Here is a 56,029-nt window from a genome sequence, read left to right as displayed (position 1 = left end):
ACCGGCGAGGGGCGGGCGGAGATCGCCAAGAAGATCGAGGCGGCGCGCGAAGAGGGCGACCTCAAGGAGAACGGCGGCTACCACGCCGCCAAGGAGGAGCAGGGCAAGATCGAGGCGCGCATCCGCGTGCTCACCGAGCTGCTGCGCTCCGCGAAGGTGGGCGAGGCTCCGGAGTCCACCGGCGTGGTCGAACCCGGCACCCTCATCACGGCGACGATCCTCGGCGACGAGTCGACGTTCCTCATCGGCAGCCGCGAGATCGTCGGCGACAGCGACCTCGACGTCTACAGCGAGGGCAGCCCGCTCGGCACCGCGATCATCGGCATGAAGGTCGGCGAGGAGACGAGCTACACGGCGCCGAACGGCAAGTCGATCCCCGTGAAGATCCTCAAGGTCGAGACCTACGTTCCGTAGCGGGTCACGGCCGCGCTCGGCACCGGGTCGCTCGACCACGGTGACCGAGCGAATTCGGATCAGAAGTCGACGCGGGGTTCGAAGCCGTCGGCGCGCAGCACCTCGAGCACGTGCTCGGCGTGCGCCGGGCCACGGGTCTCGATGTGCAGCTCCAGTTCGACCTGACTGATCTGCAGACCGCCGTTGTGGCGGGTGTGCAGCACCTCCACGACGTTGGCGTTGGCCTCGGCGACGAGGGCGGACACCCTCGCGAGCTGCCCCGGGCGATCGGGCAGCGGGATGCGCAGCTTCAGGTAGCGCTCCGAAGCGCCCAGCCCGTGGCTGATCACGCGCTCCATCATGAGCGGGTCGATGTTACCGCCGGAGAGCAGTACGACCGTGGTGCCCGTGTCGCGCAGCTGCCCGGACAGGATCGCCGCCACGCCCACGGCCCCGGCGGGCTCCACCACGAGTTTCGCGCGTTCGAGCAGCACGAGCAGCGCCCGCGCGGTCTCGTCGTCGCTGACGGTGATGATCCCGTCGACGACCTCGCGCACGATGCCGAAGTTCAGCACACCCGGTTTGTTCACCAGGATGCCGTCCGCGATCGTCGGCAGCGTCACGATCTCGGTCGGCTCACCCCGCTCCAGTGAGGGCGGGTAGGCGGCGGCGTTGGCGGCCTGCACACCGATGACCCGCACCGTGCGCCCGTCGAGGGCGGCCCGCTGCTTGATCGCGCTCGCGACGCCGGAGATCAGACCGCCGCCGCCGATCGGCACGACGACGGTGTCGAGGTCGGGCCGCTGGTCGTAGATGTCCAGGCCGAGCGTGCCCTGCCCGGTGACGATGTCCAGGTGGTCGTAGGGGTGGATGAAGACCGCGCCGGTGCGTTCGGCGAAGGCGGCGGCGGCCTTCAGCGAGCCGGCGACGTCATTGCCCTCGAGCACGACATCCGCACCGTAGTGCTTGGTGGCCTGCAGCTTCGGCAGCGCGACGCCGACGGGCATGAAGATGGTGGCCCGGATGCCGAGCTCCCGCGCCGCGAACGCGACGCCCTGGGCGTGGTTGCCCGCGGAGGCCGCCACCACTCCCCTGGCCTTCTCCTCGTCGGTGAGGCGGGAGAGCCGGTTGTAGGCGCCACGGATCTTGTACGAGCCGGTGCGCTGCAGGTTCTCGCACTTGAGGTACACCGGCGAGCCGAGCACGGCGGAGATCGAGGCGGAGTCCTCCATCGGGGTGGCATGCACCACCGAGGCGACCCGGTCGCGCGCCTCCTGGAAGTCGGCGAGGCTTGGCCCCACGAGGTTCTCAGGCACTGGGGAAGATCTCCTTCGCGGTGGGGTTCGGGTTGGTGCGCCAACTGCCACTGGAGATGGTGTGCACCATGACGTTGGCGACGGCGACGACCGGCACCGCGAAGAGCGCGCCGGCGATGCCGCCGATGTACGATCCGGCGGCCACCGCGAACACCACGGCGAGCGGGTGCACCTTGACCGCGGTGCCCATGACGAGCGGTTGCAGCACGTGTCCCTCGACCTGCTGCACGAGCAGCACGATGCCCAGCATGATGAGCGCCGGCAGCGGGCCCAGGTAGACGAGGGCGACGAAGGCCGCGATGGCCCCCGTCACGACCGCCCCGACCACGGGGATGAAGGAACCGAGGAACACCGCGATCGCGATCGGGATCACCAGCGGGAAGCCACCGAAGACCAGGCCCAGGATCCACGCGCCGAGACCGATGCCGATCGCGTCGACCGCGGCGACGAAGATCTGCACCTTCACGAAGGTCGTGAGCGTCACCCAGCCCGCGCGACCCGAGCCGTCGACCGCGGGGCGGGCGCGCTTCGGGAACAGGCGAACGATCCAGGCCCAGATGCCCTTGCCGTCGATGAGGATGAACAGGGTCGCGAACAGGGTCAGCAGCAGGCCCGCGAGCACGTGGCCGGCGGTCGAGCCCACGGACAACGCACCGTTGATGAGGGCCTGGCTGTCACGCTGCACGGCCTCGACGAGCGAGGCGATCCAGGCGTCGAACTCGGTGTCGTCGATGGCGAACGGCGAGGTCACGAGCCAATCGCGGAAGTCCTGGAATGCCGCCAGGGACCGATCCTGAAGGTCCGGGTACCCGCTGCGGATCTGAGCGACGACGACGATGATGAGCCCGGTGACGATGGCGATGGTGCCGACCATCGCCATCGTCACCGCGAGCCACTTCGGCCAGCGGTGGCGCTGCAGCCACTGTACGAACGGCACGAGGAGCGCCCCGATCAGCACCGAGATCATGAACGGGATCGCGATGTACCTGAACTGGATGAACACGTAGATGAAGACCGCGAGCACACCGAGCACGAGCAGGATTCGCCACGAGTACGCCGCGGCGATCTTGAGCCCGACGGGAACCGTCTGCTCGACATCGACCGGCGCCGGTTCGAGCTTCTTCGACCGCGAAAGTGCCATTGCGCAAGTCTAGGCGCGCGATACCGCCGAAACCGGCGCCCCCTTCAAGCGCAGCTTGACCTCGGTGCCGGGCTCGAGTCTCGTGTCGACCTCGTGCTGCACCGACAGCAATGAGTCGTCGTCGAGCCGCACCTGGGTGCGGCGCAGCGACCCCAGAAAGCTCGAGGCGACGACGACGGCGGGGATGCCCTTGCTGCGGGCACTCTCGATCGTGACATCCTCGGGGCGCACGTAGGCGGTGACCGGTCCGTCGGCCAGGCGGGGACCGAGCAGCTCGAGCTCGGCACCGTGCACGAGCACCTTGCCGCCCACGACCTCGGCCGCGACGCGGTTGCTCAACCCGACGAAGTCGGCGACGAACGCGCTCGAGGGCGTGGTGTAGAGCTCCTCGGGGGTACCGATCTGCTCGATGACGCCGTCGCGCATGACCGCGACCCGGTCGGCGACGGCGAGCGCCTCCTCCTGGTCGTGGGTGACGAAGACGGTCGTGATGCCGAGCTCGGTCTGGATGCGGCGGATCTCCTCGCGCAGCTGCACGCGCACCTTGGCGTCGAGCGCGCTCAGCGGCTCATCGAGCAGCAGCACGCGCGGACGCGTGACCAGGGCGCGGGCGAGCGCGACGCGCTGCTGCTGGCCGCCGGAGAGCTGGTGGGCGAACCGGGCCCCCAGGTGACCGAGGCCGACCATCTCGAGGGCTTCGGCGGCGCGCACGCGCCGCTGTGCCGCGGGGACCTTGCGCATCCTGAGCCCGAACTCGACGTTCTCGAGCACGGTCATGTGCGGGAACAGGGAGTAGGACTGGAAGACCATGCCCATGTCGCGCTTGTTGGTGGGCACGTCCGCGACATCCTCGCCGTCGATGAGGATGCGGCCCTCGTCGATGCCCTCGAGCCCCGACAGCGCGCGCAGCGCCGTGGTCTTGCCGCAGCCGGAGGGGCCGAGCAGTGCCACGAACTCCCCCGGCCGGATGGCGAGGTCGATCGAGTTGAGCGCCCGGTGCCCCGCGAACGACTTCACGACTCCGGCGAGTTCGACGGTGGCGCCGGCGAGCGGCTCGGCGCTGATCGCCGGTGCGATGGGGATGCTGTTGGTCATTTGGCACCTTTACGTGAGGTCGAACCGACTCGACCGATGATGAGAAGCAGGAGGAAGGCGAAGAGCAGCGACAGCAAGGCGAAGATGGCCGCGATGAACGGGTCCGCCTTGCTGGTGAGCAGCAGCGCGGTCTGCAGGTTCACCCGGTTCAGCAGCGACGCGATCGTGAACTCGCCCAGCACCACCGCGACGGAGATGAACGACGCGGCGAGCAGCCCTCGCCGCAGGTTGGGCACGATCACCCGCAGCAGCACCGTGGGCCAGCCGGCCCCGAGGGAGCGCGCGGCCTCGCTGAGCGTCTTGACGTCGATCGAGTCGAGGTTCGACTGGATCGCCCGGTAGGCGTAGGGCAGCACGAGCACGCCGTATGCGAAGGCCAGGGTCCACACGCCGCTGCCGAAGATGCGCGAGACCACGCTGTAGACCGGTGCGAGACCGACGACGAGCACGATCGCGGGGATCGTGATGGGCAGCAGGCAGACGAACTCCAGCAGTCGGCGCAGGTGCGGGAACGACAGCTTGACGAGCACCATCGTCGGCACGAGCAGCACGAGCATGATGGCCACCGTGACGGCGGCGAGCACGAGCGAGTTGCCGATCGCCACCCACAGCTGCCGGTACTCGGGACCGAGCTGGCCGGTGAACACGGCGATCCAGCGGTCGAACGTGTACCCGCCCGCGAGCCCGCCGCGCAGCGTGAACTCCACCATGCTGATCATCGGCAGGGCGAAGATCAGACCGACGACGCCGAGGATCACCCAGCGCGTGACACGGCTGGGCGCCGGCGAGTGCCGCACGACCTCGCGGCTCATCGCTGCCACCTCGAAGCGCGGCGCTCGAGCTGGGAGTACAGCACCATCACGACGGCCATCACCACGATCATCCCGAGCGCCAGTGCGCCGGCGAGGTTCTCGCGGCCGAGCACCGTCTCGCTCGTGAGCGCGGCGCGGATCTGCAACGGCACGATTCCCTGCCCCTGACTGGTGAGCGCTGCGGCGGTCGCATACGAGGAGAACGAGTTGGCGAACAGCAGCAGCAGCGAGCCGATGAACGAGGGCAGCAGCACCGGGATGCCGATGCGCCACCAGTAGGTGCGTCGCGTGCCGCCGAGGGTCGCGTTCGCCTCCGACCACTGCGGCTTGAGCGCCTCGAGGGCCGGCAGGAAGACGATGATCATGAGCGGTACCTGGAAGTAGATGTAGGGCAGCACGAGCCCGGGAACCTCATACAGCCAGACCCCTTCGGCGAAGATGTCGATGCCGAACTGGTTTAGCAGGATGACGCGCAGCAGCCCCTGCACGCCGATGAGCGACACGAATGCGAACGCGAGCATCACGCCGCCGAACTGGGCGAGCACACCGCTGGCCGAGTCGACGATCGAGCGCAGGGCCCCATCGGGTTTGGTCTCGATGAGCGCGTAGCAGACGATCGCACCGATCACGGCGCCGATGACGGCCGTGAGGGCCGAGAGCCAGATCGAGTTCCAGAACGTGGTGAGGATGACGGGGTCGCCGAGCGCGGTGAGGTTGTCGAACGTGAACGCGCCGTCGCCGTCGAACAGGCCGGTGAGCACGGCGAGCACCGTGGGCAACCCAAGAAAGAGCAGAACATAGACGCCGAAGGGCGCCAGACCGAGGTACCGCACCAGCGGTGCCCCGCGACGAATGCGTCGCGGGGCACCGGCTGCGGTGGTGTTACTGGACAGCAGCTGCCCACTTCTCGCCGAGGAGCGCGCCGGCGGCCTCGCTCTGCTCGGCCGTCGGAACGACCGTCTCACCCTCGACCACGGGCAGTGCCGCGAAGAGGTCCTCGTCGATCGTGCCGGCCGCCGCCATGGCGTCGGCACGCACCGGGCGGGCGCCACCCTTCAGCCAGAGGTTCTGCACCTCGTCGCTGTAGAGGAACTCCTGCCAGAGGCGCGCGGCCGCGGGGTGCGGAGCGTCCACGTTCACGGCCTGGTTGTAGTAGCCGGCGTAGGCGGTGCCGGGGAAGACCACGACCTCCCAGTTGCGCTGGCCCTCGAGGCCCGCCGCGTAGCCCGCGTTCAGGTAGTCCCAGTCGAAGACGACGGGGGTCTCACCCGAGGCGATGGTCGCGTCGGTCGGGTCGATCTTCAGGAAGTTGCCGGCGGCGTTCAGCTCGTGGAAGAAGTCGATGCCAGCCTGGAAGTCGTCCAGGGTGCCGTCGTTCTGCACGGTCGCCATGCCGACCGCGGCGAACGCCGCACCGGCCTGGGTCGGGTCGCCATTGATGGCGACCTTGCCGACGTAGTCGGCGCCGAGCAGGTCCTGCAGGGACTCGGGAGCCGGCACCGCGTCGGGGTCGTAGCCGACCGACATGTAGCCGCCGTAGTCACCGACGAACAGGCCCGAGGCCTCCTTGAGCGCGTCCGGGATGTCGGCCCAGTTCTGCACCTTGTAGGGCGCGAACTGGTCGGTGTTCGCGAGCGCGACCGCGAGGCCGACGTCGAACACGTCGGGCGCGGTGTCCTGACCGGCGAGGCTCTGCGCGGCCTGGATCTCCTCGGCGCTCGACGCGTCGGGGCTGGCCTCGGTGATCGTGATCTCCGGGTAGCGCTCGGCGAACAGGTCGAGGATCTCGCCGTAGTTGGCCCAGTCGCGCGGGAGGGCGATGACGTTGAGGGCGCCCTCGGCCTTGGCGGCGGCCTCGAGGCCGGCCAGGTCGCCGAACGCCGAGATGTCGGTGGCGGTGGCGGCGTCGACGTCACCGGCGGGAGCGGACGTGCTGCAGGCGCTGAGCGTGATCGCGGTCGCGGCGACGAGCGCCGCACCCACGAGGATGCGCTTCGTGAACAAGGGTTCCTCCATCGGGCTCCGGTCGCCCGCGCTGTGTTGCGGGCAGAGGAAACCGGATGCCTCCTCCGCGACGCTATTCACGCCGGATGCCCTGATGGCATCCCGCGGGTGAACGCCCGGCGAACGGGGCATGTCTGCACCCGCCGCTATCGTCGAAGGCGTGGTCGAGAGCATCTCCGCTGAGCAGGCGCGACGCATCGCCCTCGCCGCCCAGGGCTTCGGCAGGCCGCCGGCCACGGTCGGCACCCGTCAGTTGAATCTCGCGCTGAAGCGGCTCGCGGTGCTGCAGCTCGACTCGGTGAACGTGTTCGAGCGCAGCCACTATCTGCCGCTCTACGCGCGGCTGGGGCCGTACGACAAGACGCTGCTCGATCGGTTGACCTTCTCGCCCCGGTCCGGATACACCGAGTACTGGGCTCACCAGGCCGCGGTCATCCCGCTCGAGCATCGACCGCTGTGGCACTGGGCGATGGAGAAGTGGCGCGGAGACAAGCACTTCCTGCCCTGGGCGACCGAGAACCCGCAGATGCTCGACTTCCTGCGCGCCGAACTGCGCGAGAAGGGTCCGCTCACCGCGGGCCAGGTCGAGCACGACGCCAACCGACGCAAGGGACCGTGGTGGGGGTGGTCGGACGTCAAGACCGGACTCGAGACCCTGTTCTTCTGGGGCGAGGTGGTCGTCGCGGGACGCACCCGATTCGAGCGGCGATACGACCTCGCGGAGCGGCACGTCTCCCCCGAACTTCTGGGTCGGGAGGTGTCGAAGAACGACGCGGTGCGCGAACTCGTGCGACTCGGCTCCCGCGCCCTGGGGGTGGGTACGGTCGGCGACATCGCCGACTACTACCGGCTGCTCCAGGCGCCCACCAAAGCAGCCATCCGCGACCTCGTCGATGCGGGCGAACTCCTTCCGGTGACGGTGCGCGGCTGGGATGCCCCCGCCTACCTGCACCGGGATGCCCGAATCCCCCGCCGCGTCGAGGCGGCCGCGCTGCTCTCCCCCTTCGATCCCATCGTCTGGGAGCGCGACCGGGCGCTGCGGATGTTCGGCTTCCACTACCGCATCGAGATCTACACGCCGGCACCGCAGCGCAAGTACGGGTACTACACGATGCCGTTGCTGATCGACGAGGCGCTCGTGGGACGCATCGACCTCAAGTCCGATCGGCAGGCGGGGGTGCTGCGGGTGCAGTCCGCGTGGCGGGAGCCCGGGGCATCCGTCGACCTGGATCGGGTGACCGCACTGCTGCGGCAGACGGCGGCATGGCAGGGGCTGGAGCGCATCGAGGTCGCGGAGTGGGGAGACCTCGCAGCCGGTCTGCGTGCGGCGTTGGGGTAGGTGCGCTTGGGGCGCGTCCGCATCGGTCGTGCACCGCGCAGCGCGCAGCGTCGTGCACGCATTCCGTCGGGGCACGGGCGTGTCACCGCGCCTGCGCGGCGTGTCGAGGCGGATCCGTGCAGTTGCGCACCCACCGCATCGCAGCGCGCGTGGGTGAGTGCGTACCGTCGACGAGACCGGGCGCGACGCTCCGGAGGGCAGGCCCCTAGAACCCGCTGCCGATCTGCCCGAGCCGCTTGATGCGCTCGGCGATGGGCGGGTGGGTGGCGAACAGCCGGTCCATGAACCCGGGCTTCATCGGGTCGCTGAACCACATGTGCGCCATCGTCGAGTTCTGCCGCACCATGGGGCGGCCGTAGGCGCCGATCTTCCCGAGCGCCGAAGCGAGGGCATCGGGATGCCGCGTGGTGAGTGCACCGGTCGCGTCGGCGAGGTACTCGCGCTGCCGGGACACCGCGGCCTGCACCACGGCGGCCACGAGCGGCGCCACCAGGAACGCGACGAGGCCGAAGACCAGCACCACGGGATTGTTGTTGTTGTTATTGCGCCCGAAGAACGCGAAGCGCAGGAACATGTCGGCGATGAAGCCGACCGCGACCACGAGACCGAAGACGATCATCGAGACGCGGATGTCGTAGTTCTTGACGTGCCCGAGCTCGTGCGCCATGACGCCCTCGAGCTCGTCGTCGGTGAGCAGATCGAGGATGCCGGTGGTCGCCGCCACGGAGGCGTGCTGCGGGTCGCGACCGGTCGCGAAGGCGTTGGGCGCGGCATCCGGCACGATGTAGACCTTCGGCATCGGCATGCCCTCGGTGATCGCGAGGTTCTCGACGATGCGATACAGCCGCGGGTTGTCGGCCTTCTGGATCTGCCGCGCACCGCTCATGGTGATCGCCAGCCCGCTCGCCGCGAAGTACTGGAACAGCGCATACGCGGTCGAGACCACCAGGGTGATGACGACGATCGTGATGTCGTTGTAGATCGCGCTCGCGAGCCATCCCAGCGCGCCGATGATCAACACGAACAGGATGATGATGAAGACGGTGTTGCGCTTGTTCTTGGCTATCGCGCGGTACATCGAGAGGCCTCCGGAAAGAGAACGGTGATCGAGCCTGCCGAGATGGCGGCGGGCCCGATCACCGAAGGAAGAATCAGAACTGAACGCGGGGCGGTTCCGCGATGGCGGCCGAGTCGGCGACCTCGAAGAACTCGCGCTCGTGGAAGCCGAGACCGCGCACGAAGAGCGTGTTCGGGAAGACCTTGATCTTGGTGTTCAGCTCGCGCACGCCACCGTTGTAGAAGCGACGGCTGGCCTGGATCTTGTCCTCGGTGTCGACGAGTTCCTGCTGCAGCTGGAGGTAGTTCTGGTTGGCCTGCAGCTGCGGGTACGCCTCCGCGACCGCGAAGATCGACTTGAGGGCCGCCTGCATGTGGTTCTCGGCGACGGCGGCGTCCGCGGGGCCCTGAGCGCTGAGGGTCTCGGCGCGGGCCTTCGTCACGTTCTCGAAGACGGCCTTCTCATGGGCGGCATAGCCCTTGACCGACTCGATGAGGTTCGGGATGAGGTCAGCACGGCGCTTGAGCTGCACCGTGATGTCGCTCCAGGCCTCGTCGACGCGCACGTTGAGCGTGACCAGGCCGTTGTAGGTGGCCCACAGGTAGCCGCCGACGATGACGACGAGCAGCACGATGACGCCGATGACGATGAGGATCTCCATGGCGCCAACTATAGACGAGTGCCGCGGTGCCGCCTATGTCCGCTGCCTGAGCAACTGCTGCACGAATGCATACGACGACTTGGGAGTGCGCTTCAGGGTGTCGAAGTCGACGTGCACGATGCCGAAGCGCTGGGTGTAGCCGGCGGCCCACTCGAAGTTGTCCATGAGCGTCCAGATGAAGTACCCGCCGACATCGACGCCGGGGGCTCCGGCGGCCGCGACCGCGATGTGGGCCGCGAGGTAGTCGATGCGATCCTGGTCGTGGACGCGGCCGTCGGCATCCGGCACGTCGGCGAAGCTCGCACCGCCCTCGGTGACGACGACGGGTGGCAGGCGGTCCCCGTAGCGCTCGCCGAGCTGTGCCAGCACGACCCCGAGGTAGTCGGGCGCGATGGGCCAGCCGAACCCGGTCTGCGGGAACTCCGGCCACGACTTCAGGTGGAACGGCGCCCGATCCATCGCCTCGGAGACGCCGTCGGGCGTTCCGGTGCCCGCCGGTGCCGGACCGGCGGCGACGCGGGTCGGGAAGTAGTAGTTGAGCCCGTAGAAGTCCAGCGGCACCGACATGAGTTCGAGGTCGCGCTTGCGGGTGCGGGTGAGCAGCCGCAGTGCGGCCCCGAGCGCGCCGGTGCCGCGCGGCACCGCAGCGTCGCGACCGAGCAGCACGGGGTCGGCGAAGATGCGGTTGTGCAGGTGGTCGAACAGCTGCGCGTAGGCACGGTCGCCGGGCGAGTCGCTGGCGGGCACCACGGCGGTGTGCACGTTGGTGATGCCGATGCGACCCCGCACGGGAACCGAGCGCAGCGCCTGCACCGCCAGGCCGTGGCCGATGAGCAGGTTGCGGGAGACGGGCACCACCGACAGGCTCTTGCCGAGGCCAGGCGCGTGCAGGTCGAGCGCATAGCCCTCGAGCGTGATCGTCGCCGGCTCGTTCAGGGTCACCCAGGAGTCCACGCGATCGCCGAACGCCTCGCCCGCGATCCGTGCATACTCGCCGAAGCGCTCGGCGGTCTCTCGCTTGCGCCAACCGCCCTTGCGCTCCAACTCGATCGGGGTGTCCCAATGGAACAGCGTGGCCATCGGCCGGATGCCGGCCGCGAGCAGTTCGTCGAGCAGCCGGTCGTAGAAGGCGATGCCCTTCGGGTTGACCGGCCCCGAACCGCCCGGCTGGATGCGCGGCCACGACAGCGAGAACCGGTAGGCGTCGAGTCCGAGCTCGCGCATGAGCGCGACGTCCTCCGGATAGCGGTGGTAGTGATCGGTGGCGACGCGGGCGTTCGAGCCGTCGATGATCGCACCCGGGCGCTCGGTGAACTCGTCCCAGGACGAGCGACCACGACCGTCCTCGTCCACCGCGCCCTCGATCTGGAACGCCGCGGTCGCCGCCCCGATGACGAACCCGGGCGGCAGGTTCGCCGCGAGCGACGTCGCGTCGCTCATCGTCCGAGCACCCGGTCGAGGTAAGGGTTCGCGAACAGGCGGTCGGGGTCGAGCCGATCGCGCACGGCGAGGAAGTCGCCGAACCGCGGATACACCGACGCCAGGTACTCCGCATCCCGCGTGTGCATCTTGCCCCAGTGCGGCCGTCCGCCGAAGCCGACCATGATGTCCTCCACCGCAGCGAAGTACTCGGTCGGGTCTTTGCGCCAGTGGCGGTGCACCGCGATGTAACCGGTCGCACGCCCGGAGGCCGTCGAGAGCCACAGGTCGTCGGGCGCGGAGGCTCGCACCTCGATCGGGAACTCGATGCGCCAGCCCCTACGGTCGATGAGGTCGCGCACCGCCCGCACGGCCTCGGGGACCGCCTCGACGGGGATCGCGTACTCCATCTCCTTGAAGCGCACGCGCCGGGGACTCGTGAACACGTCGGGCGAGCGGTCGGTGAACTCCCGGTTGCCGGAGAGGTTGGTTGCGAGGCGGTTGATGCCCGGGATGGCGGCGGGGAACGCGCGACCGATCGCCACGAGCATCCCGAACACCTCGTTGTCGAGGAATCCGTCTTCGAGCGCCTCGCGCACCGGGCCGAGGGGCTTGCGCTCGGCATCCCCGGGCAGGCGGGTGTTGGTCTTGGTCAGCACGCGGTCGGAGTGCGGCCAGACGTAGAACTCGAAGTGATCGCTCGTGGCAAGACGCTCCGGCCACTGCGCGAGCACCTCGTCGATGGGTGCCGGCCTCTCGAGGGCGTGCAGCACGAACTCCGGCACGCACTCGACCGTCACCTCGACGAGCACGCCGAGCGCCCCGAGCCCGAGGGCGACCGCGGGCAGCAGGTCGGCGTGCTCGGTGGCGCTCACGGTCAGCAGCTCACCGTTCGCGGTCACGAGCTTCGCCGCGCGGATGCGCGTGGCCAGCCCCCCGAACGCCGCGCCGGTGCCGTGCGTGCCGGTCGAGGTGGCGCCGACGATGGTCTGCCGATCGATGTCGCCCATGTTCTCCAGCGCCAACCGCAGCGGCGCGAACAGGGCCGGCAGTTGATACAGGTTGGTTCCGGCGCCGAGCGTGACGAGATCGCCATCGACGCCGAGCACGCCGTCGATGGCGGCGATGTCCAACCGCACGCCCTCGGTCGCGGCGATCGCGGTGAAGCTGTGCCCCGCCCCGATCGGCTTCACGGTGAGGCCCCGCTCGCGCGCGAACCGCACGGTCTCGACGACATCGTCGATGGATGCCGCGCGCGCAACGAACTCGGGCGTCGCCGCCTCCGACCGACCCCAGTTGCGCCATGCGGCGCCCGGTGCGATCACGCTCATAGGAATGCCTTGTCCTCTCCACGGTAGGTCGGAATCGTCTCGACGATGCGGTCGCCGTCGACGACCGCGAACTCCTGCAGGTGCTCGGCGAGCTCGCCCGCCTTGGTGTGCCGCAACCAGACGCGGTCCCCGACGCCGAGGTCGCGGGCGGGCGGGCCGCTGACGGGTGACTGCACCTCGCCGGCGCCCTCACGGCCGAGGTAGTGGAGGCCTTCGGGCCAGGCGAGCTGGGGCATCCGGTCGGGGGCCGGCGGGCCGGATGCGATCCAGCCGCCGCCGAGCAGCGTCGCCACCTCGGGGCTCGGTTTGCGCACCACGGAGAGCGCGAACGATGCCGCCGGTGCCGGACTGAAGTGACTGTAGGAGTCGAACAGGTGCGGGCCGAACAGCCCGCTGCCCGCGGCGATCTCGGTCACCGAGGGGTCGGCGGAGGTGCGTTCGAGCGAGCCTGTGCCGCCGCCGTTGACGAACTCGAGCTCGGTCAGCGACCGCAGCATCGCCACGACGGCACCCCGGCGCTCGCGGAGCTCGGCCGTCGAGTTGCGCTGCATGTAGTCGACCACGCGGCCGAGCACGGGCTTGCCCGGCGGGCGGTTGACGACGCCGGCGATCTGGGCCTCGTAGGCCATCATGCCGACGAGCCGGAAGCCCGGGCGGGCGAGGATCGCCTCGGCGAGCGCGCGGGCCTCGTCCACGGTGTGCACGGGCGAGCGGTGCACCCCCAGTGTGCCCAGCAGCCGGGAGCGCCATGACGCGTCCAGTTCGATGGCGACGCGGATCGGCTCGCGCTTGCCGGGCGGCAGCACCGCATCCACCACGTCGAGCTGGGCGACGGAGTCGACCATGAGGGTGACGCGTCGGGCGAGCTTCGGGTCGGTGCCGAGGGTGCGGATCGCGGCGCGGTCCACGCTCGGGTAGCCGACCACGACATCCTCGATCGTCTCGGCGAGCCAGAGCGCCTCCGGCAACGTGTAGGAGAGCACCCCGGCGAAACCGGGTAGGGCGAGCACCGCGTCGATCACGCCGCGCACCCGCACCGACTTGCTCGCGACCCGGATGGTGGTGCCGTTCGCTCGCCGCAGCATGTCGTGGGCGTTGTGGGCGAGGGCCGGCCGGCTGATGACGCCGAACGGCGTGTCGAGCTCGGCGGTGGCGGCGGCGAGACCGCCCCAGTATCGCGCCGGGTTGAGCCAGCTGGCTTCGGTGGGCTGGGTGAGGTTCATGTGGATGCTCCGGTCGGTTCTGCAAGGGCCGCGAGCGCGTCCGCGGCGAGGTCGAGGGTTCGGGCGGCGGCCGCGTCGTCGCGGTCGGCGAGCCAGCCGAGCGTCACACCGTCGGTGATCGTGATGACCATGCGGGCGATCTCGGCGACCGGCACCGTCCACGAGGCGTTCGCCGCGGTGGCCGCCTCGACGATGAGGGATTCGGCGGCGGCGCGATAGCTCGCCCACTGCTGGCGCACGAGCGGCTCGAGGCCGGGGGTGCGCATCGCGTATTGCATGATTTCGAGCAGCGCGAGTTCCTGCACGGGGTCGCGCACGATGATCTCGAGGTAGGTGTGCAGGCCCGCCCGCAGCGAGGTGCGCAGGTCGGGGCCGACGGCGGTCGCAATCGACTCGCGCTGAGCGCCGACGACGTGGGCGACGAGTTCGCTCATCATCTCGTCGTGGGACCGGAACACGTAGTGGAAGCTGGCCAGCGACATCCCCGCCTCGGAGACGATGGCCCGCGTGGTGGCGGCGGGCACGCCACCACGCGCGATCACTCGCAGGGCTGCCCCGACGAGGTGCTCGCGCCGTTGTGCCGGTGGGATGCGCGCCATGCTCTCCGTTCTGGGTCAACTGTCCCAGACAATCGTCCGAGCGGCAAGGGTCGCGGGCCCGCGCCGTCCGGGCCGCGCAGTTCGGGCCGCGCAGTTCGGGCCGCGCAGTTCGGGCCCGCGCCATTTCGGGCCCGCGCAGTTCGGGCCCGCGCCATTTCGGAGGACGGCGCGCCGACAGGGGCGCTCGACACGCGCCGCAGCGGCGTGTCGTCCTCCGCTTTGGTGAGCTGGGCGGCATCGGCACCGCGCGCGCGGATTCAGGCGGTGACGAGCAACCGCGACAGGGAGTCCAGGGCGCCCGGCACGAGCGCGTAGTAGGCCCAGGTGCCGCGCTTGGAGCGGGTAAGGAAGCCCGCCTCCGTGAGTACCTTGAGGTGGTGCGAGACGGTGGGTTGCCCGATGTCGAGTGGCTCCGTCAGGTCGCAGACGCACGCCTCCTGGCCCTCGGATGCGGCGATGATCGACACGATGCGGAGGCGCGCCGGGTCGGCGATCGCCTTCAGCACCCTGGCGAGATCCTCGGCCTGCTCCGCGCTGAGCGGGTCTCGCGTCAGGGGCGCGCAGCAGTTCGCCGCCTCGATCACGGGCAACAGGGTGGGGGTACTCATGCATCGATAGTAATAGATATTGACAACCATCGATAGAGCCGCGCATACTCATCGACAGTGATCGATATTCGGAAGGATGCACCGTGACCCTCATCGACCTCGCCGCGCCCGTGGTGCGTGACACCCGTCTCGACGGCCTGCCCGTCGCAATCATCGGGGCCGGCCCGATCGGCCTGGCTGCCGCCGCCCACCTGACCGAGCGCGGACTCGAGTCCGTCGTGCTCGAAGCTGGCGACGACGTCGCCGCGAGCATGCGGGCGTGGGGGCACATCCGGCTGTTCTCGGCCTGGCGCGAGCTCATCGATCCGGCCGCGCGCCGCCTGCTCGAGGCCGAGGACTGGGTCGCCCCCGGAGACCCGGACACCGCACCGACCGGCACTGAGCTCGTGGCCGAGTACCTCGAGCCGCTGGCGCGGGCACTCGGCGCCCGTATCCGCACGAGCGTCACGGTGGATGCGGTGAGCCGCCAGGGCATGGACCGCACGCGGTCGGCGGGGCGGGCATCCACGCCCTTCGTGCTGCGCGTGCGGGAGAGCGACGGGAGCGTCAGCGAACTCGCGGCGCGCGCGGTGATCGACGCGTCTGGCACCTATCGCACCCCGAACAGCCTCGCCTCGAACGGCCTCGAGCCGCTCGGGCTCGCCGAGGTCGCCGACCGTGTCACGCACGCCCTGCCCGACGTGCTCGGCGTCGACCGCGCGCGGTTCGCGGGACGGCACACCACGGTCGTCGGCGCCGGGCACTCGGCGGCGAACACGCTCATCAGCCTCGCCTCGCTCATCGACGCGGAACCGAACACGCGCGTGACCTGGGTGATCCGCAACCGCTCGGCGGCGCGCGTCTTCACCGGCGACGGCGACGAGCTGGCCCGCCGGGGCGCGCTCGGCACCCGCGTGCTCGACCTCGTCGACCGGGGTGCGATCGAGGTCGCCGACGGGTTCGAGATCGTCGGCCTCACCGACCGCGACGGACGGGTGGAGCTCACCGGCCTGCGAGGCGGTGACCTCGAGCGCCTGACGACCGACCTCCTCGTCAACGCGACCGGCTTCCGCCCGAATCTCGGGATGCTGCGCGAGATCCGCCTCGCCCTCGATGACGTCGTGGAGGCCCCTGTGCGGCTCGCGCCGCTCATCGATCCCAACGTGCACAGTTGCGGCACCGTCGAGCCGCACGGCTTCGCGGAACTTCAACAGCCCGAGCCGAACTTCTTCATCGCCGGCATGAAGAGCTACGGCCGTGCCCCCACGTTCCTGCTCGCGACCGGATACGAACAGGTGCGCTCGATCACGGCATGGCTCGCCGGGGATGCCACGGCGGCCCGCACCGTCGAGCTCGTACTGCCCGCGACCGGGGTGTGCTCGACCGACGCCGCGGGAGGCTGCTGCGGCTGACGGACAATGCGTGCTACACAGTGCTACGCTGTGCGCATGGAGACCGTAACACATCGCGAGATGCGCAATCGAAGCGGCGAGATCCTGCGTCGCGTCGAAGCGGGGGAAACGGTGCGAGTGAGCAACAACGGACATCCGGCGGCGCTCATCGTGCCGGTTGGAGGCGACCCACTCGATGGCCTCATCGCTCGAGGCGAGGCTAGACCTGCTCGAACCGGTGCGAGCGCCCTCGCCGCAATCATCCGCGGAGTCTCGCCAGTGAGTTCACGGGAGTTGCTCGAGGACAGCCGAGGTCGTTGGTGACCCTCACGTACCTGGACACGTCGGCCGCGATGAAACTCGTGGTCGAGGAAGCCGAGTCCGAGGCACTCGTCTCTGCACTCGCGCAGCCGTCCCGGCGGCTCGCGGCATCCTGGCTACTGCACACCGAGTTGCATTGTGCGGCCGGGCGAAACCCGGCGATCATCTCCGTCGAGGCGATCACGACCGTCGTCGATGCCGTCACCCTGGTGGATGTGACGCGGGGGGATCTGCTCTCGGCCGGCACCCATGCCCCGCTGCGATCGAACGACGCGATCCACCTGGCGACCGCGTTGCGGATCGGCGCCGACGAGATCGCCACCTACGACGCCGAGCTCGCCCGCGCAGCCACCTCGGCGGGCATCCGGGTGGTCGCTCCGGCCTGACGTCGGTTCACGTGTCGCCCCCGGAAGTGCCTGTGCCGCCGATCGTCTCGTACGACTGCCCGTGCCCACCCGCGAGCGCAACGGCCCGACCGTCGATCGACACCACGAACGTGCGATCGGCATCGAGGCCGTCGGGCAACTGCTGTGCCGCGAAACCACGTCACGGCAGCCCTCGCACCGCCACCCGCAGTTCCGGACCGAGGGTCAGCTGGAGCCCATCGGCCGGCCAGTCGACGGTGAGGCCGGATTCGGCGAACGCTTCGAGCGTCGTGCAGTCGCTCGCGACATCCCCCGCGAACGAGCTTCGTTGCGCCACGAGCAGGCACACACGGTCGTCGTCGGGCTGATATAGCCACACGCCCAGGTCCTGGTAGTCCACGACTCTGCGAATGGTCTCGGCCACGATCTGGTCGGGTTCCAGCAGGTGGCGCAGCCCTTCGCGGTCGAGATCGGTCGGCTCGTTCTCGAGCAGGTCCTTGAGCGACTCGCGCGGGGGCAGGGTGTGGATGCTGTGCTGAAGTCCCCCTATCGGACCCCAGGTAAACGACACTCGCCTCTGCTCACCGTCGGCGCCGGTAGCGAGCGCCTTGTCCTCGATGGAGATCCCGTTGACATCGAACTCCTCGCGGGTGGTGCACACAGTGCCGGCCGACTGTCCCGAGGTGACCATCATGCACACCCGTTCCTCTTCGAGAATCTCGTCCAAATGGGGGTCAGCAGCGCCGAGGTATCCGAATACTTGATGGTCCTCTACCTCTCCGAGGAAGCGAACTCCAGCGACGTCGAGGTGTTGCGCGAACCTGCTCGGCGGCGCGTCCGCTTCGGTTGGAGCACGGTCGAACACCGAGAGCGAGTCCTGCTGCTCACGCACGATCGCGATGGTCGACACCGTCGCGATCAGCGCGACCACGGCGAGCCCGATGCCCACGAACCGTCGCCGGCTGTGGCGGGCATGGACCTCGGTCGCGGGCGGTTCGGTGGCTTCGTCGCTCTCCGTGGCTTCGTCACTTGCGGTGGGATCCTCGAGCCCGGTGTCGAGGGCGTCCGCTGCTGCGCTCGCGACCTCGGTCGCCCCGAGCCGGAGCGCGTCCAGCCGGAGCGTGGCGACCCGGCGCTCCGCATCCGAACTCCCCGGCCCGAACGCGATCGCTCTCAGTCGCGAGATCTCATCATGTTCGCGTGACACGGATCGAGCGTAACGCCCACGAAGGGCCGCGCCCGCGGGCCCACCCGCGCCCCGCCGGACGCCGAGTTCGCCACTTCTGCCGCTTCCAGCGGGCCCGAGGCGACAGAACTGGCGAACTCGCGCCACATCACGCGCGAGAGAGCGCGGGCACGCGTCGGCGGGGATGTGTACCCCGGGTGGGGTTCGAACCCACACTGCGGCGATTTTAAGTCGCCTGCCTCTGCCAATTGGGCTACCGGGGCGAGACCCCGTCACCGGGGAGGGACCCCGAGCGGGCCGGGGCGTGCGCCCCAGTCTCGCACGCGCCCGCGTGTCAGCGCTTGGAGGGGTTGCCGCCCATGGGCATTGGCGCGCCTGCCGCGTTGGTCTGCCCGGCGCCCTTCGGGCGCGCGGCGAACTCCGCGAACGCGGCGCGCGGGTGGATGCGGGCCTCGAGCGAGACGGTGTCGCGCCGCAGCAGGAAGTTCAGCACCCAGCCGACGAAGACCCGGATCTTGCGCTCCCACATCGGGATCGCGAGGCCGTGGTAGCCGCGGTGCATCACCCAGGCGAGGTAACCCTTGACCGCGATGCGACCGGACTGGAACACGCCGTGGTTCAGACCGATGCCCGCAACCGCGCCCTGGTTCTTGTGGAAGTAGTCCTTCGGCGACTCACCGCGCAGGCTCGCCACGATGTTCTTGGCCATGAGCTTGCCCTGGCGCACGGCGTGCTGGGCGTTCGGCACGCAGAAGCCGCCAACGCCGTCACCGGTGAGGTCGGGCACGGCGCACACGTCGCCGGCGCCCCAGGCGTCGGCCACGACATCCCCCTTCGCGTCGATGACGCGCAGATCGGCCTGCACCGTGAGGCGACCGCGCTCCTCGAGCGGCAGGTCGGTGTTGCGCAGCACCGGGTTGGCCATCACGCCGGCGGTCCACACGATCGTGTCGGACTCGAAGCTCTCGCCCGTCGACAGCTCGACCTTGCCGTCGACCGCCGAGGTCAGCTGGGTGTCGAGGTGGATCTGCGCGCCGCGCTCGGCCAGGTTCTTGATCACCCACTGGCTCGTCTTCAGCGACACCTCGGGCATGATGCGGCCCATGGCCTCGATGAGGTGGAAGTGCGTGTCCTCGAACGACAGGGTCGGGTAGAACCGGATGAGGTACGAGGCGATCGCCCGCAGCTCGCCGAACACCTCGATGCCCGCGAATCCCCCGCCGACGACGACGAACGTCAACAGGCGGTCGCGCTCCGGCCCCGCCGGCAGGTTGGATGCCTTGTCGAAGTTGGTCAGCAGCCGGTCGCGGACCGCGACGGCCTCCTCGATGTTCTTCATGCCGATCGCGACATCCGCGACACCCGGGATCGGGAACGTGCGGCTGACCGCTCCGGCCGTGACCACAACGATGTCGTACGCGAACTCCCACGGCTCACCGAGCGCAGGCGTGATCGTGGCGACCTTGCGCGCGTGATCGATGTTGGTGACCTTCGCCGTGATGACCTCGGTCTTGTGCAAGTGCCGGCGGTGATGCACGACCGCGTGGCGGGGCTCGATGGAGCCGGCCGCGACCTCGGGCAGGAAGGGCTGGTACGTCATGTACGGCAGCGGGTCAACCATGGTGACCTGCGCTTCGCCGCGGGAGAGCCACTTCTCCAGCTTCAGTGCGGTGTAGAAACCGGCATAGCCGCCGCCGACGATCAGGATTCTGGGCACGAGTGGTGGTCTCTCCTCAGGGAACGTAAGACCCCAATCTACTCCGTTCCGCGTGCCGCCTTCGCACGCCGCACGCCGAGCACGAGGATCGTCGCGAACAGGCCGAGGAACAACACCACGACGCCGAGCGGAACCCCCACGTTGCGCAGCAGGTTCACCGTGGGCAACAGCGTGCCGAGTGGGCTCGCCGGGGGTGCGGCGACCTCGGGCAGCACAGGAGCCACCGAGGTGCGGGTCGGCACCGGTACCGGCGTGGACTCGGCGCGCCGGTAGATGGTGATCCACTCGGCGAGGTCGCCCATGGGGTTCGCGGTGACCGCGGGCACGTTCGCGGTGACGGCGGCCGCGGCATCCACGAGTCCGAAGCCGTAGATCGGATCGGCACCGGGCGCACCAGCGTCGTGGGCGGTGGCGATGACGCGGTTGATGACGTTGGCGGCGTCGAGTTCCGGATGCGCCGCCCGCACCAGTGCGACGATGCCGGCCACGATCGGGGTCGCCCCGCTGGTGCCGTTCCAGAGCACGTGGTCGCCGCCGGGCACGACGCCGACGAGGTCCTCGCTGGGCGCGGACACCCCGATGGTGATGCCCTGGGATGACGCGTCGAAACTCGCCTGCCCGCTCACGTCGACCCCCCCCACGGTGAGCACCCCGGGCATGGTGGCGGGGGCGCCGACCTCCGTGGTGCCGCTGCCCCGGTTGCCCGCGGCCGCGACCACCACCACGTCGTGCTCCATGGCGTAGAGGAAGGCGTCGTCCCAGCTCTCGGGCCAGTCGCGGGTGTTGCGGGTCAGCGACATGTTGATGACGTCGGCACCCTGATCGACCGCGTACCGCACGGCCTGCGCGATCTGCTCGTCGGAGCTCGTCGACCCCTCGCCGAATCCGATCGAGATCGAGAGCACGGATGCCGCGGGCGCCGCCCCGATCACGCCCGCGTTCGCTCCGGTGCCGCGCCCCACGGCGAGGGAGGCCACCATCGTGCCGTGCTCGCTGCCATCGGAACCGACCGGCTTCTGACCGTTCGAGGAACCCAGGCCGGAGAAGTCCGCTCCGCCCACGACCGCACCGGCGAGCTCGGGCACGCTGCCGTCGACGCCCGTGTCGATGATCGCGATCGTCACACCGGCGCCATGCGTGGTGTTCCAGGCCGTGCGGATGCCGTAGTCGTCGAGCCAGTACTCCTGATCGCGCACCTGGTCGGCGCTCGCGGGGGCGGCGACGAGCAGGCTCGCGAGGATGCCGAGCGCGACGGCCGCGGAGACGCGGCGCCTCACGGGGCGGTCCGTTCGTAGTCCGGGCACTCGCAGCGCTCGGGACTCCACGCGGCCTCGGCGAGCGCGAGGTCACCGATCGGGTTGACCCCCGGACCGGCCGCGAGGGCGTGACCGACGAGCGCGTGCAGGCACTTCACGCGGTCGGGCATGCCGCCGGCGGAGATGCCGGCGATCTCCTCGACCTCGAGCACGGAGTTCCTGTCCGCGAGGTACTGCTCGTGCGCGGTCCGGTATGCCGCAGCGGTGTCGCCCTCGAGCAGTGCCGCCAGTTGCGGCATCCGCCCCTCCGCCTCGAGCGTCGAGACGGCCGCCGTCGCCGCGGGATGCGTGAGGTAGTAGAAGGTGGGGAACGGGGTGCCGTCGGAGAGCCGCGGCCGGGTGGAGACGACCGTGGGCGCGCCGCAGACGCAGCGCGCCGCGATGCCGACGACATCGCGCGCGGGTCGGCCGAGCTGCATCGAGACGATGCGCACGTCCTCGTCGGTCGGGGGCTCGAACGGCGGGCGGGTCACTGCAGCCCTCCCTCGAGCTTTTCCGGCGGGGCATCGGTGAGCCCCGAGGTGTAGACGGACGACAGCAGCGAGCGCAGCCAGTCGACCTGGGTGGTCTGGATCGTGTCGGAGATCGGCAGTCCCTCGTCGGTGGTCACGATGCCCTCGTCACCGGTGACCAGGTAGCTGATGTCGCCGGGCAGGATGTAGAACAGCCGCTCGCGCGCCTGCGACTCGATGTAGGCGGGGTCGTCCCAGCGCGCGACGTCGTCGGTGAGGTCGTCGACCGACGCTTGCGCCTCATCGACCGTCGCCTGCAGCGCCGCGATCTGCTGTCGCTGCTCCACGAAGATGCGCAGGTTCGGGGCGAGCACGATGACGGCGAGGATGAGCAGCCCGAGCATGAGCAGCGAGAAGCTGGAGAAACGGATGTTGCGCAACCAGTGCTCGGGCGCGCTCTCCTCCGGAAGCCTCGCGGCCACCTTCGTCGTCGTGCGCCGCGCCATGCGAACGAGCTTAACCGGCGATCGAGCCCGCCGAGATCTCGACAGGCTCGATCACCGCGGACTCTCAGGCCGTGAAGCGCGGGAACGCCGAGGCACCGGCGTAGACCGCGGCCTCGCCCAGCTCCTCCTCGATGCGCAGCAGTTGGTTGTACTTGGCGACGCGGTCGGAGCGAGCCGGTGCACCCGTCTTGATCTGGCCGGCGTCCGTGGCGACCGCGATGTCGGCGATCGTGGTGTCCTCGGTCTCACCGGAGCGGTGCGAGATCACTGCGGTGTAGCCGGCGCGCTGGGCCATGGCCACGGCATCCAGGGTCTCCGAGAGGGTGCCGATCTGGTTGACCTTGACGAGGATCGAATTGGCGGCGCCGAGCTCGATGCCCTTCTTCAGGCGGGTCGGGTTGGTGACGAACAGGTCGTCGCCGACGATCTGCACCTTCGAACCGAGCTGGCCCGTGAGGTGCACGTAGCCCTCCCAGTCGTCCTCGGCGAGCGGGTCTTCGATCGTCGCGAGCGGGTAGTCGGCGACGAGCTTCACCCAGAAGTCGGTGAGCTGCTCGCCGGTGAGGGTCTGCTGCTCGAAGGTGTACACGCCGTCGGCGAAGAACTCGGTGGCCGCGACATCCAGGCCGAGGGCGAAGTCCTTGCCCGGGGTGAAGCCGGCCGTCTCGATCGCCTTGACGATGAAGTCGAGCGCGGCACGGGCACCCGGCAGGTCGGGGGCGAAGCCGCCCTCGTCGCCGAGACCGGTGTTCTGGCCGGCCTTCTTCAGCTCGCCCTTCAGCGCGTGGTAGACCTCGGCACCCCAGCGCAGCGCGTCGGCGAAGGTCTCGGCGCCGATCGGCAGCACCATGAACTCCTGGATGTCGAGCGCGGTGTCCGCGTGCGCCCCGCCGTTGATGATGTTCATCATCGGCACCGGCAGAGTGTGGGCGTTGGGCCCGCCGAGGTAGCGGAACAGCGGCAGGTCGGCGGAGTCGGCTGCGGCCTTCGCGACCGCGAGGGAGACGCCGAGGATCGCGTTGGCGCCGAGGGCCTTCTTGTTGTCGGTGCCGTCAAGGTCGATCATGACCTGGTCGATGATGCGCTGGTCGGCGGCGTCGATGCCCTCGATGGCGGGGCCGATCGTGTCGAGCACGGCGTCGACGGCCTTCAGCACGCCCTTGCCGAGGTAGCGGTGCTTGTCGCCGTCGCGCAGTTCGTAGGCCTCGAAGGCACCGGTAGAGGCACCCGAGGGCACCGCGGCACGGGAGACCGTGCCGTCTTCGAGCAGCACCTCGACCTCGACGGTCGGGTTGCCCCGGGAATCAAGAATCTCGCGAGCGCCGACTGCCTCGATCAAAGCCACTGGGTGTTCTCCTTCAGGACGGGACGTAAGTGGTGGATGTCCGCCTGAATCCTACTCCGGCGACGTGACCGCCCTGAGCGAGGGATGCGCCTGCCGGCGCTCGAGCCAGTGCCGCAGCACGGCGTTGAAGAGCTGGGGGCTCTCCAGGTTCCACTGATGCCCGACGCCCGGTGCGATCGCGCGGACCGCACTCGGTAGCAGCGACAGCGAGGCGACGGCGCCACGATCCCGCTCCCCCGCCACCGCGAGCGTCGGCGCTTCGATCGCCGCGATCGACGCGGCGGGCGTGCCGGCGCTCACCTCGTCGAAGACGGCCAGTGCGGTCTCGCGGCGGATGCCGAGGCCGGTCTCGATGAACAGCGCGGCATCGTCGCCGCGCAGACCGTAGGAGCGGGCCAGCGCGCTCCAGAATCCCCGACGGTCCCAGAAGGCCAGCATGACCCGGCTCAGCGCACGCACTCCGCGGGATGGCGGCGCGACCTGCGCGCTCGCGAGCATGAGGTCCGCCACGCGGCCGGGATGCCGGGCCGCCAGTTCGATCGCGACCGCCGAGCCGAGCGAGAGCCCCACCACGTGACAGCCGTCCGGCAGCTGCTCGGCGAGTTCGTCCGCCGCACCGGCGATGGAGTCCCACGCCTGATCGTTGCTCGCCCCGAAGCCGGGCAGGTCGGGGACGAGCACGCGATGGTGCCCGAAGGCGGGCACCTGCAGCCCCCACATCCAGCCAGCGACGTTGCCGCCATGCAGGAAGACCAGGGGTGAACCGCTCGGATCGCCGAGCTCGAGGAGTCTCACGACCGCCCCTCGATCGTCGCGCCGTTGACGAGGATGCGGTCGAGCTGGGCCACGAGCGCCGACTCGTCCACGCCGTCGTCGAGGCCGCTCTGATGGCGCTCGAGGCCCGACCATGCTCGCTCGAACAGGGCGTCGCCGGACTCGGTCAGCCGCACGAGGTTGGCGCGGGCATCCGCCGGGTCGGGTTCGACGACGAGCAGGCCCTGCTGCACGAGTCCGCCGACGCGCTGCGTGATCGACGCGCGGGAGACGCCGAGGTTCGCCGCGATGCGCTGCTGGGAGGTCGGGCCGAGCACCCGCGCCATGAGCAGCACGAGGAACGGGGCGTAGTGGATGCCGTGCTCACGAGCCAGGTAGTCGTCGGCGATGCGGTCGATCAACGCGGTCACACGATGCAGCTTGAACGCGACGCTCTCCGTGATGTTGTCCATATTGTTAAGTAGTTAACAATATGGACAACGCCGCGTCAAGACAGCGGCTTGAACTCGAGGTCGTCGACGGTGCTGTCGGCGCTCACGAACGCGAACTCCCCGAAACCGGATGCGGCGAGCTGGTCGAGCACCGGCGCGAGATTGCGCGGGCGGGTGATCAACCGCACGCGCCGTCCTTCGGCCACGAGGGCGGCCTGCAGCGCGACGAGCGTCGCGGGGGTCACGTCGCGGTCGTGCACCAGGGCGACGCCCTCGGCGCCGGTGACCGCGGGCAGGTCGACGAGGTCGACGAGGCGCTCGAAGCCCAGCGAGGAGCCGGCGGCGGGGACATCCGTGCCGAGGAAGCGCCCGATCATGCCGTCGTAGCGTCCGCCGCCGCCGAGCGAGTAGCCGAGGGAGGGGTGCTCGATCTCGAAGATGGTGCCGGTGTAGTAGCCCATGCCGCGTACCAGCCACGGGTCGAAGCGCACCAGGGGGTGGTGCGGATCGCTGCCGCGCCCCTCCTCCACCGCGTGACCGATCGCGGCGAGGGCGGCGATGGCCGCGTCGTCGACGCCCTCGGGCAGCAGCCTGCGGATGCTCCGCTCGCCGAACGGCAGGAACTCCATCGTCATGGGCCGCTGGAAGAACGCCTCCAGCGCATCCACCGCTGCCGCGGGGAAGTCGCGCTCGCGCAGTTCGGCGACCACGCCGTCCTGGCCGACCTTGTCGAGCTTGTCGATCGTGATCAGGGCCGCGGGGTGCGTCTCGAGCGGGAACCCGAGCACCGTGAGCGCGCTCGTGATCAGACGTCGGTCGTTCACTCGCACGGTGCACTCGCTGAGCCCCAGGGCGTCAAGGGTCGCCGCGGTCGCGGTGATGAGCTCGATCTCGGCGAGCGGACCCGCCTCGCCGATGATGTCGATGTCGCACTGCACGAACTGGCGGAAGCGACCCTTCTGCGGACGTTCGGCGCGCCAGACGGGCCCGATCTGAATCGAGCGGAAAACGGTCGGCAGCTCGGCGCGGTGCGAGGCGTAGAACCGCGCGAGCGGCACGGTGAGATCGAACCGCAGCCCGAGATCGGCGAGGTCGAGCGGCTCGTCGGCGGCGCGCAGATCCTCGACGGTGAGCCCGCGCTTCATCACCGCGAAGGCGAGCTTCTCGTTGTCGCCGCCGAGGCCGGCGTGCAGGCGGTCGCTGTCCTCGACCGACGGGGTCTCGATCTCGTCGAAACCGTGCGCCGCGAAGCTCGAGCGGATCACCGAGAGCACCCGCTCCCGGCGCGCCTTGTCGGCGGGCAGAAAGTCACGCATGCCTCTCGGGGGGTTCACGGGTGAGGCCATGCGTCGATTCTCTCAGACGACGCCCCGACGCGTCGGCGCCCGCGCGTGTAGAATCGAGTGCCGCTCTTTCCGAGGATGTGTCCGAGCGGCGGTGAAGCATCGGGTAGCGAGCTTCCCTCTCAGCGAGGCCGGCGGGTCGGGTAATCCTGCCGTGCCTCCGGTGCCCTTTCCATTCGGGTTGGAAAGGGCACCATCCCGCTCACTCCGCGGCGCGGATGTCCGCCTGCAGCACCCGCAGCGCCCCGCGCAGTGCCCGCTCGGCATCGAGGCCCTGGCCCTTCGCGGCGACCACCATCGCGAGCAGGTCCTCCCCCAGCCGCTCCTCGGTGTCGGCGATCGCCGCGGCCTGGCGAGCGACCCCGACCTTCTCGGCGCGGCCGAGCAGCTTGTCGGCGAGCGCGAGCGAGGGCATGCCCTGCGGGATGCCGTCCAGCACGCTGGCCCGACCCGGCTTCTCCACGGCCTTGAGCCGGTCCCAGCTGGCCATCACCGCGTCCGGAGTCTCCGCGATCGCGTCGCCGAACACGTGCGGGTGTCGGCCGACCATCTTTGCGGTCATGTGCGCGGCGACATCCTCGAGGGTGAAGCGGCCCTCCTCGGCGGCGATGTCGGCGTGAAACAGCACCTGGTAGAGCACGTCGCCGAGTTCCTCGACGAGCTCGGCGTCATCCCCCGCCTCGATGGCGTCCACGAGTTCGTGGGTCTCCTCGACGAGGTACTGCACGAGGCTGGCGTGGGTCTGCTCGCGGTCCCAGGCGCAGCCGCCGGGGGCGCGCAGGTGCTCGAGGGTGGCGATGAGCTCGTCGAGCTTGGGATGCGGCGGGGTCACGGCCTCGGTCATGCGCCCAGTCTCGCATCCGGGCCCGGGCTCACGGCTCACGGCCCGGCTCAGGGGCTCAGGGCTCGATCGGGCGGTCCCCGCGGTGGCGCGCGAGCCCGCCCGCGTAGCGTTCGGTGAGCTGCACCATGAGGTCGGGGGTCTCCCGGTCGAGCCCGAAGACGTACCCGGGAAAGTCGAGCTCCTGCTGCAGCGCCCAGATCTCCTCGTGGCGGTCCGGCGAGAAGATCTGCGCGGGATCGCCCACCGCGACCCAGCCGATCGGCACCGTCGAGTGCTCGGGCAGCGGCGTGCGCAGGTGCACGACCGCGTTGACGCGCACCTCGCTGCCGCGACCGATGCTGGCCCCGTTGAAGATCCGCACGCCGGTGGCGATGAAGACCTCATCGGCCAGCACGGCACCGGCGATCGAGGACTGCGGGCCGATCAGGCAGTGGTCACCGATCGTCACCGGATCGGCGGCGCTCGAGCGGATGACCGCGTTCTCCATCACGATCACGTGCTCGCCGATCACGATCGGTCCGCCCTCGGCGGTGATCACCGCGCCGTGCAGCACCTGGCTGTCGGCGCCGATCGTCACGTCGCCGCTGACGACCGCCGTCGGTGCAACGGTCGCGGTCGGATCGATTGTGGGTCTCGCACCCTGGTGCTCGTACAGCATGTGCGCCAATCTAGTCCGCGATGCGCGCGAACACGGCAGACTCGTCGCATGCCCAAACGCGTCGGTCTCGTGCTCGCCGTGCTGCTGCTGGTCGTGCTCGCCGCCGCGGCGTGGTGGGCGGGGACGACGACGGGCGACGGCACGAGCACGAGCGCCGAGGGCCCGCCGACGGCCACCGATGGGATTCCGAGCGCCGCGACGCCCGCCACAATCGAGTACGTGCACGACGGGGACACGCTGTTCCTCGACGACGGTCGCAAGGTGCGGCTGCTCGGCATCGACACCCCCGAGGTCGGCGAGCACGCCGAATGCTACGGCAACGAGGCCACGGCGCTGCTGCGCTCCCTGCTCCCGGAGGGTTCGAGCGTTCGGGTGCTCGCGGACGTGCAGCCGCTCGACCAGTACGGTCGCTCCCTGCTGTTCGTGTACCGGGATGACGCAACCCTCGTGAACCTCGCCATGCTCGAGTCCGGCGCGGCCGAGGCCGTCGTGCTCGAGCCCAACGTGCTCTTCGCCGAGCGCCTGCGCGCAGCCGAGGACGACGCGCGAGCCGCGGGACTCGGGCTCTGGGGCGAGTGCCGCTAGCTCACGTCAGTCGAACTCGGCGACCACCGCACTGCGCTGGTAGGCGAAGATGACACTCGTGCGAGTCGACGCGACACTCGGCTGACCCGAGATGTGATCGACCACCATCGCGCGCAAGGCCGAGCTGTCCTCCACCGCGACATGCACGAGGAAGTCGTCGGACCCGCCGACGAAGAACGCCTGAATCACCTGAGGCAGCCGTCGCACGTTCTCCGCGAAGGCGGTGATGGACTCCTGCCTCGAACCCGGGCGCAAGGTCACCCCGATGATCGCCTGCAGTCCCCGACCGAGCGCGGCCTGATCGACGCTGGCGTGGTATCCGCGCACGACGCCACGGGCCTCGAGCGCACGGACGCGAGCGTGCGTGGTCGAGGCCGCGATCCCGGCCACGGCGGCGAGGTCGGCGTTGGTGGTGCGGGCATCCCGCTCCAGTTGGGCCAGCAGGGCGCCGTCGGTGGCATCGAGCGGCGGGTTCCGCAGATTCTCCATGGTCAACGGCCTTCCCTCGCATCCGATCGCACATTAGGTGCCTTGATCGCTCATCTGCCGCAGATTCTTCGGCATGGGTAGAACTGTAGTGACGAATCTGCATACTTGGCACACTGGAATCGCCAAGGAGGGCACTATGCGCGTGGGAATCCCCGCCGAGATCAAGAACAACGAGAACCGCGTAGGGGTCACGCCGGCGGGCGTCGACATGCTCGTGTCGCACGGCCATGAGGTCGTCGTGCAGGCCGGCGCTGGCCTGGGTTCGCGCATCCCCGACCAGGACTACCTCGCCGCAGGCGCCACGATCGTGGACGACGCCGATGCCGTCTGGGCCGAGGCAGACCTGCTCGTGAAGGTGAAGGAGCCGATCGCCGAGGAGTACCACCGTCTGCGGCCCGATCAGACGCTCTTCACCTATCTGCACCTCGCGGCGGATCGGTCGCTCACCGACGCACTGATCGCGTCGGGCACCACGGCGATCGCCTACGAGACGGTGCAACTGCCTAGCGGGTCGCTGCCGCTGCTGTCGCCGATGAGCGAGGTCGCCGGGCGACTGTCGATCACCGTCGGCTCCCATGCGCTCATGCGCGCGAACGGGGGTCGAGGGAGCCTGCTCGGCGGGGTCGCCGGAACCCGTCGCGCCAAGGTCGTCGTCATCGGCGGCGGGGTCGCCGGCGAGCACGCCGCCGCCAATGCGATCGGCATGGGGGCCGACGTGATCGTGATCGACGTGTCGCTCCCCCGCCTGCGCGAGCTCGAGCACCGCTACGGCGCCGCCCTGCAGACGCGCCTCTCGACGCGCCTCGACATCGCCGCCGAGCTCGTCGATGCCGACATGGTGATCGGCTCGGTGCTGGTGCCCGGGGAGGCCGCGCCGAGACTCGTCACGGATGACATGGTCGCCACCATGAAGCCGGGCGCCGTGCTCGTCGACATCGCGATCGATCAGGGCGGCTGCTTCGAAGGCTCGCACGCGACCACGCACGACGACCCGACCTTTCCGGTGCACGATGCCCTGTTCTACTGCGTCGCGAACATGCCGGGCGCCGTTCCCGAGACCTCCACACGGGCACTGACGAACGCCACCCTCCCCTACCTCGTCGCGCTGGCCGACAAGGGGTGGGCGCAGGCGGTGCACGATGACGCCGCACTCCGGGGCGGAGTCAACGTGCAGGCCGGAGTCGTGCGCAACGCCGGGGTTGCGCGAGCGTTCGACCTGCCCCTGGCCGAGGTGTCGGTGGCGTGATCGTGAGGTCGTCCACCGGGTAGGCGCGGCGCGGTCGCAGCATCGCCGTGTGAGCATAGACCCATGCTCGACCCGGACTGGGCGCTCACCCGCCCCCTGCTGTGGCTCGCGCTGCTCGGGCTCGTCGCCCTGCTCGTGGTGCGAGCCATCCGTCGCGACCGACTCGAGTACCGCCGCTTCAAGCGCTACCGCTCGACGTTGCGTCGGCAGGCGATGTACCGCAAGTGGCTGCGCGACGCCTTCCTCACCTTCGGCGCGGCCAGCGTCGCGCTCGTGCTGATCGCCGGCGCGTTCATCGACCCCTTGCTGGCCGAGACCTCGCAGTGGGCGCCGATCGTGGCGGTGCGCGACTGGGTGGGAGGGCATCCCGTGCTCACGATCGTCATCGCGGTGGCCGTGGTCCTCGCGTTCACCGCGCTGACGGTCGCAGGGGTGGTCGCCGCGCGCAAGGACGGCGAGGTGCCGACGATCGGGGACATCGGCGCCATGCTCCCCCGCAACCGCCCGGAGCTGGGTCTCGGTGCAGTTCTCTCGCTCAACGCCGGAGTGTTCGAGGAGCTCGTCTTCCGGCTGGGAGTGCCCGCCCTGCTGTTCGGCGCAACCGGCAGCGCGCCGGCGGCCGTGATCGGCAGCGTGCTGCTGTTCGGCGCCCTGCACGCCTACCAGGGCGTGGCCGGCGTGATCGGCACGACGATCTTCGGCGCGGTGTTCATGGCGAGCTACTTGCTGACGGGCAGCATCCTGGTGCCGATCGTGCTGCATATCCTCTTCGACCTGCGCTCGCTCGTGCTGATCCCGATGGCGGTCTCCGGCGCGCACCACGTGCGCCCCGGCGTCAGACCTGCGACTCGAACATCGTGAAGAACTCCCCGCGCCGTTCGATGAGCTCGCTCGCGGTGCCGCGCTCGACGATCCGGCCGTTCTTCAGCATGTAGATCACGTCGGCGCGCTCGATGGTGGTCAGCCGATGACTGATGATGATGAGCGTCTGGCTGGTGTCGGCGAACAGGTGGTTGAAGATGCGGGACTCGGCGAGCGCATCGATCGCCGAGGTCGGCTCGTCGAGGATGATGATGGGCGCCTGCCGGTAGAAGTTGCGCGCCAGCGCCATGCGCTGCCATTGCCCGCCGGAGAGGTCGACCCCGTTGGTGCCGTCCTTGTGGGCCATCCACGGCGAGACGTAGCTGTCTTCGCCCTTCGGCAGCCTGCTGATGAACTCGCGCGCCTCCGCCTTGTCGAGCGCAGCGTCGAACGCCTGCTGGTCGAACGGACGGTTGACCTGGCCGAACGCCACGTTGTCCTTGGCGGTGGCGAAGGAGTAGCTCAGATAGTCCTGCTGCAGCACGGCGAGCTGCTTGTGCCAGGAGTCGAGCGAGAACTCCTGCAGGGGCACGCCGTCGAGCGTGATCGAGCCCTCGGTGGGCGCGTAGAGTCCGCTGATCAGCTTGATGAGCGTGGACTTGCCCGCGCCGTTCTCCCCGACGATCGCGACGCGCTGTCCGCGCTCGATGGTGAGCGAGACATCCCGCAGCACATCGTTGTCGGAGCTCGGGTACCTGAAGCTGACGTGGCTCACCTCGATGCGCTGGGGCGGACCGGGAAGCACCCGCTCACCGCCCTGGCGCACGTCGAGCGACATGAACTCCTGGTAGTCGAACAGGTTCGCGAGCTGCTCGTCCAGCGAACTCACCTCGGTCACGAAGGAGTTCATCGCGGTCAGCGCTCGCTGCACGATCTGCTGCACATAGAGGAACTGGCCGATCGGCTGCTGCTGCGCGATGATCTGCAGCGTCACCCAGATCAGCGAGACCACCTGCGCGACGAGCTCGAGCGCGTCCGCCGCGAGACGCTTGAGGATGAAGCGACGCTCGAACACGATGCGCTCGCGCTCGTCGGCATCCCGCAGACTCTGGCGCAGGTTCAACAGGTGCCGCACCATGCCGTAGAGCCGCAGTTCGGCGATGTGCTCCGGCTGGAACAACTGCCGCTCGATCGTGCCCTTCGCGCGGCGCAGGTCGACCGTGCTGTTCCAGTGCCGCACCTGCGCTCGGCTGAGCGAAAACTGCAGGTAGATGCCCGGCACGATCGCGATCACGAGGATCACCGCAAGCCACCAGCCGACCAGCAGCAGGGCGATCACGGAGGCGACGAGCGTGATCACCTGCGACAGCATCCTCGACAGCGTCGAGAACGCCTGCGAGTAGAACAGCGAGAAGCGCTGGGCACGGTCGTACATGTCGATCGTGTCCTTGTCGTCGTAGCGCCAGAACTCCAGGGACAGGAAGCGCTCGTACATGATGTCGCTGACCTTCGCCTCGAGCGCATAGCGCATCAGGCGCTGCACGTATTGCTCGAGGCTGCGCCATCCGGTCAGCAGCAGACCGAGCGCGGCGGTCACGATCACGAAGGTGATGGCCCGCCCGCCCGCCGTCGGGTCGCCGGCAAACGCCTCGCCGAGCGCCGTCGTGGTCAGGGCGGCGAAGTAGGTCGTGACGATCGGCAGCACGGCGGTGATGATCGCGCCCGCGATCTGCAGCACGATCGTGCCCGGCGTCGTCTGCCAGGTCAGCTGCGCGATCTCCTTCGCCGCGCGCACGTACTGCTTGGGTCCGAGATTGGACTGCTGGATGCGGCGATTGCGACCTGGAGGCATACCTCGGTTCTACACCCGCCCGCGCACCTCGCTAGCGATTGTCGTCCCCGGCGTCCTCGAATCCCGTCGGGGCCGCATCGCGGTCCCAGGCCCACTGCGCCACCTCCGGCAGATCCTCGCCGTACTCGCGCGTGTACGTGCGGGCGCGGTGGCGGGCATCCTGCATGTCCTGCCGCAGCATCCCTTCGCGCTCGGCGAGGCCGGGCACGCGGTCGAGCAGGTCGATGACGAGCTTGTAGCGGTCGAGATCGTTGAGCATCACCATGTCGAACGGCGTGGTCGTCGTGCCCTCCTCCTTGTAGCCGCGCACGTGCAAGTTGCCATGACCGGTGCGACGATACGTGAGGCGGTGGATGAGCCACGGGTAGCCGTGGTAGGCGAAGATGACCGGCTTGTCGGTGGTGAAGATCGCGTCGTACTCGTGGTCGGAGAGCCCGTGCGGATGCTCGGACTCGCTCTGCAGGCGCATCAGATCCACGACGTTGACCACGCGCAGCTTCAGGCCAGGCACCCGCTCACGCAGGATGGAAGCCGCGGCCAGCACCTCGAGCGTCGGCACGTCCCCGGCGCACGCGAGCACGGCATCCGGCTCCTCCCCCAGCACCTCCGTGCCCGCCCAGTCGAAGATGCCGAGACCGCGCGTGCAGTGCTCGATCGCCTCGTCCATGGTGAGCCAGTTCGGCGCGGGCTGCTTGCCCGCGATCACGACGTTGACGTAGTCCATGGACCGCAGGCAGTGGTCATAGGTCGACAGCAGGGTGTTCGCGTCGAAGGGCAGGTAGACCCGCACCACCGAGGCCTTCTTGTTCACGACGTGGTCGATGAAGCCCGGGTCCTGATGCGAGAAGCCGTTGTGGTCCTGCCTCCAGACGTGCGAGCTCAGCAGGTAGTTGAGGGAGGCGACGGGGCGTCGCCACGGGATCTCGCTGCTGACCTTCAGCCATTTGGCGTGCTGGTTGAACATCGAGTCGACGATGTGGATGAAGGCCTCGTACGAGTTGAGCAGACCGTGCCGCCCGGTGAGCAGATAGCCCTCGAGCCAGCCCTGGCACTGGTGCTCGCTGAGCATCTCGATCACGCGGCCGGCGCGGGCGAGATGGTTGTCGTCGTCGATCGGCCAGCGCTCGGCATCCCACTGCTTGTCGGTGACCTCGAAGACGGCCGACAGACGATTGGATGCCGTCTCGTCCGGCCCGAAGATGCGGAAGTTGTCGGGGTTGGCGGTGATGACGTCGCGCAGCCACTGGCCGAGCACGGAGGTCGCCTCGCTCACCGAGCCGCCGGGGCTCGGCACGTCGACCGCGTAGTCGCGGAAGTCCGGCAGCGTGAGGTCCTTGCGCAGCAGCCCGCCGTTGGCGTGCGGGTTGGCGCTCATCCGCAGGTCGCCGGCGGGGGCGAGCGCCGTCGCGAGCGGCACCGTGGCACCGGCCTCGTCGAACAGCTCCTCCGGACGGTAGGAGCGCAGCCACGCCTCCAGCACGCGCGTGTGCTCCTCGGTGTCGCGGGCGTTCGCGAGCGGCACCTGGTGCGAGCGCCAGTTGTTCTCGGCGGGATGCCCGTCGATGACGGCCGGGCACGTCCACCCCTTCGGGGTGCGCAGGATGATCATCGGCCACGCCGGGCGGCCCTCGAGGGTGCCGTCGGCGGCCGCGGCCTTGATCTGCGCGATCTGGTTCAGTGCGGCATCCAGGGTCTCGGCGAATCGGCGGTGCACCGCGATCGGGTCCTCCCCATCGAAGCCGCCGGAGACCAGGTACGGCGTGTGACCGTAGCCGCGCATGAGATCGAGCAGCTCGTTCTCCGGGATGCGCGCGAGCACGGTGGGATTGGCGATCTTGTAGCCGTTGAGGTGCAGGATGGGCAGCACCACCCCGTCGTGCAGCGGGTCGATGAACTTGTTGGAGTGCCAGCTGGTCGCCAGCGGGCCGGTCTCCGCCTCGCCGTCGCCGACCACCGCGGCCACGAGCAGGTCGGGATTGTCGAAGGCCGCGCCGTAGGCGTGCGAGAGCGAGTAGCCCAGCTCCCCGCCCTCGTGAATGGATCCGGGGGTCTCCGGGGCGGCGTGACTCGGGATGCCGCCCGGGAACGAGAACTGACGAAACAGCCGCCGCAGCCCCTCCTCGGTGTGGTCGACCGAGTTGTAGAGCTCGGTGTAGGTGCCATCGAGGTAGGCGTTAGCGACCATGCCGGGACCGCCGTGACCGGGGCCGGCGATGTAGATCGTGCTGAGCGCTCGCTCGCGGATCACGCGGTTGAGGTGCGCATAGATCAGGTTGAGGCCCGGCGTGGTGCCCCAGTGACCCAGCAGGCGGGGCTTGATGTGGTCGCGAGTCAGCGGCTCGCGCAGCAACGGATTGGCGAGCAGGTAGATCTGCCCCACCGAGAGGTAGTTGGCGGTGCGCCACCAGGCGTTGAGTTCGACCAGGGTGCGATCGTCGATCTCGGTGGTGTCGCGGACGGGCCAGGTGAAACTGCGCGCAGCGGTCATCTGGCCATGCTGGCATTCGTTCGCGCGCGGCGACAGGCCCTTGGGCCTATTCGACCGCGGGCGTATCCTGGGCGCCGAAGATCGCGACGAGCAGGTCGTGCGTCCAGCCGATCAGGTGGGCATCGGATGACTCGGGCGGCAGGGGCACGAGCACGGACGCCGCTGCCGCGTGATACCGCGCCCCCGGGTACATCCGCTGCAGGCGCACCTGGATCGAGTCCGCGAGATCCGCGGGCGCCACGCGCAGCTTGTCCCCCATCACCACGACCTCCCCGAGGTTCGCGCGCTGTGCCATCCGCCGCAGGCGGGAGACCGCCACGAGGTTCAGCACCTGCTCGGGCGGTTCGCCGTAGCGGTCGGTGAGCTCCTCGAGCACGCGATCGATCGCATCGTCGGCCGCGGCCGGCGCGCTTGCGGTCGACAGCTTCTGGTAGGCCTCGAGGCGAAGCCGCTCGCTGTCAACGTAATCCTCCGGGATGTGCGCGTCAACCGGCAGCTCGAGCCGCAGCTCGGTCTGGCCCTCGGCGACATCCCCGCGGAAGGTCGAGACGGCCTCGCCGATCATGCGCAGGTAGAGGTCGAAACCGACGCCGGCAATGTGCCCGGACTGCTCACCGCCGAGCAGGTTGCCGGCGCCACGGATCTCGAGGTCCTTGAGCGCGATCTGCATGCCCGAGCCCAGGTCGTTGTTCGCCGCGATCGTCTCGAGGCGGTCGTGGGCGGTCTCGCTGAGCGGCTTGAGCTCGTCGTAGAGGAAGTAGGCGTAGGCGCGCTCGCGCCCACGACCGACCCGACCGCGCAGCTGATGCAACTGGCTGAGGCCGTACTTGTCGGCCCGGTCGATGATCAGCGTGTTCGCGTTGGCGATGTCGAGCCCGGTCTCGATGATCGTCGTCGAGACGAGCACGTCGAACTTGCGCTCCCAGAAGTCGACCATGACCTGTTCGAGCATCGACTCGCTCATCTGGCCGTGGGCCACCGCGACCCGCGCCTCGGGCACGAGCTCGGCGAGTTGCGATGCCACCCGCTGAATGGAGGACACCCGGTTGTGCACGTAGAACACCTGACCCTCGCGCAGCAGCTCCCGACGGATCGCGGCGGCGACCTGCTTGTCGGAGTACGGCCCGACGAAGGTGAGGATCGGGTGGCGGTCCTCCGGCGGCGTCGCGAGCGTCGACATCTCACGGATGCCGGTGACCGCCATCTCGAGCGTGCGCGGGATCGGGGTCGCCGTCATCGCGAGGATGTCGACGTTGGTCTTGAGCTTCTTGAGCGCGTCCTTGTGCTCGACGCCGAAGCGCTGCTCCTCGTCGATGATCACGAGGCCGAGGTCCTTGAAGGCGATGCCCTGGCTCAACAGCCGGTGCGTGCCGATCACGACGTCGACGGTGCCGTCGGCCAGTCCCGCGATCGTCTGGCTGGCCTCCTTGTCGGTCTGGAACCGCGACAGCGCCTTGAGGTGCACCGGAAAGCCCGCGAACCGCTCCGCGAAGGTCTCCATGTGCTGCTTGACCAGCAGCGTCGTCGGCACGATCATCGCGACCTGCTTGCCGTCCTGCACGGCCTTGAAGGCGGCGCGCACCGCGACCTCGGTCTTGCCGTATCCGACGTCGCCGGAGAGCAGGCGATCCATCGGGATCGGGCTCTCCATGTCGGCCTTGACCTCTTCGATGGTGGTCAGCTGGTCCGGCGTCTCGGCGAACGCGAACGCGTCCTCGAGCTCGCGCTGCCACGGGGTGTCCTTCGAGAACGCGAAGCCCTTCGACGCCATGCGCGCGCTGTAGAGCTTCACCAGCTCGACGGCGATGTCGCGCACCGCCTTGCGCGCCTTGCCCTTGGCCGCGGCCCAGTCCGAGCCGCCCATCTTGTTGAGCGCCGGCGCCTCGCCGCCCACGTAGCGGGTGAGCAGGTCGAGCTGATCGGTGGGCACGAAGAGCTTGTCGCCGGGGTAACCGCGCTTGTTCGGCGCGTACTCGATCACCAGGAACTCCCGTTGCGTCTTGATCGCATTGCGGCCGCCGGTCGACACCTCGCGGGAGACCAGCTCGAGGAACTTGCCGATGCCGTGCGTCTGGTGCACTACGAAGTCGCCGGCCTTCAGCTGCAGCGGGTCGACGACGTTGCGGCGTCGGCTGGCGAGCTTCTTGGGCTGCCGGGTGTCGTAGCCGGCGGCTCGGCCGTAGAACTCGGACTCGGTGAGCAGGGCGAGCTTCGCGTCATCCGATTCGAAGCCGCGATCGACGGATGCCGTGGTCAGGTACGCGACGCCCGGCTCCGCGTCGGCGGGGAACGCCTCCACCACGCGAGCGGACACCTCGTGCTCGGCCAGCAGGTCGGCCGCGCGTTCCACCATGCCTGCGCCCTCCGCGACGACGGCGACGCTCCAGCCCGCCCGCAGCCGCTCCGCGACGTGGGCGACGGCGCCCTCCGCCTGACCGGCGAAGCTCGGCACCGCGGCGGCCTCGACGCGCACGTACTCGTCGCTCTCGGCAGCCCCGGCGGCCTCGGCGCTGCCGGTTTCGCTCGCGGCACCGCTGTCGAAGGAGCTGAACGTCCACCACGGACGGGATCCGGCGGCCTCGCGCAGGCCGGCGACCGTGATGAAGTCGCCGGCGTCGAGATCGATCGGCGCCTCGGCTCCGGCGGTCGCGGCGTTCCACGCCGCGGCGAGGAACTCGCGGTTCGTCTCGGCCAGTGAGACGGCACGCGTCGCCACCCGCTCGGGCGAGAGCACGGCGATCGCGGCATCCGTCGGCAGATAGTGGGTCAGCGGCACGAGCCGGTGCACGAGCGCCGGGGCGAGGGACTCCATACCCTCCACCGGAATGCCCTCGCCGATCTTCGCGAGCATCGTGGACAGGCTCGGAAACTCGTGCTGCATCTCGCGGGCACGCTGTCGCACCGCGTCGTCGAGCAGCAGCTCGCGGCTCGGCGGCAGCTCGGCGGTGGTGATCTCGGTGTCGAGCGAGCGCTGGTCGGCGACGGAGAACTCGCGCAACTGCTCCAGCTCGTCGCCGAAGAACTCGAGCCGCAGCGGGTGCTCGTCGGTCGGGGCGAACACATCGACGATGCCGCCGCGCACGGCGAACTCGCCGCGTCGGGTGACCATGTCGACGCGCGAGTAGGCGAGGGCGACGAGGCGCTGGGTGAGGTGGGCCAGATCGTAGCCGCGCCCACCGCGGGTAAGTTCGATCGGCTCGATGCTCGCGAGATTGTCGGCGAGCGGCTGCAACGCCGCGCGCACGCTCGCGACGAGCACGAAGGGCCGCTCGCGATCCCACGACGCGATGGCCCGCAGCGCTGCGATGCGCTTGCCGACCGTCTCGGCGCTGGGACTCAGTCGTTCGTGCGGGAGGGTCTCCCACGCCGGGAAGTCGACGATCTCGGCGTCGGGCAGGTAGCTCCCGAGCGAGCGAGCGAAGGACTCCGCCTCCCGGCTCGTCGCGGTGATCGCGAGCAGGAATCGCGGTCCGCCCGCTCGGCCGAGCAGGCCCGCCGTCAGCGGTGCGCGCATGCCCTCGATCAGCGAGAAATCGGCGCTGCGACCGGCGCTCGCCAGTGCCGTCTCGAAGGTGTGGGCGCGCGACAGGGCCGGGAGAATTCCGTCGAGAGGCACCGCAGAAGTCTACGCGGCGCCGCCGACGGCTCCGGCTCCAGCTCCGGCTCCGGCTCCGGCTCCGGCTCCGGCTCCGGCTCCGGCTCCGGCTCCGGCTCCGGCGGGAGACAATCACGGTTGGCGGGAGCAACGACTACCGCCATTCGTGATTGTCTCCCGCCGCAGTCGGGATTCCTCCCGCCGCAGTCGGGATTCCTCCCGCCACAGTCGGGAATCCTCCCGCCACGGCACAGTATCCCCGCCACGGCACAGTATCCCCGCCGCGGCGCAGGATCCCCCGCCGCCGAGCGGGATGTGCCTCCAGGGGGGCTCAGCGCGGGGAGTGGAACTTCAGCTGGGCGGCCTCGAGGCCCTCGGAGGCGACGAGCTCGACGGCGTCCGCGGCATCCACGAGCATGTTCGGCAGCGCCTCGCGCTCCTCGCCGGAGAAATCGCGCAGCACGAAGTCCGCGGCGCTCTGGCGACCAGGGGGCCGCCCGATGCCGAGCCGAACCCGCGTGAAGTCACCGGTGCCGATCGCCGCCATGATGTCCCGGATGCCGTTGTGGCCGCCGTGACCGCCCCCACGCTTGAGCCGCACGGTGTCGAACGGGATATCGAGCTCATCGTGCAGCACGATGAGGTGCGATGGGTCGATCTTGTAGAACCGCATGAGCGCTGCGACAGGACCGCCGGAGAGGTTCATGAAGCTGTCGGGCTTGGCGAGCACGAGCCGCGGCCCGGCCGGGTAGCTGCGCCCCTCGGCGACCGAGGCGTTCGCCTTGTGCCGCTTGAAGGTGGCGGATGCCCGATCGGCCAGTTGTGCGAGGGCCATCTGCCCCACGTTGTGACGATTGCCTGCGTAGCCGGACCCGGGGTTGCCGAGCCCGACTACGAGCCATTGATCGTCCACGTGCGGAAGGTCGCGCTACTCGGCGCCCTCGGTGGCAGCCTCGGCGGCGGACTCCTCGGCGGCGCCCTCCTCGGCCGACTCGGTCTCCTCGCCCAGATCCTGAGCGGTCTCACCGGTGATGCCGACGATGAGCGTCTCGGGGTCGGTGATGAGCGTCGCGCCCGTGGGCAGCTTCACGTCGCCGGCGAGGATGTGCGAGCCCTCGCCGAGGCCCTCGACGGACACGACGATGTTCTCGGGGATGTGCGTGGCCTCGACCTCGAGCGAGATCGTGTTGGCGTCCTGGTTGATGCTCGTGCCGGAGACCGGCTCGCCCTCGATGTGCACGGGCACGTCGACGGTGACCTTCTCGCCCTTGCGCACGACGATGAGGTCGATGTGCTCGATGATCTGGCGCACCGGGTCCTTCTGCACGTCCTTGACCAGCGCGAGCTGCACCTTGCCCTGGATGTCGAGCTCGAGCACCTGGTTCGACTTGCGCAGGATGAGCGAGGTCTCGTGACCCGGCAGCGTGACGTGCTGCGGCTCGGAGCCGTGCCCGTAGATGACCGCGGGGATCTTGCCGAGCGCGCGGATCTTGCGGGCCGCGCCCTTGCCGAAGTTGTCGCGGATCTCGGTCACGAGGTGGTTGCTGCTGATGTCAGCCATGATCTTCTCCAGTGGGCAGAGCCCGGATAGTGGTTTCAGTTCGAACACACGGGGACTTACCCACCGCGTCGATAACGGATGCTTCGCATCCCTCGCCGAAGTTCAGTGCGCAAGTCTAGCGCACGCGCGCGATCACGTCCGCGACGATCTCGGGCACCGTGCCCGAGACATCGACACGCACGCCGCGCTCGTCGTCGCCGAGCGACTCGAGCGTCGCGAGTTGCGAGTCGAGCAGCGACGACGGCATGAAGTGCCCCTCGCGCGCGCCCATGCGCTCAGCGAGCAGCGCCCGAGTGCCGTGCAGCTCCACGAAGACGGTGCCCGGCGCCTCCGCGACGATCGCATCGCGATAGCGGCGACGCAACGCGGAACACGCCATCACGAGTCCGGTGTCGGATGCCGCGGCCAGCGCTTCCCCGACCAGCCGCAGCCACGGCCACCGGTCGTCGTCGTCGAGGGGCTGCCCCGCCGCCATCTTCGCGACGTTGGAGGCGGGGTGCAGGTCGTCGGCATCCATGAAGGGCACGCCGAGCTCGGCGGCGAGCGCGGCGCCGATCGTGGACTTGCCGGAGCCGCTCGGGCCCATGACGACGATGAGCGGCAGGGTGGGCATCCGATCACGGTACTAGCCTTGTGTGGTCTCGGCACGCGCCAACTGCGCTGCACGACCACCGGACGACCCAAGGAGAAGAGAGACGTGGCACAGGCGAACATCGGCGTTGTCGGACTCGCGGTGATGGGCAGCAACCTCGCCCGCAACCTCGCCAGCCGCGAAGGCAACACGGTGGCGATCTTCAACCGCACCTACGAGCGCACGCAGACCCTGCTCGACGAGCATCCCGAAGCCGGATTCGTGCCCGCCAAGACCTACCAGGAGTTCGCCGACTCGCTGTCGAAGCCGCGCGCCGCGCTCATCATGGTGCAGGCCGGCAAGGGCACCGACGCCGTGATCGACGAGCTCGTGAAGGTGTTCGAGCCCGGCGACATCATCGTCGACGGCGGCAACGCCCTGTTCACCGACACGATCCGCCGCGAGAAGGCGGTGCGCGAGACCGGCATCAACTTCGTCGGCGCCGGCATCTCCGGCGGTGAGGAGGGCGCGCTGCACGGCCCCTCGATCATGCCCGGCGGCTCGGATGAGTCGTGGGTGACGCTCGGCCCGATCCTCAAGTCGATCGCCGCCGTCGCCGAGGGCGAGCCCTGTGTCACGCACGTCGGACACGACGGCGCCGGACACTTCGTCAAGATGATCCACAACGGCATCGAGTACGCCGACATGCAGCTCATCGCCGAGGCCTACGACCTCATCCGTCGCGGCACCGGCAAGACGCCGGCCGAGATCGCGGACATCTTCGCCGAGTGGAACAAGGGCGAGCTCGAGAGCTACCTCATCGAGATCACCGCAGAGGTGCTGCGGCAGGTCGACGCCAAGACCGGCAAGCCCCTCGTCGACGTGATCCTCGACCAGGCCGGCGCGAAGGGCACGGGCGCATGGACCGTGCAGACCGCGCTCGACCTCGGTGTGCCGGTCTCCGGAATCGCGGAGGCGGTGTTCGCGCGGTCGTTGAGCTCGAAGCCGGCGCAGCGTGCTGCCGCGGCATCCCTGCCGGGCCCCGACGAGAACGCCTGGCACCCGGCCGACGCCGAGAAGTTCATCGAGGGCGTGCGACTGGCGCTCTACGCCTCGAAGGTCATCGCCTACTCGCAGGGCTTCGACGCGATCGTCGCGGGCGCCGAGCAGTACGGCTGGGACATCAAGAAGGGCGAGATCGCCAAGATCTGGCGCGGCGGCTGCATCATCCGCGCGCGCTTCCTCAACCGCATCACCGAGGCGTACGCCGAGAACCCGGGTCTCGACGCGCTCGTGACCGCCCCGTTCTTCGTCGACGTGATGGCGAAGTCGCAGGATGCCTGGCGCAACGTCGTCGCGGACGCCGCGCACGCCGGCATCCCGGCCCCCGCGTTCGCCTCGTCGCTGGCCTATTACGACGGGCTGCGCGCCGACCGGCTGCCCGCCGCACTGGTGCAGGGACAGCGCGACTTCTTCGGGGCGCACACCTACAAGCGCGTCGATCTGGATGGCACGTTCCACACCCTGTGGTCGGGAGACCGCACCGAGATCGAGGCAGTCGACAGCCACTGAGCACCCGCACGACCGTCGGTCGCGAACGCGAACGGCGCGAGCGGGCGGCGTCAGTCGTGGTGGAAGATCTCCGGCAGCTCTTTCCACCACTGGCCGGGTGCACGATCCTCCAGCGGACGCTGCAGCGGCTCCTGCACCGACCACCAGCGCTGCGTCTCGGGATCGGCCGCCATCGCGGCCATGTCGGCCTCGTAGTCGTCGCCCGTGTATTCGAAGTACGAGAACAACAGGTCGCCGTGCCGGAAGATCGAATAGTTGTGGATGTTGCTCAGGGTCAGTCGTTGCAGCACGGTCGGCCACACCGCCGCGTGATACCGCTCGTATTCCTCGCGGTGCTCCGGGGGCAGACCGATCACCGACGCGACGCGCTTCATGACGTCCTCGCTCTCAGGTGCGTGACACCGCCGTCGACCTCCAACGCGGTGCCGGTGGTCGACCCGGATGCCGGGCTCGCCAGATACAGGATGGCACCGGCGACCTCCTCCGGCGTCACCATGCGGCCGGTGGCCTGGCGGCTGTCGAGGGCGGCGCGCTCGGCCACCGGGTCGTCGTACTGCTTGAGGAAGTTCTCGACGAACGGGGTGAAGACGGTGCCGGGACTGACCGCGTTCACCCGGATGCCGTCGTGCACGTGGTCGACCGCCATCGCGTAGGTGAGCGCGAGCACCGCGCCCTTCGACGCCCCATAGAGCGCGCGCCGCGGCAGTCCGTTGAGCGCCGCGATGGAGCACACGTTCACCACCGCCGGGTGCGGCGATCGACGCAGATGCGGCAGCGTCGACGCGGTGACCCGTGCCATGCCGGTGACATTGATGTCGAGCACGCGCGCCCAGTCGGCGTCGGGCACCTCCTCGACCGTACCGATGGCACTGATCCCGGCGTTGTTGACGACGATGTCGATGCGGCCGAAGCGGTCCGCGACCGACGCGACCGCGGCATCCACCGACGCCCGGTCCGCGACGTCGGCCACGAAGCCGGCGAGGCCGTCGGGCAGCCCTTCCGGGCGCAGATCGAGCACCGCCACGCTCGCGCCGCCCGCGGCGAACGCCTTCGCCGTCGCAAGGCCGATGCCGGAGGCGCCACCGGTCACGACCGCGACCAGTCCGTCGAACTCGCCGCTCATGCCTGCACCAGCCTCTGCGCCGCGCGGCCGAGACCGTCGATCTCGAGCTCGACCACATCGCCGGCGCGCAGGTAGGGATTGCCCGGCAGCCCGAGAGCGACACCGGCGGGGGTGCCGGTGTTGATGACGTCACCGGGGCGCAGCGCCATGAACTGCGACAGATACCAGATCACATGGCGCACGTCGAAGATCATGTCGGCGCTCGTGCCGTGCTGCCGCTGCAGGCCGTTCACCCACAGGCGCATGCCCAGGTTCTGCGGATCGGCCACCTCGTCGGCGGGGACGAGCAGCGGGCCGAACGGGTTGAAGGTCTCGCAGCTCTTGCCCAGATCCCACTGCCCGCTGCGCTCCAGCTGGAACTCCCGTTCCGACACGTCGTGCGACAGCGCGTAGCCCGCGATCACCGCATCCGCCTCGTCCGGGGCGTCGAGGTAGCGCGCCGTGCGCCCGATCACCACACCGAGCTCGACCTCCCAGTCGGTCTTGACCGACTGGCGTGGGATGGAGACGTCATCGAAGGGACCGATCATCGTCGACGGGTCCTTGAGGAACACCACCGGTTCGGCAGGGATCGCCGCGCCGGTCTCCGCCGCATGGTCGCGGTAGTTCAGCCCGATGCAGACGATCTTGCCCGGGCGCGCGATCGGCGCACCCACCCTCAGCGAGTCCGCGCCCTCGAGCACCGGCAGGTCCGCCGCCCGCGCCCGAGCGATGCCGTCCGACGCCAGGAACGCACCATCGATATCGGCCGTGAGCGGGCGCAGGTCGTGGGCGACCCCGTCCCGCCACAGCACGGGAATCTCCGACCCTGCCTCACCCAGCCTTGCGAAACTCACGGTTGCTCCTTCCCCGCGAGCGCCAGGCGCTGCGGACTCAGCCGGTACAGCTCGGCGGCGTTGCCGCCGAGGATCGCGTCGCGGTGCTGCGGCGCCAGCTCGTCGACGATCGAGGTGATCGCCTGCCAGGTGCGCGCATAGCCGCCGGCCAGGATCGACACCGGCCAGTCACCGCCGTACATCAGCCGCTCGGGCCCGAACAGTTCCAGGGCGTCGGCCACGAAGGGCAGCACCTGCGCGCGGGTCCAGGAGTCCAGCTCGCCCGTGCTCGCGTAGAGGCCGGAGAGCTTGGCGGAGACCAGGGGGTTGGCCGCGGCATCCGCCAACAGGGCACGCCAGTGCGCGCGATCGGACTCGCTGCCGCCGACGGGCGGCTCGCCGAGGTGATCGATCACGATGCGCAATCGTGAATGCCGCTCCCCCAGCACCGGGACATGGCTGAGCGCCGCAGGATCGGCCGATACGAAGTCGTAGCTGAGATCGCGCTGCTCCAGCACCGACAGTCCGTCGCGCACGGCGTCGCCGACGATCCAGTTCGGGTCCGAATAGGTGTGGATGAGGCTGCGCACCCCGACCAGGCGATCGTCGCCCGCCAGATCGTCCAGCGCAGCCACGGCGGTCGGGGCGTCGTCGAGCGGCACCCAGCCGACCACGCCCACGACCCGCGGGTGGGCGTCGCCCTCGGCGAGCATCGCCCTCGTGTCCGCGGCATGGTCTGCGGCCTGCACGAGCACGACACCGGTGACCCCCGCGCGGTCGAGCTCGGGCTGGGCATCGGCGACACCGAGGTCGCGATGGATCGGCTCCACCGTCTCGTCGGGCCAGGCGTACACGCCCGAACCGAGCCGCCAGGAGTGAAGATGTGCGTCGATGATCACGCCGCCCCGCTTTCGTCAGACCATTCGCCCGTGAAGCCTATGATGACCAGATGACCGATGCCGTTCCGCCCGCGCGCTCGCAGACGGACGTCGTGATCCAGGGCATCAAAGATCTGCTCACCAGCGGCCGGTTGCAGCCCGGATCGCGGCTGCCGATCGAGAAGGACCTCGCCGCCCAGCTCGGCGTCTCGCGCGGCTCGCTGCGGGAGGGCGTGCGGGCGCTGGCCACGCTCGGCGTGCTGGAGACGCGCCAGGGCGACGGCACGTACGTGACCGCGCTCGATCCGCGCACGCTGCTGAGTCCGCTGAGTTTTCTGGCCGACCTGCAACAGCCCGCGCACGCGAGCGATCTGCTCGCGGTGCGCCGCGTGCTCGAGAGCGAGAGCGCCGCGCGCGCCGCCGTTCGCCTCACGGAGGAGGAACTGGACGAGCTCGACCGCGTGCTCATCGCGGCAGAAGGGTCGGAAGACGATGTCGAGGCCTTCATCCGGGCCGACACCGAGTTCCACCGCATCATCGCCAGGGCCAGTGGCAATCCGCCGCTCGCCGCCATCATCGACACGCTCGTGGGCCGCACGTTCCGCGCCAGGCTGTGGCGCGCGATCAGCGATCGCGGCGCGGTCGCCGCCACCCAGGCGGAGCACCAGGCGATCCTCATCGAGCTGCGCCGGCGCGACCCGGAGCGAGCGCGCATCCGGATGTCCGTGCACCTGCTCGGCGTCGAGGAGTTCAGCGCCACCCATGCCGACGACGATCCCTACCGCGACGCCCAGTAGGAGCCGCTCGGAAAGCCGAACTCGGCGACGGAGGCCTCGACCATCTCGGCGCTGTAGCCCGGCTGCGATGGCAGCGTGTAGTGCCCGTTCTCGACGATGCACGGGTCGACGAAGTGCTCGTGAAGGTGGTCGACGAACTCGGTGACCCGGTTCTCGAGGGAACCCGACACGTATACGTAGTCGAAGATCGACAGGTGCTGCACCAGCTCGCACAGGCCGACGCCGCCCGCGTGCGGGCACACCGGCACGCCGAACTTCTTGGCCATCAGGTAGACGGACAGGATCTCGTTGACGCTCGCCAGTCGGGCCGAGTCCAGCTGGCAGAAGTCGATCGCCTCGGCTTGGAAGAACTGCTTGAACAGCACGCGGTTCATACCGTGCTCGCCGGTGGCGACGCCGATCGGCGCGACCGCCTTGCGGATCGCGGCGTGCCCGAGCACGTCGTCGGGACTGGTCGGCTCCTCGATCCAGAGTGGCTTGAACTGCGCGAGCTCGCGCATCCACTCGATCGCCTCCGGCACGTCCCAGACCTGGTTCGCGTCGATCATGAGGTTGGCGTCCCAGCCGATCACCTCGCGGGCGATGGCGAGGCGGCGCACGTCGTCGTCGAGGTTCGCGCCGACCTTGAGCTTCACATGGCGGTATCCCTCGTCGACCGCTTCCTGCAGCAGCCGCCGCAGCTTCTCGTCGCTGTAGCCGAGCCAACCCGCGCTCGTCGTGTAGCAGGGATAGCCGCCAAGCGACTCGAGGTCGGCGATCCGGTTTTGACGCGTCGGCGCCATCTCGGCGAGCATCGCGATCGCCTCGTCGCGGGTCAGGGCGTCGCTCAGGTAGCGCAGGTCGGCGGCATCCACCAGCTGCTCCGGCGTCATGTCCGCCAGCAGTCGCCAGAGCGGCTTGCCGGCCATCCGCGCGGCGAGGTCCCACATCGCGTTCATCACCGCGGCCATCGCGAGGTGCTCCACGCCCTTCTCCGGACCGAGCCAGCGCAACTGCGAATCGCTCGACAGGTCGCGGTAGACCCCGCCCAGATCGGCGACGGAGGATTCGACCTCGCGCCCGACCAGCGGGATGCCGCGCTGCCGCGCCGCCTCGACGCAGAGGTCGTTGCCACGCCCGATCGTGAAGGTGAAGCCGTAGCCCTTGAGCGTCGGATCGTCGGTGTGCACGACGACGTAGGCGGCGGAATAGTCCGCGTCCTTGTTCATCGCGTCGGACCCGTCGGCGCTGGCAGAGGTAGGGAAACGGATGTCATGGGCGGTCACCGCGGTGATCGTCGTCATGCTGGCAACTCCGAGATCAGGCCGGCGGAGACGAGTTGCTCCCACACGGCATCGGGAACGGGCGTCTCGTACCGGTCGATGGTCTGCTGCACCTGGTCGTGGCCGCGCCCGCCGAACACGACGCTGACCACGGCGGGATGGCGCAGCACATAGGCGATCGCCACCGCGGGCAGGGTCACCCCATGCGCCTCGCAGATGTCGGCGATGCGGTGGACGCGCTCCAGCAGCGCGGTCGGCGCCGACTGATAGTCGAAGAGGCCGTCGGGCGATGGCCGGTCGCGCCCGAGCAGACCAGAGTTGTAGACGGCCGCGGCGACCACGCCCACGCCGCGCTGCTGCGCGAGTGGCAGCAGCTCGTCGAGGGCCGTGCCGTCGACCAGCGTGAAGCGGCCGGCGCACATCACCAGGTCGATGTCGGCTCGCCGGATCAACTCGGCCAGCGGCGCCGCCAAGTTCATGCCGGCCCCGACGGCATGCACCACGCCCTGCTCGCGCAATTCGATCAACGCCCCGATGCCCTCGGTCGAGGCCTGCTCGAAGTGGTCGTCGGGATCGTGCAGATAGAGGATGTCGAACCGGTCGAGTCCGGTGCGGCGCAGCGAGTCCTCCACCGAGCGCAGGATGCCGTCCCGGCTGAAGTCCCACTCCCGGCGCGGATCGGCCGGCACGTCGAAGCCCTGTCCGTCGCGCTCGTGCGCCGTTTCGGGACTCGGCACCAGCAGTCGGCCGACCTTCGTGGAGATCACGTACTCGTCGCGCGGCCGCGATCGCAGCTGCTCCCCGAGCCGACGTTCCGACAGACCGACGCCGTAGTGGGGTGCGGTGTCGAAGTAGCGGATGCCGGCATCCCATGCCGTGTCGATCGCGGCGGCAACGTCCGCATCCGGTGTCACCCGATACAGGTTGCCCAGTTGGGCGGCACCGAGACCGAGCTCGGTGAGTTGCAGACCGCGCGCCGTCGCACGTGTGCGCATGGAGTTCCTTCCGACCCGAGGAGCCTAGCAGATTGATCAGATGTATCGGGCCGTCCCGACCCGCAAATGCCGCCTGTGCCGCATATTTTCGGTGAAAGGTCGGACAGTCGAGCGAAGGGCGACCGATGTGGGGCATCACCCGACCAGCGGTGCGACAATGGCAGCGATGTACGACGACGAGCCCGAGCTCTCCGGCTATGTGCCGCACGAGAAGCCGCTGCGCAGCCGTCACCTCACCACCGTGATGCGCGTGGTCGTGGTGCTCGGACTCGTCGCGCTGCTGCTGCCGGGCATCCTGGTGACGATGGGCACGGCGCAGCGCACCGCCGAACGCGCTTGCGCGACCTACGTCGCCGTGCTCGCGCCCGGCTCGACCGCAGCCTCGGCGCGCTTCGAATTGGTCAGCGCCGCAGGCATGGGCTGGAACTGCTACGCGATCGACTTCGACGGCGACCAGGTGTTGGTGCGTGCGCTGGGGCTGATCCCCGGCGGTGCGCGCTTGCCGCAGGCGCCGCTCGAGAACTCCTAGGCTCGGCCCGCGATCAGATCGTCGCGCACCTTCTTGCGCAGCACCTTGCCGATGAGCGACTTCGGCAGCTCGTCGACGGCGATCACACGCTTGGGCACCTTGTAGGCCGCGAGGGTGTCGCGCGCGAACTCACGGATGCCGGCCTCGTCGAGTCTCGCGCCGGGTGCGAGCACGACGACCGCCACCACGTCCTCCCCACTGTGGGCGCCCGGCAGACCCACGACCGCGGCGTCGGCGATGCTCGGATGCCGCAGCAGCACCTCCTCGACCTCGCTCGGCGCCACGTTGAACCCACCCGTGATGATGAGCTCCTTGATGCGGTCGACGATCGTGACGAAGCCGTCCGCGTCGACGGTGACGATGTCGCCGGTGCGGAACCAGTCCGCGCCGCCGTCGGTGGCCGAGACGAAGGCCTCGGCGGTCGCCTGCGGATTGTCCCAGTACCCGGAGAACACCTGGGGCCCGCGGGCGATGAGCTCGCCCTGCTCACCGGGGGCGCGATCGATCGTCGGATGCTCCGGGTCGACCACCCTGATATCGGTGTTCGGGAACGGCACGCCGATCGCGCCCGGGCGCCGGCTCGGACCGATCGGGTTGCCGATCAGCACCGGCGAGGTCTCGGAGAGCCCGTAGCCCTCCACGAGATAGCCGCCCGTCGCCCGCTCCCATCGCCGGATGAGTTCCGCGGGCAACGGCATGGCCCCCGAGAGCGCGGTCTCGATGCCCTCGAGGGAGATGCCCTTGGCCGCCGCCGCGTCGAGAAGCCGTTCGTAGATCGGCGGCACGGCGGGAAGGAAGGTCGGCAGCCGGCGCTTGGCCACCTCGAGCACGAGGTCGGTGTCGAACTTCGGGAACAGCACGAGCCGAGCGCCGATGCTCATCGAGAACGTCAGGCACAGGGTCATGCCGTAGGCGTGGAACATGGGGAGCACCGCGTAGACGACGGCGGCTCCGGGAACGATCGAGGGCAGCCACGCTCGCCCCTGCGCCGCATTGGCCATGAGGTTGGCATGCGTGAGGATCGCGCCCTTGGGCTCGGCGGTCGTGCCGCTGGTGTACTGGATGACCGCGACATCCCGTGCCGTCGGCCGTTCGATCGCGTCCGCCACCGGCGGTGCCCCGACGATCGTCTCCCAACGGATCGCGCCGTGGACCGCGGTCGTGAGGGCGGCGCGGGAGGCGCGGGCCTTCGCGATCGGCAGCCGCAGCAGCAGGCGAGTACGAAGCGGCATGCCGCGGGTGATGTCCACCGAGATGAGCTGTTCGACGGCGGTGTCGTCGGGAAAGGCCCGGATGGTCTCGACGGTCTTGTCCCACGCGATCGCGACCTTCGCGCCGTGATCCTCGAACTGGTGGCGCAGCTCACGCGGCGTGTAGAGCGGGTTGTGCTCGACGACGATGGCGCCCAGCCGCAGCACCGCGTAGAACGCGACGATGTGCTGCGGGCAGTTCGGCAGCACGATCGCGACCGGGTCGCCCTTCTGCACGCCCAGCAGCCGCAGGCCCTCGGCGGCGCGATCGACCTGCTCACCCAGCTCGGCGTAGGTCGTCTCGCGACCGAAGAACTCGAGCGCGACCTTGCCGCCGAACTCCTCGACGGATGAGGCGAGGAGATCGCAGAGCGAACCGCCCGGCACGACGATCTCGTGCGGCACCCCGGGCGCGTACTGCGCGAGCCAGGGTCGTTCCGTCGCCATCAGCGCTCGAGGGGGTCCGCGTTCATGATGTTGTCGCGCACGTTGCGACGCAGCACCTTGCCGATGAGCGACTTCGGCAGCTCGTCGACGGCGATCACGCGCTTGGGCACCTTGTACGGCGTCAGGTTGTCGCGCGCGAACTGACGGATGCCGTCCTCGTCGAGGCTCGCACCGGGGGCGAGCACGACGGCGGCGACCACGTCTTCACCGGAGTGCTCCGAGGGCAGGCCGACGACCGCGACATCCGCGATCGAGGGATGCTGGCGCAGTGCCTCTTCGACCTCGCTCGGCGCCACGTTGAACCCACCGGTGATGATGAGCTCCTTGATGCGGTCGACGATCGTCACGAAGCCGTCCGCGTCGATCGTGACGATGTCACCGGTGCGGAACCAGTCCGCGCCGTCGTCGTCGGCGGGCACGAAGACCGCAGCGGTCTCCTCCGGCTTCTTCCAGTACCCGCTGAACACCTGCGGGCCGCGCACGATGAGCTCACCGCGTTCGCCGGGCTTCACGTCCACCGTCGGCTGGTCCGGGTCGACGACGCGGCACTCCGTGTTCGGCAACGGCAGACCGACGGTGCCCGCCCGACGCGTCGGACCCACGGGGTTGGCCATGAGCACCGGGCTCGTCTCGCTCAGGCCGTAGCCCTCGACGAGATAGCCGCCGGTGCGCGCCTCCCAGGGCTCGACGACGCTCGCCGACAGCGGCATCGCCCCGGAGATGGCGATCTCGATGCCCTTGAGCGAGACGCCGCGCTCGTCCGCGGCGGCGGTGAGACGCTCGTAGATCGGCGGCACCGCGGGCAGGAACGTGGCGGGATGCTTCTTGATCACCGGCAGCACGAGGTCCGGGTCGAAGCGCGGGAAGAGCACGAGGCGCGATCCCATGCTCATCGCGAACGTGAGGCACAGTGTCAGGCCATAGGCGTGGAACATCGGCAGCACGGCGTAGACGACCGCGGTGCCGCGCTGGACGGTCGGCACCCACGCGCGGGCCTGGGCGGCGTTCGTGTTGAGGTTCAGGTGGGTGAGGGTCGCACCCTTCGGGAAGCCGGTGGTGCCGCTGGTGTACTGGATGAGGGCCACATCGTCGGCGGCCGGCTTGAAGATCGCGGGCTTGATGGGCTCGGCTTCGAGCAGCTTCGACCACGTGATGGTGCCGCGCACCTTCGTGGTGAGCGCGGCGCGCGATTCGCGCGCCTTCGCGATCGGCAGCCGCAGCAGTGCGCGCGTGACGAGGGGCATGGCCCGTGTGACGTCGATCGAGATGATGGCCTCGACCGCGACATCCGCCGGGAAGGCCTGGATGGTCTCGACCGTCTTGTCCCACGCGATCGCGACCTTCGCGCCGTGATCCTCGAACTGGTGGCGCAGCTCACGCGGCGTGTAGAGCGGGTTGTGCTCGACGACGATGGCGCCCAGCCGCAACACCGCGTAGAACGCGACGATGTGCTGCGGGCAGTTCGGCAGCACGATCGCGACCGGGTCGCCCTTCTGCACGCCCAGCAGCCGCAAGCCCTCGGCGGCGCGATCGATCTGCTCACCCAGCTCGGCGTACGTGGTCTCGCGCCCGAAGAACTCGAGCGCGACATGCTTCGGGTACTGCTGCACGGACTCGGCGACGAGATCGTAGAGCGACCCGGTCGGCAGCTCGATCTCCGACGGCACCCCCTCGGCGTACGACGTGAGCCAGGGACGCGGCGGCGAGTAGTCGGACACGGTCACGCCGCCCCGTCGAACATGCTCGTGACGGAGCCGTCGTCGAAGACCTCGTGGATGGCGCGGGCGATGAGCGGGGCGATCGGCAGGATAGTCAGGCGGTCCCAGCGCTTCTCCTCCGGCACCGGCAGCGTGTCGGTGACGACGACCGAGTCGATGTACTCGCTCTGCAGGATCTCGGTCGCGGGATCCGAGAAGATCGCGTGCGTCGCCGCGACCACGACGGCCGTGGCCCCGTTGGCCTTGAGCGCCTCGGCCGCCTTCACGATCGTGCGACCGGTGTCGATCATGTCGTCGACGAGCAGGCAGACGCGGCCGGCCACCTCACCGACGATCTCATGCACCGAGACCTGGTTCGGGATGAGCGGGTCGCGTCGCTTGTGGATGATCGCCAGCGGCGCCCCCAGCTTGTCGCTCCAGATGTCGGCCACGCGCACGCGCCCCATGTCGGGCGAGACCACCGTGAGGGTGGCGGGGTCGAGCTGCCTCTGGAAGTGCTCGAGCAGCACGGGCATCGCGAACAGGTGGTCGACGGGGCCGTCGAAGAAGCCCTGGATCTGCGCGGCGTGCAGGTCGACGCTCATGATGCGGTTGGCCCCGGCGGCCTTGTAGAGGTCCGCGACCAGGCGGGCGCTGATCGGCTCGCGACCGCGGCCCTTCTTGTCCTGGCGAGCGTAGGGATAGAACGGGCTCACGACGGTGATGCGCTTGGCGGAGGCGCGCTTGAGGGCGTCCACCATGATGAGCTGCTCCATGAGCCACTCGTTGATCGGGCTGGTGTGCGACTGGATGACGAAGGCGTCGCAACCGCGCACGCTCTCGTCGTAGCGCGCATAGATCTCGCCGTTGGCGAAGGTGCGGGCATCCGTGTGCACGATCTCGGTCTCGAGTTCGCGCGCGATGTCCTCGGCGAGTTGGGGATGGGCCCGGCCCGTGACGATCACGAGCCGTTTCTGTCCGGTGATCTTGATCTCGGACACGGTTCCCGCTCTCTCTGCCGGTAACCGGCGGTGTCGCTAGGCCTCGGACTCGGCGCCGGCCGCCGCCGCGGCATCCGCCGCAGCAGTGCCCGCCCGATTGGCTCTGACCCAGCCGCTCATGTTGCGCTGCGGAGCCACGTTGATCGCCAGAGACCCGGCCGGCACGTCCTTGCGGACCACCGTCCCGGCACCTGTATAGGCTCCATCACCGATTGTAACGGGGGCGACGAACACGTTGTGCGAGCCGGTGCGCACGTGCGAGCCCACGATGGTGCGGTGCTTGTTCACGCCGTCGTAGTTGGCGGTGATCGTGCCGGCACCGATGTTCGCCCCGTCACCGACCTCGGTGTCGCCGATGTAGCTCAGGTGGGGCACCTTGCTGCCCGCGCCGATGGTCGAGTTCTTCGTCTCCACGAAGGTGCCGATCTTGCCGCCCTCGCCGAGATACGTGCCCGGTCGCAGGTACGACCAGGGGCCGACGGATGCCCGGGCCCCGATCACCGCGAGCGTCGCGTCGGTGCGCCGCACCGTGGCATCCTCGCCGACCTCGGTGTCGGTCAGCGTGGAGTCCGGACCGATGCTCGCCCCGCGGTCGACCTTCGTCGCGCCCTTGAGCTGCACGCCCGGCAGCAGGTGCACATCTTCGGCGAGCGTCACGTCGGCGTCGATCCAGGTGGTCGCCGGGTCGTCGACGGTGACGCCCTCGAGCTGCCAGCGGCGCACGATGAGCTCGTTCATGCGGCGGGCGGCCTCCGCCAGCTGCACGCGGTCGTTGACGCCGGCGACCCGCCAGCCGTCACGCACCGGGAGCGCTGCGACGGCGGCGCCGGTGGCGCGCAGGAGCCCGATCACATCGGTGAGGTACTTCTCTCCCTGCGAGTTCTGGGTGGTCACCAGCGCCAGCTGCTCACGCAGCGGTGTGAGGGCGAAGACGTAGGTGCCGGAGTTGACCTCGGTGATCGCGAGCTCGTCGTCGCTCGCATCGCGCTGCTCGACGATGCGGTCGACGTCGCCCGCGGCGGTGCGCACGACGCGTCCGTAACCGGTGGCGTCGTCCATGATCGCCGAGAGCACGGTGGCGGCGGCCTTGGCGGCGCGGTGGCGCTCGATGAGGTCGGCGAGGGTCGTGGCATCCAGCAGCGGCACGTCGCCGGAGACCACGACGACGTCGCCCTCGAAGCCGGCCGGCAGGGCGTCGATGGCGATCTCGACCGCACGACCGGTGCCGGGCACCTCGTCCTGGTCGACGATGATCGCGGACGGCGCGAGCTCGCTGATGGTCTCGACGACGGCATCCCGCTCGTGGCGCACGACGGCGACGACGTGCGTGGGGTGGAGCTCCTGCGCGGTCGCGAGCACGTGACCGACGAGCGAGCGGCCGGCGAGCGCGTGCAGCACCTTGGGTCGCGAGGACTTCATGCGAGTGCCCTGACCTGCGGCGAGGACGATGACGGCGAGGCGCTGGTCGGTCATGAGGCTATTCTGCCGTGTCGCCGCCGGCCTTGCCCTTGGCGGCCCGCGCCATGAGCTGCGGGCTCGTCAGCAGGGCGCGCTTCCATGGCGCAACCCCCTCGATCTCGATCTGCAGCGAGAAGCTCAGCACCGTGCGAATGAGCACGATGATCGCGAGCACGAGCGCATCGGTCAGCTCCGGCGTCGAGGTCACCGTGCGCACCAGATCGGCGGCGACCAGGATCTCCAGGCCGAGCAGGATCACGAGCCCGATCGAGTCGCGCAGGGTCTTGAAGGCGACCCTGCCGTCGTGCGAACGCACCCAGGAGCGGATCGCGAGCACGACGGCCACGAGGATGCCGACGGCCATCGCGCTCACGCCGAGCACCTCGAACGCGGCGGTGACGATCACGAAGAACTCGGTCATGCCGTCACCCTATCGCCGCGGATGCGCCATCCCTAGGCCGTCGACACCGCCGGGGTCGTTGTCACAGATCCGAACCTCGCCCGGTCTCTCTGATGAGAGCGGCGGTCGACGCCGCCGGAAACGGAGCATCATGAAGATCGTCGTCATCGGAGGCACCGGCCTCATCGGATCCCAGGTCGTCGGACACCTCGCCGCCCACGGTCACGAGGTCGTCGCAGCCTCGCCTAACTCGGGCGTCGATGCTGTCACCGGCGAAGGGCTCGCCGAGGCGCTCGCCGGAGCCCAGGTGGTCGTCGACGTCTCCAACTCCCCGTCGTTCGCGGATGACGACGTCATGGCCTTCTTCCGCGCCGGCACGACCAACCTGCTCGAGGCCGCGAAGGCGGCCGGGGTCGGCCACGTCGTCGCGCTGTCGATCGTCGGTTCCGAGCATCTCGCCGCATCGGGATACATGCGCGCCAAGGTCGAGCAGGAACGGCTCATCCGTGAGGGTGGCGTGCCGTTCACGATCGTGCACGCGACCCAGTTCCTCGAGTTCCTGGTCGGCATCGCGGACTCGGGAACGGTCGACGGCGTGGTGCGCGTGCCGCAGGCGAACATCCAGCCGGTCGCCGCCGCGGATGTCGCGCTCGCGGTCGCCGCGGCCGCGGCGCACGAGCCCGTGAACGGCGTTGTGGAGATCGCGGGACCGGAGGTGTTCACCTTCGCCGACATCGTCGGACGCCGCCTCGCCGCACGACACGACGAGCGCACGGTGATCGCCGACCCCGCCGGCATCTATTTCGGCGAGAACCTCACCGGCGACGAGCTGCTGGCCGGCGCCGACGCACCGCGCGGCACCATCACCTACGAGCAGTGGATCGCCCTTCCGGGGGGTGACGTCCCGCTGAGTGGTGGAGTTTCTGGACACCGTGCGAGATCTAGCTGAGTTGATTATGCCGCGGTCAGTTCCGGGATCGCCACCTCCTCG

General features: G+C 69.5%; 54 protein-coding genes and 1 tRNA gene (1 of these 55 cut by a window edge). 12 read left to right on the top strand and 43 right to left on the bottom strand.

Going from position 1 to position 56,029, the window contains the following annotated elements; genetic code table 11:
• Positions 1-414, top strand: partial view of a transcription elongation factor GreA gene (gene greA / locus PYV02_RS10245; RefSeq protein WP_275758809.1) — the 3' portion only. Its footprint begins 75 nt before the window's first position; only the last 414 of its 489 coding nucleotides appear in the window; its start codon lies beyond the left edge, outside the window; it ends in the stop codon at positions 412-414.
• Between the two features lie 59 nt (positions 415-473).
• Here the strand turns inward: greA and ilvA are convergent, their stop codons facing one another.
• From ilvA to PYV02_RS10215, 6 genes are read right to left on the bottom strand one after another with little or no spacing between them, the layout of a single operon-like run.
• Complete coding sequence (ilvA, locus tag PYV02_RS10240) at positions 474-1,709, bottom strand: threonine ammonia-lyase (protein WP_275758807.1); 1,236 nt, start codon at positions 1,707-1,709, stop codon at positions 474-476.
• Positions 1,702-2,850: an AI-2E family transporter gene (locus PYV02_RS10235; RefSeq protein WP_275758805.1), complete on the bottom strand. Its 1,149-nt coding sequence runs from the start codon at positions 2,848-2,850 to the stop codon at positions 1,702-1,704. The genes ilvA and PYV02_RS10235 overlap by 8 nt, the downstream gene beginning before the upstream one ends.
• Positions 2,851-2,859: 9 nt before the next feature.
• Positions 2,860-3,945 (bottom strand): ABC transporter ATP-binding protein, encoded by a 1,086-nt coding sequence (locus PYV02_RS10230; protein WP_275758803.1) that lies wholly within the window; start codon positions 3,943-3,945, stop codon positions 2,860-2,862.
• Positions 3,942-4,757, bottom strand: coding sequence for an ABC transporter permease (locus PYV02_RS10225; protein ID WP_275758801.1), 816 nt, complete (start codon positions 4,755-4,757; stop codon positions 3,942-3,944). The genes PYV02_RS10230 and PYV02_RS10225 overlap by 4 nt, the downstream gene beginning before the upstream one ends.
• A complete protein-coding gene (locus tag PYV02_RS10220; protein ID WP_420833626.1) occupies positions 4,754-5,650 on the bottom strand; it encodes an ABC transporter permease in 897 nt (298 codons plus the stop codon). The genes PYV02_RS10225 and PYV02_RS10220 overlap by 4 nt, the downstream gene beginning before the upstream one ends.
• Positions 5,640-6,773, bottom strand: coding sequence for an ABC transporter substrate-binding protein (locus PYV02_RS10215; RefSeq protein WP_275758799.1), 1,134 nt, complete (start codon positions 6,771-6,773; stop codon positions 5,640-5,642). Before PYV02_RS10215 ends, PYV02_RS10220 begins: the two co-directional genes overlap by 11 nt.
• Positions 6,774-6,921: 148 nt before the next feature.
• Here PYV02_RS10215 and PYV02_RS10210 point away from each other — a divergent pair, with 148 nt between their 5' ends.
• Positions 6,922-8,100 (top strand): winged helix-turn-helix domain-containing protein, encoded by a 1,179-nt coding sequence (locus PYV02_RS10210; RefSeq protein WP_275758798.1) that lies wholly within the window; start codon positions 6,922-6,924, stop codon positions 8,098-8,100.
• A gap of 205 nt (positions 8,101-8,305) precedes the next feature.
• Here PYV02_RS10210 and PYV02_RS10205 read toward each other — a convergent pair whose 3' ends face one another.
• The 7 genes from PYV02_RS10205 to PYV02_RS10175 all read right to left on the bottom strand — a co-directional run bounded on the left by PYV02_RS10205 (position 8,306) and on the right by PYV02_RS10175 (position 14,998).
• Positions 8,306-9,178, bottom strand: a complete 873-nt coding sequence (locus tag PYV02_RS10205; protein ID WP_275758796.1) for a M48 family metallopeptidase — start codon at positions 9,176-9,178, stop codon at positions 8,306-8,308.
• 73 nt (positions 9,179-9,251) lie between these two features.
• Entirely contained in the window at positions 9,252-9,818 is a 567-nt protein-coding gene (locus PYV02_RS10200; RefSeq protein ID WP_275758795.1) for a LemA family protein, read from the bottom strand.
• A gap of 33 nt (positions 9,819-9,851) precedes the next feature.
• Positions 9,852-11,258, bottom strand: coding sequence for a GH1 family beta-glucosidase (locus tag PYV02_RS10195; RefSeq protein WP_275758792.1), 1,407 nt, complete (start codon positions 11,256-11,258; stop codon positions 9,852-9,854).
• On the bottom strand, positions 11,255-12,562 hold the full coding sequence (locus PYV02_RS10190) for a D-arabinono-1,4-lactone oxidase (RefSeq protein ID WP_420833625.1): 1,308 nt from the start codon (positions 12,560-12,562) through the stop codon (positions 11,255-11,257). The genes PYV02_RS10195 and PYV02_RS10190 overlap by 4 nt, the downstream gene beginning before the upstream one ends.
• Positions 12,563-12,564: 2 nt before the next feature.
• Positions 12,565-13,791: an amino acid deaminase/aldolase gene (locus PYV02_RS10185; RefSeq protein WP_275758788.1), complete on the bottom strand. Its 1,227-nt coding sequence runs from the start codon at positions 13,789-13,791 to the stop codon at positions 12,565-12,567.
• Positions 13,788-14,390 carry a TetR/AcrR family transcriptional regulator gene (locus PYV02_RS10180; RefSeq protein ID WP_275758786.1) on the bottom strand — a complete coding sequence of 201 codons (603 nt, stop codon included), beginning with the start codon at positions 14,388-14,390 and terminating at the stop codon, positions 13,788-13,790. Before PYV02_RS10180 ends, PYV02_RS10185 begins: the two co-directional genes overlap by 4 nt.
• 257 nt (positions 14,391-14,647) lie before the next feature.
• Positions 14,648-14,998: an ArsR/SmtB family transcription factor gene (locus tag PYV02_RS10175; RefSeq protein ID WP_275758784.1), complete on the bottom strand. Its 351-nt coding sequence runs from the start codon at positions 14,996-14,998 to the stop codon at positions 14,648-14,650.
• An 83-nt stretch (positions 14,999-15,081) separates the two neighbouring features.
• On the opposite strand from PYV02_RS10175, the gene PYV02_RS10170 reads away from it, so the two are divergent.
• Genes PYV02_RS10170 through PYV02_RS10165 form a run of 3 tightly spaced genes read left to right on the top strand, consistent with a single transcriptional unit; the run spans position 15,082 to position 17,075 of the window.
• Complete coding sequence (locus PYV02_RS10170) at positions 15,082-16,389, top strand: FAD-dependent oxidoreductase (RefSeq protein ID WP_275758783.1); 1,308 nt, start codon at positions 15,082-15,084, stop codon at positions 16,387-16,389.
• Between the two features lie 6 nt (positions 16,390-16,395).
• Positions 16,396-16,692: a type II toxin-antitoxin system Phd/YefM family antitoxin gene (locus tag PYV02_RS15395; RefSeq protein ID WP_420833614.1), complete on the top strand. Its 297-nt coding sequence runs from the start codon at positions 16,396-16,398 to the stop codon at positions 16,690-16,692.
• On the top strand, positions 16,689-17,075 hold the full coding sequence (locus PYV02_RS10165) for a type II toxin-antitoxin system VapC family toxin (protein ID WP_275759167.1): 387 nt from the start codon (positions 16,689-16,691) through the stop codon (positions 17,073-17,075). The genes PYV02_RS15395 and PYV02_RS10165 overlap by 4 nt, the downstream gene beginning before the upstream one ends.
• 160 nt (positions 17,076-17,235) lie before the next feature.
• Here the strand turns inward: PYV02_RS10165 and PYV02_RS10160 are convergent, their stop codons facing one another.
• The 12 genes from PYV02_RS10160 to PYV02_RS10105 all read right to left on the bottom strand — a co-directional run bounded on the left by PYV02_RS10160 (position 17,236) and on the right by PYV02_RS10105 (position 27,626).
• Entirely contained in the window at positions 17,236-18,261 is a 1,026-nt protein-coding gene (locus PYV02_RS10160) for a hypothetical protein (RefSeq protein WP_275758781.1), read from the bottom strand.
• Between the two features lie 168 nt (positions 18,262-18,429).
• A tRNA-Leu gene (locus tag PYV02_RS10155) sits at positions 18,430-18,503 on the bottom strand.
• A 71-nt stretch (positions 18,504-18,574) separates the two neighbouring features.
• Complete coding sequence (locus PYV02_RS10150; protein WP_275758779.1) at positions 18,575-19,957, bottom strand: NAD(P)/FAD-dependent oxidoreductase; 1,383 nt, start codon at positions 19,955-19,957, stop codon at positions 18,575-18,577.
• A gap of 38 nt (positions 19,958-19,995) precedes the next feature.
• Positions 19,996-21,234, bottom strand: a complete 1,239-nt coding sequence (locus PYV02_RS10145) for a S8 family serine peptidase (protein ID WP_275758777.1) — start codon at positions 21,232-21,234, stop codon at positions 19,996-19,998.
• On the bottom strand, positions 21,231-21,746 hold the full coding sequence (locus PYV02_RS10140) for a DUF501 domain-containing protein (protein WP_275758775.1): 516 nt from the start codon (positions 21,744-21,746) through the stop codon (positions 21,231-21,233). Before PYV02_RS10140 ends, PYV02_RS10145 begins: the two co-directional genes overlap by 4 nt.
• Positions 21,743-22,231, bottom strand: coding sequence for an FtsB family cell division protein (locus PYV02_RS10135; protein ID WP_275758773.1), 489 nt, complete (start codon positions 22,229-22,231; stop codon positions 21,743-21,745). The genes PYV02_RS10140 and PYV02_RS10135 overlap by 4 nt, the downstream gene beginning before the upstream one ends.
• A 64-nt stretch (positions 22,232-22,295) precedes the next feature.
• Positions 22,296-23,576, bottom strand: a complete 1,281-nt coding sequence (gene eno / locus PYV02_RS10130; RefSeq protein ID WP_275758771.1) for a phosphopyruvate hydratase — start codon at positions 23,574-23,576, stop codon at positions 22,296-22,298.
• 51 nt (positions 23,577-23,627) lie between these two features.
• Positions 23,628-24,371: an alpha/beta fold hydrolase gene (locus PYV02_RS10125; protein WP_275758769.1), complete on the bottom strand. Its 744-nt coding sequence runs from the start codon at positions 24,369-24,371 to the stop codon at positions 23,628-23,630.
• Positions 24,368-24,802, bottom strand: a complete 435-nt coding sequence (locus PYV02_RS10120) for a MarR family winged helix-turn-helix transcriptional regulator (protein ID WP_275758768.1) — start codon at positions 24,800-24,802, stop codon at positions 24,368-24,370. Before PYV02_RS10120 ends, PYV02_RS10125 begins: the two co-directional genes overlap by 4 nt.
• A gap of 35 nt (positions 24,803-24,837) precedes the next feature.
• The gene (locus PYV02_RS10115) at positions 24,838-26,127 is read right to left on the bottom strand and encodes a histidine--tRNA ligase (RefSeq protein ID WP_275758766.1); all 1,290 of its coding nucleotides are present in this window, start codon (positions 26,125-26,127) and stop codon (positions 24,838-24,840) included.
• Positions 26,128-26,326: 199 nt separating this feature from the next.
• Complete coding sequence (locus tag PYV02_RS10110) at positions 26,327-26,968, bottom strand: nucleoside triphosphate pyrophosphohydrolase (protein WP_275758764.1); 642 nt, start codon at positions 26,966-26,968, stop codon at positions 26,327-26,329.
• A 55-nt stretch (positions 26,969-27,023) separates the two neighbouring features.
• The gene (locus tag PYV02_RS10105; protein WP_275758762.1) at positions 27,024-27,626 is read right to left on the bottom strand and encodes a gamma carbonic anhydrase family protein; all 603 of its coding nucleotides are present in this window, start codon (positions 27,624-27,626) and stop codon (positions 27,024-27,026) included.
• 48 nt (positions 27,627-27,674) lie between these two features.
• On the opposite strand from PYV02_RS10105, the gene PYV02_RS10100 reads away from it, so the two are divergent.
• Positions 27,675-28,211 carry a thermonuclease family protein gene (locus tag PYV02_RS10100; RefSeq protein WP_275758760.1) on the top strand — a complete coding sequence of 179 codons (537 nt, stop codon included), beginning with the start codon at positions 27,675-27,677 and terminating at the stop codon, positions 28,209-28,211.
• A 6-nt stretch (positions 28,212-28,217) separates the two neighbouring features.
• Here the strand turns inward: PYV02_RS10100 and PYV02_RS10095 are convergent, their stop codons facing one another.
• Complete coding sequence (locus PYV02_RS10095; protein WP_275758758.1) at positions 28,218-28,700, bottom strand: Lrp/AsnC family transcriptional regulator; 483 nt, start codon at positions 28,698-28,700, stop codon at positions 28,218-28,220.
• Positions 28,701-28,836: 136 nt separating this feature from the next.
• On the opposite strand from PYV02_RS10095, the gene ald reads away from it, so the two are divergent.
• Both ald and PYV02_RS10085 read left to right on the top strand, forming a co-directional pair.
• Complete coding sequence (gene ald, locus PYV02_RS10090; RefSeq protein ID WP_275758756.1) at positions 28,837-29,946, top strand: alanine dehydrogenase; 1,110 nt, start codon at positions 28,837-28,839, stop codon at positions 29,944-29,946.
• 63 nt (positions 29,947-30,009) lie between these two features.
• On the top strand, positions 30,010-30,807 hold the full coding sequence (locus PYV02_RS10085; protein WP_275758754.1) for a CPBP family intramembrane glutamic endopeptidase: 798 nt from the start codon (positions 30,010-30,012) through the stop codon (positions 30,805-30,807).
• Here the strand turns inward: PYV02_RS10085 and PYV02_RS10080 are convergent.
• The 6 genes from PYV02_RS10080 to PYV02_RS10055 form a co-directional block, all read right to left on the bottom strand.
• Complete coding sequence (locus PYV02_RS10080) at positions 30,782-32,599, bottom strand: ABC transporter ATP-binding protein (protein WP_275758752.1); 1,818 nt, start codon at positions 32,597-32,599, stop codon at positions 30,782-30,784. The two genes, PYV02_RS10085 and PYV02_RS10080, sit on opposite strands and share 26 nt — an antisense overlap.
• Before the next feature lie 31 nt (positions 32,600-32,630).
• On the bottom strand, positions 32,631-35,087 hold the full coding sequence (locus PYV02_RS10075) for a phosphoketolase family protein (RefSeq protein ID WP_275758749.1): 2,457 nt from the start codon (positions 35,085-35,087) through the stop codon (positions 32,631-32,633).
• 46 nt (positions 35,088-35,133) lie between these two features.
• Entirely contained in the window at positions 35,134-38,703 is a 3,570-nt protein-coding gene (gene mfd / locus PYV02_RS10070; protein ID WP_275758747.1) for a transcription-repair coupling factor, read from the bottom strand.
• Positions 38,704-39,013: 310 nt separating this feature from the next.
• The gene (gene pth / locus PYV02_RS10065; protein ID WP_275758746.1) at positions 39,014-39,595 is read right to left on the bottom strand and encodes an aminoacyl-tRNA hydrolase; all 582 of its coding nucleotides are present in this window, start codon (positions 39,593-39,595) and stop codon (positions 39,014-39,016) included.
• Positions 39,596-39,610: 15 nt separating this feature from the next.
• Complete coding sequence (locus PYV02_RS10060) at positions 39,611-40,243, bottom strand: 50S ribosomal protein L25/general stress protein Ctc (RefSeq protein ID WP_275758745.1); 633 nt, start codon at positions 40,241-40,243, stop codon at positions 39,611-39,613.
• Between the two features lie 115 nt (positions 40,244-40,358).
• Positions 40,359-40,856, bottom strand: a complete 498-nt coding sequence (locus PYV02_RS10055) for a gluconokinase (RefSeq protein WP_338056617.1) — start codon at positions 40,854-40,856, stop codon at positions 40,359-40,361.
• Between the two features lie 123 nt (positions 40,857-40,979).
• Between PYV02_RS10055 and gndA the strand changes: the two genes are divergently transcribed.
• Entirely contained in the window at positions 40,980-42,386 is a 1,407-nt protein-coding gene (gene gndA / locus PYV02_RS10050; RefSeq protein WP_420833624.1) for an NADP-dependent phosphogluconate dehydrogenase, read from the top strand.
• Between the two features lie 50 nt (positions 42,387-42,436).
• On the opposite strand, the gene PYV02_RS10045 is transcribed toward gndA, so the two are convergent.
• The 4 genes from PYV02_RS10045 to PYV02_RS10030 are packed head-to-tail and all read right to left on the bottom strand — an operon-like array spanning position 42,437 to position 45,223.
• Entirely contained in the window at positions 42,437-42,760 is a 324-nt protein-coding gene (locus tag PYV02_RS10045; protein ID WP_275758741.1) for an L-rhamnose mutarotase, read from the bottom strand.
• Positions 42,757-43,509: an SDR family NAD(P)-dependent oxidoreductase gene (locus PYV02_RS10040; RefSeq protein ID WP_275758739.1), complete on the bottom strand. Its 753-nt coding sequence runs from the start codon at positions 43,507-43,509 to the stop codon at positions 42,757-42,759. The genes PYV02_RS10045 and PYV02_RS10040 overlap by 4 nt, the downstream gene beginning before the upstream one ends.
• Entirely contained in the window at positions 43,506-44,345 is an 840-nt protein-coding gene (locus PYV02_RS10035; protein WP_275758738.1) for a fumarylacetoacetate hydrolase family protein, read from the bottom strand. The genes PYV02_RS10040 and PYV02_RS10035 overlap by 4 nt, the downstream gene beginning before the upstream one ends.
• Positions 44,342-45,223 (bottom strand): amidohydrolase family protein, encoded by an 882-nt coding sequence (locus tag PYV02_RS10030; protein ID WP_275758736.1) that lies wholly within the window; start codon positions 45,221-45,223, stop codon positions 44,342-44,344. Before PYV02_RS10030 ends, PYV02_RS10035 begins: the two co-directional genes overlap by 4 nt.
• A gap of 50 nt (positions 45,224-45,273) precedes the next feature.
• Here PYV02_RS10030 and PYV02_RS10025 point away from each other — a divergent pair, with 50 nt between their 5' ends.
• Positions 45,274-45,999 (top strand): FadR/GntR family transcriptional regulator, encoded by a 726-nt coding sequence (locus PYV02_RS10025; RefSeq protein ID WP_275758735.1) that lies wholly within the window; start codon positions 45,274-45,276, stop codon positions 45,997-45,999.
• Here the strand turns inward: PYV02_RS10025 and PYV02_RS10020 are convergent.
• Complete coding sequence (locus PYV02_RS10020) at positions 45,981-47,282, bottom strand: L-fuconate dehydratase (RefSeq protein WP_275758733.1); 1,302 nt, start codon at positions 47,280-47,282, stop codon at positions 45,981-45,983. The two genes, PYV02_RS10025 and PYV02_RS10020, sit on opposite strands and share 19 nt — an antisense overlap.
• On the bottom strand, positions 47,279-48,256 hold the full coding sequence (locus PYV02_RS10015; protein ID WP_275758731.1) for an aldo/keto reductase: 978 nt from the start codon (positions 48,254-48,256) through the stop codon (positions 47,279-47,281). Before PYV02_RS10015 ends, PYV02_RS10020 begins: the two co-directional genes overlap by 4 nt.
• 166 nt (positions 48,257-48,422) lie before the next feature.
• Between PYV02_RS10015 and PYV02_RS10010 the strand changes: the two genes are divergently transcribed.
• On the top strand, positions 48,423-48,785 hold the full coding sequence (locus PYV02_RS10010) for a hypothetical protein (RefSeq protein WP_275758729.1): 363 nt from the start codon (positions 48,423-48,425) through the stop codon (positions 48,783-48,785).
• On the opposite strand, the gene PYV02_RS10005 is transcribed toward PYV02_RS10010, so the two are convergent.
• From PYV02_RS10005 to PYV02_RS09985, 5 genes are read right to left on the bottom strand one after another with little or no spacing between them, the layout of a single operon-like run.
• On the bottom strand, positions 48,782-50,482 hold the full coding sequence (locus tag PYV02_RS10005) for a long-chain-fatty-acid--CoA ligase (protein ID WP_275758727.1): 1,701 nt from the start codon (positions 50,480-50,482) through the stop codon (positions 48,782-48,784). The genes PYV02_RS10010 and PYV02_RS10005 overlap by 4 nt on opposite strands.
• Complete coding sequence (locus PYV02_RS10000; RefSeq protein WP_275759166.1) at positions 50,482-52,200, bottom strand: long-chain-fatty-acid--CoA ligase; 1,719 nt, start codon at positions 52,198-52,200, stop codon at positions 50,482-50,484. The genes PYV02_RS10005 and PYV02_RS10000 overlap by 1 nt, the downstream gene beginning before the upstream one ends.
• Positions 52,201-52,202: 2 nt before the next feature.
• On the bottom strand, positions 52,203-53,180 hold the full coding sequence (locus PYV02_RS09995) for a ribose-phosphate diphosphokinase (protein WP_275758725.1): 978 nt from the start codon (positions 53,178-53,180) through the stop codon (positions 52,203-52,205).
• A gap of 36 nt (positions 53,181-53,216) precedes the next feature.
• The gene (glmU, locus tag PYV02_RS09990) at positions 53,217-54,653 is read right to left on the bottom strand and encodes a bifunctional UDP-N-acetylglucosamine diphosphorylase/glucosamine-1-phosphate N-acetyltransferase GlmU (protein ID WP_275758723.1); all 1,437 of its coding nucleotides are present in this window, start codon (positions 54,651-54,653) and stop codon (positions 53,217-53,219) included.
• Between the two features lie 4 nt (positions 54,654-54,657).
• Positions 54,658-55,059, bottom strand: coding sequence for a DUF1622 domain-containing protein (locus PYV02_RS09985; RefSeq protein ID WP_275758721.1), 402 nt, complete (start codon positions 55,057-55,059; stop codon positions 54,658-54,660).
• 130 nt (positions 55,060-55,189) lie between these two features.
• Here PYV02_RS09985 and PYV02_RS09980 point away from each other — a divergent pair, with 130 nt between their 5' ends.
• On the top strand, positions 55,190-55,987 hold the full coding sequence (locus PYV02_RS09980) for an SDR family oxidoreductase (RefSeq protein WP_275758718.1): 798 nt from the start codon (positions 55,190-55,192) through the stop codon (positions 55,985-55,987).
• Positions 55,988-56,029 lie beyond the last annotated feature (42 nt).

This window comes from Antiquaquibacter metalliresistens, from assembly GCF_029211225.1.
Lineage (GTDB): Bacteria > Actinomycetota > Actinomycetes > Actinomycetales > Microbacteriaceae > Rhodoglobus > Rhodoglobus metalliresistens.
This window is presented reverse-complemented; position numbering and strand designations above follow the sequence as displayed.

Bases quoted from the DNA above. Each gene is read 5' to 3' on its own strand.
- PYV02_RS09985 (WP_275758721.1), bottom strand. From the start codon at position 55,059: ATGACCGAGTTCTTCGTGATCGTCACCGCCGCGTTCGAGGTGCTCGGC.
- PYV02_RS10195 (WP_275758792.1), bottom strand. From the start codon at position 11,258: ATGAGCGACGCGACGTCGCTCGCGGCGAACCTGCCGCCCGGGTTCGTC.
- PYV02_RS10230 (WP_275758803.1), bottom strand. From the start codon at position 3,945: ATGACCAACAGCATCCCCATCGCACCGGCGATCAGCGCCGAGCCGCTC.
- PYV02_RS10135 (WP_275758773.1), bottom strand. From the start codon at position 22,231: ATGGCGCGGCGCACGACGACGAAGGTGGCCGCGAGGCTTCCGGAGGAG.
- PYV02_RS10235 (WP_275758805.1), bottom strand. From the start codon at position 2,850: ATGGCACTTTCGCGGTCGAAGAAGCTCGAACCGGCGCCGGTCGATGTC.
- PYV02_RS10110 (WP_275758764.1), bottom strand. From the start codon at position 26,968: ATGACCGAGGCCGTGACCCCGCCGCATCCCAAGCTCGACGAGCTCATC.
- PYV02_RS10010 (WP_275758729.1), top strand. From the start codon at position 48,423: ATGTACGACGACGAGCCCGAGCTCTCCGGCTATGTGCCGCACGAGAAG.
- PYV02_RS10095 (WP_275758758.1), bottom strand. From the start codon at position 28,700: ATGGAGAATCTGCGGAACCCGCCGCTCGATGCCACCGACGGCGCCCTG.
- PYV02_RS10100 (WP_275758760.1), top strand. From the start codon at position 27,675: ATGCCCAAACGCGTCGGTCTCGTGCTCGCCGTGCTGCTGCTGGTCGTG.
- PYV02_RS10005 (WP_275758727.1), bottom strand. From the start codon at position 50,482: ATGGCGACGGAACGACCCTGGCTCGCGCAGTACGCGCCCGGGGTGCCG.
- PYV02_RS09980 (WP_275758718.1), top strand. From the start codon at position 55,190: ATGAAGATCGTCGTCATCGGAGGCACCGGCCTCATCGGATCCCAGGTC.
- glmU (WP_275758723.1), bottom strand. From the start codon at position 54,653: ATGACCGACCAGCGCCTCGCCGTCATCGTCCTCGCCGCAGGTCAGGGC.
- PYV02_RS15395 (WP_420833614.1), top strand. From the start codon at position 16,396: ATGCGTGCTACACAGTGCTACGCTGTGCGCATGGAGACCGTAACACAT.
- PYV02_RS10115 (WP_275758766.1), bottom strand. From the start codon at position 26,127: ATGGCCTCACCCGTGAACCCCCCGAGAGGCATGCGTGACTTTCTGCCC.
- PYV02_RS10185 (WP_275758788.1), bottom strand. From the start codon at position 13,791: ATGAACCTCACCCAGCCCACCGAAGCCAGCTGGCTCAACCCGGCGCGA.
- PYV02_RS10045 (WP_275758741.1), bottom strand. From the start codon at position 42,760: ATGAAGCGCGTCGCGTCGGTGATCGGTCTGCCCCCGGAGCACCGCGAG.
- ald (WP_275758756.1), top strand. From the start codon at position 28,837: ATGCGCGTGGGAATCCCCGCCGAGATCAAGAACAACGAGAACCGCGTA.
- PYV02_RS10120 (WP_275758768.1), bottom strand. From the start codon at position 24,802: ATGGACAACATCACGGAGAGCGTCGCGTTCAAGCTGCATCGTGTGACC.
- PYV02_RS10205 (WP_275758796.1), bottom strand. From the start codon at position 9,178: ATGTACCGCGCGATAGCCAAGAACAAGCGCAACACCGTCTTCATCATC.
- PYV02_RS10180 (WP_275758786.1), bottom strand. From the start codon at position 14,390: ATGGCGCGCATCCCACCGGCACAACGGCGCGAGCACCTCGTCGGGGCA.
- PYV02_RS10015 (WP_275758731.1), bottom strand. From the start codon at position 48,256: ATGCGCACACGTGCGACGGCGCGCGGTCTGCAACTCACCGAGCTCGGT.
- PYV02_RS10020 (WP_275758733.1), bottom strand. From the start codon at position 47,282: ATGACGACGATCACCGCGGTGACCGCCCATGACATCCGTTTCCCTACC.
- PYV02_RS10215 (WP_275758799.1), bottom strand. From the start codon at position 6,773: ATGGAGGAACCCTTGTTCACGAAGCGCATCCTCGTGGGTGCGGCGCTC.
- PYV02_RS10225 (WP_275758801.1), bottom strand. From the start codon at position 4,757: ATGAGCCGCGAGGTCGTGCGGCACTCGCCGGCGCCCAGCCGTGTCACG.
- gndA (WP_420833624.1), top strand. From the start codon at position 40,980: ATGGGCAGCAACCTCGCCCGCAACCTCGCCAGCCGCGAAGGCAACACG.
- PYV02_RS10060 (WP_275758745.1), bottom strand. From the start codon at position 40,243: ATGGCTGACATCAGCAGCAACCACCTCGTGACCGAGATCCGCGACAAC.
- PYV02_RS10175 (WP_275758784.1), bottom strand. From the start codon at position 14,998: ATGAGTACCCCCACCCTGTTGCCCGTGATCGAGGCGGCGAACTGCTGC.
- PYV02_RS10055 (WP_338056617.1), bottom strand. From the start codon at position 40,856: ATGCCCACCCTGCCGCTCATCGTCGTCATGGGCCCGAGCGGCTCCGGC.
- PYV02_RS10200 (WP_275758795.1), bottom strand. From the start codon at position 9,818: ATGGAGATCCTCATCGTCATCGGCGTCATCGTGCTGCTCGTCGTCATC.
- PYV02_RS10080 (WP_275758752.1), bottom strand. From the start codon at position 32,599: ATGCCTCCAGGTCGCAATCGCCGCATCCAGCAGTCCAATCTCGGACCC.
- PYV02_RS10040 (WP_275758739.1), bottom strand. From the start codon at position 43,509: ATGAGCGGCGAGTTCGACGGACTGGTCGCGGTCGTGACCGGTGGCGCC.
- PYV02_RS10105 (WP_275758762.1), bottom strand. From the start codon at position 27,626: ATGCTGTACGAGCACCAGGGTGCGAGACCCACAATCGATCCGACCGCG.
- PYV02_RS10075 (WP_275758749.1), bottom strand. From the start codon at position 35,087: ATGACCGCTGCGCGCAGTTTCACCTGGCCCGTCCGCGACACCACCGAG.
- PYV02_RS10025 (WP_275758735.1), top strand. From the start codon at position 45,274: ATGACCGATGCCGTTCCGCCCGCGCGCTCGCAGACGGACGTCGTGATC.
- PYV02_RS10085 (WP_275758754.1), top strand. From the start codon at position 30,010: ATGCTCGACCCGGACTGGGCGCTCACCCGCCCCCTGCTGTGGCTCGCG.